The organism is Pseudomonas sp. PGPR N4 (assembly GCF_059693665.1).
On sequence record NZ_JCAUKV010000003.1, the window covers coordinates 558,140 to 611,453 of the forward strand.

A 53,314-nucleotide genomic window follows, 5' to 3' on the forward strand; every position below is an offset into this window, starting at 1 on the left:
CGCTGCATGCAGAAGCGCTCCGCCCGGCAGATACCGACTGGGCGCAGATCATTGGTTTGTACGATGTATTGCAGCGCCACTGGCCATCACCGGTGATCGAACTCAATCGCGCCGCAGCCCTGGCCAGACGCGATGGCCCGCAGGCGGGCTTGGTGCTGATCGAAGCGTTGTTGCAGCGCGGCGAACTGCTCGACTATCACCTGGCGCACGCCGCCTGCGCAGAACTGCACGGCCAACTGGGCCAGACCGAGCCGGCTCGCGCAGCGTGGCAGCGAGCCCTGATACTGACTCAACAAGGGCCGGAGCGGCGCTACATCGAGCAGCGCCTGCGCGACTTGCAGGGCCGCTAGACGTCAGGCTTCGGCAACGCTCGGCTCGAAGGTCGGCGGCGTCACCAACTGCACGGTCTGCTGCTTGCGCGGCGCGAGAATCTCGGCTTCGCCGGCAATCACCAGCTCATCGTTCTGGTTGTAGACGTTGGTGGCGATACGCACCTTGAACTTGGGCAGCTTTTCGAGGATCTCCAGGCGCACGGTCAGTGTGTCGCCGATTTTTACCGGCTTCTGGAAACTCATCTGCTGGCCCAGATACACCGTGCCTGGCCCGGGCAGGTTGCAGGCCACTGCCGCGCTGATCAGGGCGCCGGTGAACATGCCGTGGGCAATCCGCTCGCGGAAGATGGTCTTGGCAGCGTACTCGGCATCGAGGTGGACGGGGTTGTGGTCACCGGACATGGCGGCGAAGAGCTGGATGTCGCGCTCTTCAACGCGCTTTACGAACTCTTCATTTTTCTGACCCACTTCGAGGGCTTCGTAGGGGGTGTTGGTGACCTGGGTCATCAGGGCTTCCTTATTGGCGGACGGGGCCTGGCTATCATTCACTGCGAGCGGGGCGGCCAAGGGCCAGCGTCTGCTCGAGCCAGCCGAGAATGTCGGCGGTAACCTCGTCGCGATTGGTTTCATTGAGCAGTTCGTGGCGCGCCTGCGGGTACAGGCGCAACTGCACATGCCGGTTGCCGGTCGCGCTCAAAGCGACGGCCAGATCACTGAGACGCTTGCCGGCACTCACCGGATCACATTCACCGCCAATTATCAGTATCGGCAGGTTCGGATCGACCTGGGCAAGGTTGCTCGGCCGGCTGACTTGCGCCAGGCCTCGGAGCAGATCGAGCCACAACTGATTGCTGCAGCGAAACCCGCACAGCGGGTCGGCGATGTACTTGTCTACTTCGGCTTCGTCGCGGCTTAGCCAGTCGAATGGCGTCCGGGTAGGCTTGAAGGCATTGTTGAAGCTGCCGAACGAAAGCTTGTCGATCAGCGCACTGCTGGCCTCGGCGCCCTGGCGCCAGGCTTCGGCGCGGGCGATCAGGGCCGCGGCGCGATACAGCCTGGGCGGCTGCAGGTTGGAGCCGCTGAGAATAGCTCCGTGCACGCTGGCGCTGTGGTGCAGCAGGTAAGCCTGGACGATGTAACTGCCCATGCTGTGGCCGAACAAAAACAGTGGCGTGCCAGGAAATCGCTCGCCGATGTGCTGGCTGAGCAGGCCGAGATCGTTGACCACGGCATTCCAGCCATCCTTGCGGGCGAACAGGCCCAGACGACCGTTCTCGGCGGTCCGGCCATGGCCACGTTGATCAGGCGCGAGCAGGGCAAAGCCGGCGGCGCTCAGTGCCTGGCCCAAGCGCTGATAGCGCCCGCCATGCTCGGCCATGCCATGCGCCAGCAGCACCACGGCCTTGACCGGTGTGGCCGGCAGCCATTGGTGCAGGTACAGGTTGCTGTGCTCACTGGCAGCAACCCAGAGCGCATCGTAAGCCATGACCGCGTCCTTTTCTGTGCATGTTCCCCGACAGTGTACGCACTACCACTGAAATTGCAGGGCGGGCACAAATAAGATTCACAATGTTAATGGCGGCCCTTGGCGTGTTTGCCACCTCCCACTTACCTGCTAACGTCGGCTCAACGCCTGTCGCCCCGTGCAGCAGGTCAAGGACGCTCCAGGCCAAGAGGAACAATAATAAATGCATGCCGACTTCTGGAATGACAAACGCCCGGCGGGCGTGCCTTCCTCCATCGATATCAATGCCTACCGCAGCGTGGTCGATGTGTTCGAGCGCTCCTGCAAGCGCTTCGCCGACCGCCCGGCCTTCAGCAACCTCGGCGTGACCTTGAGTTATGGCGAGCTCGAACGCCACTCGGCGGCCTTCGCCGCCTGGCTGCAGGCCAATACCGATCTGGCCCCCGGCGATCGTATTGCCGTGCAGATGCCCAACGTGCTGCAGTACCCGATTGCGGTGTTCGGTGCGCTGCGGGCCGGGCTGATCGTGGTCAACACCAACCCGCTGTACACCGAGCGGGAAATGCGCCACCAGTTCAAGGATTCCGGCGCGCGTGCGCTGGTGTACCTGAACATGTTTGGCAGAAGGGTGCAGGAGGTGCTCCCCGATACCGGTCTTGAGTACCTGATCGAAGCGAAGATGGGGGATCTGCTGCCTACCGCCAAAGGCTGGCTGGTCAATACCTTGGTCGACAAGGTCAAGAAGATGGTCCCGGCCTTCGATCTGCCGCAGGCAAAGTCGTTCAAGCAGGTGCTGCGCGAGGGCAGGGCGTTGAGCCACACACCGGTGCCGCGCAGCCTCGACGATGTCGCCGTGCTGCAGTACACCGGCGGCACCACCGGCTTGGCCAAGGGCGCCATGCTGACCCATGCCAATCTGGTCGCCAACATGCTGCAGGTACTGGCGTGCTTCTCCCAGCACGGCGCCGACGGCCAGAAGATGATCAAGGACGGCCAGGAGGTGATGATCGCGCCGCTGCCGCTGTACCACATCTATGCTTTTACGGCGAACTGCATGTGCATGATGGTCACCGGCAACCACAACGTGCTGATTACCAACCCACGTGATATCCCAGGGTTTATCAAGGAACTGGGCAAGTGGCGTTTCTCGGGCTTGATTGGCCTGAATACGCTGTTTGTCGCGCTGATGGACCACCCCGGTTTCAAGTCGCTGGATTTCTCGGCGTTGAAGGTCACCAACTCCGGTGGTACCGCGTTGGTCAAGGCCACCGCGGAGCGTTGGGAGAGCCTGACCAAGTGCCGCATCGTCGAAGGCTACGGCCTGACCGAAACCTCGCCTGTGGCCAGTACCAACCCTTATGGGCAGCTGGCGCGGCTGGGCACAGTAGGCATCCCGGTAGTGGCCACGGCGTTCAAGGTCATCGATGACGATGGCAACGAGTTGCCCTTGGGCGAGCGCGGCGAGCTGTGTATCCAGGGCCCGCAAGTGATGAAAGGCTACTGGCAGCAGCCCGAGGCAACGGCGCAGGCGCTCGACAGTGCAGGCTGGTTCAAGACGGGTGACATCGCCGTCATCGATCCTGATGGCTACACGCGGATTGTCGACCGCAAGAAAGACATGATCATCGTCTCGGGCTTCAACGTGTACCCGAACGAGATCGAGGATGTGGTGATGGCCCACCCGCAGGTCGCCAACTGCGCCGCAATCGGGGTGCCGGACGAGCGTTCCGGCGAGGCAGTGAAGCTGTTTGTGGTGGCCCGTGAAGGGGGCGTCAGCGTTGAAGAGCTGAAGGCCTATTGCAAGGCCAACTTCACCGGTTACAAAGTGCCCAAGCACATCGTCCTGCGCGATTCGCTGCCAATGACGCCGGTCGGCAAGATCCTGCGGCGCGAGCTGCGCGACATCGCCTGACCGGTCTGGCCTAGGCACTGCAGAGGCAAGCAGCGGCGACGCGCTTGCCTCTCTTTATATGCATAGCCAGTAGATCAACCCACAGCAGCCGGTTTGCGACATTTTGGCTAATTACTCTAAATATGACTTATATAATTCATTGAGTCATATTTGTGACCGTTTGGCCTGTTTTGGCCTCTAGGCGACCCTTGGCAAAGCTGATACTCTCGGCCCGCTTTCAGAGGATACGGTTGGCAATGAACCGGCGCCTTCTATCAATAATAAACGCATAAACGCGTATAAAGAATTCGCTGTTGCTCAAGGAGTTGGCTTCCATGATCGAAAATTTTTGGAAGGATAAGTACCCAGCCGGGGTAGCGGCGCAAATCAATCCTGATGAATTCCCCAATATCCAGGCGGTGCTCAAGCAATCCTGCCAGCGTTTTGCCGACAAGCCGGCCTTCAGCAACCTGGGCAAGACCCTGACCTATGGCGAGCTGTACACGCTGTCCGGCGCGTTTGCCGCGTGGCTGCAGCAGCACACTGACCTCAAGCCGGGCGACCGCATCGCCGTGCAGCTGCCGAACGTGCTGCAGTACCCGGTGGCGGTATTCGGTGCCATGCGCGCTGGCCTGATCGTGGTCAACACCAACCCGCTGTACACCACGCGGGAGATGGAACACCAGTTCAACGACTCTGGCGCCAAGGCGCTGGTGTGCCTGGCCAACATGGCCCACCTGGCCGAAAAGGTGGTGCCCAAGACCCAGGTCAAACACGTCATCGTCACCGAAGTGGCCGACCTGCTGCCGCCGCTGAAACGGCTGCTGATCAACAGCGTCATCAAATACGTGAAGAAGATGGTCCCGGCCTATCACCTGCCCAAGGCCGTACGTTTCAACGATGCCTTGGCCAAGGGCGCCGGCCAGCCGGTCAACGAAGCCAACCCGCAGGCCGATGATGTTGCCGTGCTGCAGTACACCGGCGGCACCACCGGGGTGGCCAAGGGCGCCATGCTCACCCACCGCAACCTGGTCGCCAACATGCTCCAGTGCCGTGCGTTGATGGGCGCCAACCTGCAAGAAGGCTGCGAGATCCTGATCACGCCGCTGCCGCTTTACCACATCTATGCCTTTACCTTCCATTGCATGGCAATGATGCTGATCGGCAACCACAACGTGCTGATCAGCAACCCGCGCGACCTGCCGGCGATGGTCAAGGAGCTCGGCAAGTGGAAGTTCAGCGGCTTTGTCGGCCTCAACACGCTGTTCGTTGCCCTGTGCAACAACGAAGGCTTCCGCGCTCTGGACTTCTCGGCACTGAAGATCACCCTGTCCGGTGGCATGGCCTTGCAGTTGAGCGTTGCCGAGCGCTGGAAAGCCGTAACCGGCTGCGCCATCTGCGAAGGCTACGGCATGACCGAAACCAGCCCGGTTGCTGCGGTCAATCCGGCTGAGGCCAACCAGGTCGGCACCATCGGCATCCCGGTGCCGTCGACGCTGTGCAAGATCATCGATGACAGCGGTCAGGAGCTTGCCCTGGGCGAGGTCGGCGAGCTGTGCGTCAAAGGCCCGCAGGTGATGAAAGGCTACTGGCAGCGCGAAGATGCTACCGCCGAGATTCTCGATGCCGACGGCTGGTTGAAGACTGGCGACATCGCCTTGATCCAGACCGATGGCTACATGCGTATCGTCGACCGCAAGAAGGACATGATTCTGGTGTCCGGCTTCAACGTCTACCCCAATGAACTTGAAGACGTGCTCGCCGGTTTGCCGGGTGTGCTGCAGTGCGCTGCGATCGGTGTACCGGACGAGAAGTCGGGCGAGCTGATCAAGGTGTTCATCGTGGTCAAGCCGGGCATGACCCTGACCAAGGAGCAGGTCATGGAGCATATGCGCGCCAACGTCACCGGCTACAAGGTGCCGCGTTATATCGAGTTCCGTGATGCCTTGCCAACCACCAACGTCGGCAAGATCCTGCGCCGCGAGCTGCGTGACGAAGAGCTGAAGAAGCAAGGCCTGAAAAAGACCGCCTGATCAGGTGGCGACTGCGTGGCAGCTCATGCCCGCGCAGTCGCCGCTGCAGCTGTCAGCGCAGTTTTTCCAGCATCTGGTAGTACCACATCCCCGCCGCCAGCAGCGGATTGCCGAGCAGGTCGCCCATTGGCACCTTGACGTGCTTGCAGCCGGCAAAGGTATCGAACTTCTCCAACGTTCCGGTCACCGCCTCAGCCATGATCTCACCCATGATGTGGCTGGTGGCAACGCCGTGCCCGGAATAACCCTGGCAGTACCAGACGTTGTCCGAGAGTTTGCCCAACTGCGGAATGCGGTTGACCACGATGCCCATCGCGCAGCTCCACTGGAACTCGATCGGCACGCCTTTGAGAGCGGGGAAGGTGCGCTCGATGCACGGCCGCAGCTCGCCGGCGATATCCCGTGAATCCTTGCCGGAGTAGTTGGCGCCACCGCCGAACAGCAAGCGCTTGTCGGCGGTCAGGCGGTAGTAGTCGAGGACGAAGCGGCAGTCGTACACCGCCAGATCCTCCGGGTTGATCTGCTCGGCCAGTTCGCCCAGTGGCGCGGTGGTGACGATGCCGCCCATCGCCGGGAAGATCTTGCCCTTCAGCTGGCGCTTTTCCAGCTTGTGATAGACATCGCCGGCGAGCATCACCTGACGCGCCTCGATCCGGCCCTGGGCGGTGACCACCGCCGGGCGAGGGCCGTGAACGATGTCGAGTACCTCGGAATTCTCGAAAATCAGGGCGCCCATCGCGTGTGCCGCGCGCGCTTCGCCCAGGCACAGGTTGAGCGGGTGCAGGTGCAGGTTGCGCATGTTCTTCAGGCCGCCCAGGTACAGCGGGCTCTGCAGGTGGCGGGCAACCCCGTCGCGATCGAGCAACTCAAGCTGATCACCCATGCCACGGCGTTGGGCCTCGGCCTGAAAACTCTGCAGCTCGGCCATGTGCGATGGCTTCATCGCGGTGTGCAGGTGGCCGCGTTTGAGGTCGCACTCGATGCCGTAGCGTTGCACCCGTTGCTCGATGATCTCGTGGCCGCGCCAGCGCAGTTGCCAGATGAAGTCATCGACCTCGCTGCCGAGGCGCGCGCTCATCTGCTGGCGCATCGCCTCGTCGCCGGACAGGCTGCCCGTCACCTGGCCGCCGTTGCGCCCACTGGCGCCCCAACCGATGCGATTGGTTTCGACAATGGCCACCTTGAGCCCTCGTTCGGCCAGCTCGACCGCCGTGGCTACGCCGGTGAAACCGCCGCCGATGATCGCCACATCGACCTGGTGCGTACCCTGCAAAGTGGGGTACTGGCTGTGATCGTTGACAGTGGCGCTGTAGTAGGACGGCGCGCGCTGGGCCGAACCCTTGTTCAGTGCTGCGTTCATGCGAATTCCTTGAGATGAAAAGGGTAGGGCTCAGGCCTGGTGCAGGTACCAGCGCCAATCCTGCTCGCCGACTTCGGCCATGAACTGGCGGTACTCGGCGCGCTTGACCTTGAGGTATACCCCGAGAAAATCCTCGCCGAGAGCCTCTTTGGCCCAGGTCGACTGCTCCAGTGCAGCGAGCACGGTCAGCCAGTCGGTGGGCAGGTGTTCGGTGGCCTGGGCATAACCGTTGCCCGTCACCGGCGCGCCGGGGTCGAGCTGTTCGCGCAGGCCCTGATGGGTGGCGGCGAGAATCGCCGCAGCCGCCAGATACGGGTTGGCGTCGGCGCCGCAGATGCGGTGTTCGATGTGCCGGCTGTTGGCCGGGCCGCCGGGCACGCGCAGGCTCACGGTGCGGTTGTCGACGCCCCAGGTCGGCGCCAGTGGCGCGTAGCTGTTGGCCTGGAAGCGGCGGAACGAGTTGGCGTTGGGGCAAAACAGCAACAGTGATTCATGCAGATGGCGGAGCATACCGGCGACTGCCTGGCGCAGCAGCGGCGTGCCGGCCGGATCTTCACTGGCAAACAGATTGTGACCCTCGGCGTCGGCCAGGCTCAGGTGCATGTGCATGCCGGTGCCGGCCAGTTCGGCGAACGGCTTGGCCATAAAGCACGCCTGCATGCCGTGGGCATGGGCAATGCCCTTGACCAGGCGCTTGTAGCGCACGGCCTGGTCCATCGCCGCCAGGGCGTCGCCGTGTTCCAGAGTGATCTCGACCTGGCCTGCGGCGTACTCGGAAATCGCCGTGCGCGCAGGGATGCCTTGGGCTTTGCAGGCGGCGTACAGGTCAGCCAGAAACGGCTCGATCTGTTCCAGTTCGCGCAGGCCATACACTTGGGTGGCGCGCGGGCGGCCGCCGTCGTTGTCCAGCGCGGGCTGCGGCCGGCCGTGGGCGTCGCGCTGCTGGTCGAGCAGGTAGAACTCCAGTTCGCAGGCCATCACCGGGTGGTAGCCGTCGGCCTTGAGCGCTTCGATGGTGCGCAGCAGGACGTGACGTGGGTCGGCAACACTGGCTGGCAGGCCTTCACGCGGGTGCATGCTGACTTGCACCGCCGCGGTTGGCACCCGCCGCCACGGCAGGCGCACCAGACTGCCTTGCAGGGGATAAGCGCGGCAGTCGATATCGCCGACGTCCCACACCAGGCCGGAGTTTTCCACGTCGTCGCCATTGATGGTCAAGCCAAGAATGGTGCTCGGCAGCGGCCTGCCGCTTTGGTAAACCGCCAGCAGTTCGTCACGGTGCAGCAGCTTGCCGCGGGGCACACCGTTGGCATCGAGGATGAACAGCTCGATCAGGTCGATATCAGGGTTATTGGCCAGAAATTGTTCGGCCTGCTCAAGGGGAGCAAAGTGCATGGTGGATTCGCTCGCGGCTCATTGCTGAGGCGCACGGACCTGCGCGCAACGGGCGCCAGGCCGGACTGGGTAAACCGGCGCAGAGACGCCGGGTCTGGTCAGTGCAACGCGGCCGAAAGATCGGGCGGGCGAGCGTGGCGGCAGTGCCACAGGGCCCAGAAGGCGAGGATGATGTGCACCAGTGGATTTTCGCCGACACAGGCCCGGGCCTTCGGCAGCGAAGGGCGGGACGGCGGGCGTGCGGTGCGGGTGGGGACGCTCATGGGTTGATACTCCCATGGGCTGTAAGGTTGATTAAATCAGCGAATGGCTACCTTAAGTTAGCTGCTGGCTAAACATTCGCGCCAGCCATGCTCGCTGAAGTTCACGCAACCCGCGCCCGGCGCTGAAAGCAAAGATTCGGCAAATCTGCGACAATCGCCCCTCTTCGAATGCCAATCATGTACCAGCAGGCTCACCTGCATCATTAAAAAGCCCCATGACTGATAACGCCATCGACCAGCTGCTGAACAATCTCGACCACGCCATGATCGCCGACCGTCATCGTCTGCGCCGGCAACTGCACGAGCTGCGCAAGCGCCCGGACGAGGCCAAGCTGGCCTTGTGGGCAGACAAGGTGCAAGCCTCGTTCGACAAAGTCAGCGCGCGCCAGGCGAGTGTGCCGAGTATCCGCTACGACGACAGCCTGCCGATTGCGGCCAAGCGTGACGAGATCAAAAAAGCCCTGAGCGAACACCAGGTGCTGATCATCGCCGGCGAAACCGGCTCTGGCAAAACCACCCAGCTGCCGAAAATCTGCCTGGAACTGGGCCGCGGCAGCCACGGCCAGATCGCCCACACTCAGCCGCGGCGGATCGCTGCACGCAGCGTGGCCGCGCGGGTTGCCGAAGAGCTCGGCACGCCGCTGGGGGCATTGGTTGGCTATCAGGTGCGCTTTGAAGATCAGAGCGATGCCAACACCTTGGTCAAGCTGATGACCGACGGCATCTTGCTGGCTGAAACCCAGCATGACCGCTTTCTTGAGCGCTACGACACGATCATCGTCGACGAAGCCCACGAACGCAGCCTGAACATCGACTTCCTGCTCGGCTACCTGAAGACCTTGCTGCACCGTCGGCCTGAGCTGAAGCTGATCATCACCTCGGCGACCATCGACCTGGAGCGCTTCTCCAAGCATTTCGACGATGCGCCGATCATCGAGGTGTCTGGCCGGACCTATCCGGTCGACACTTGGTACCGGCCGCTGACCAGCGAGCATGACGAGGAAGGCAACCAGGTCGAAGAAGACCTCAGCGTTGATCAGGCGATTCTGGCCACCCTCGACGAGATCGCTGCGCACGAGCGCAGTGCCGGCAAGGGGCCGGGAGACGTGCTGGTGTTTCTGCCGGGCGAGCGGGAGATCCGCGATGCCGCCGAAATGCTGCGCAAGGCGCAATTGCGCCACACCGAAATCCTGCCGCTGTATGCGCGGCTGTCGCCGGCTGAGCAGCAGAAGATCTTCCAGTCGCACCCGGGCCGTCGCGTGGTACTGGCGACCAACGTCGCCGAGACCTCGCTGACCGTGCCGGGCATCCGCTACGTGATCGACAGCGGCACCGCGCGCATCAGCCGCTACAGCTATCGGGCCAAGGTCCAGCGCCTGCCGATCGAGGCGGTGTCGCAGGCCAGTGCCAACCAGCGCAAGGGCCGCTGCGGCCGGGTCGAGCCGGGCATCTGCATTCGCTTGTACAGCGAAGATGACTTCAATGGCCGGCCGGCGTTTACCGACCCGGAGATCCTGCGTACCAACCTCGCCGCAGTGATCCTGCAGATGTTGCACCTGCGCCTGGGCGATATCGATGCCTTCCCGTTCATCGAACCACCGGATGGCAAGGCCATCAGCGACGGCTTCAACCTCTTGCAAGAGCTGTCGGCGGTCAACCGCGAGAACCAGCTGACCCCGCTCGGGCGGCAGCTGGCACGCCTGCCGATCGACCCACGGCTGGGGCGCATGTTGCTTGAAGGCGCGCGCCTGGGCAGCCTGCAGGAAGTACTGATCGTCACCAGTGCGCTGTCGGTGCAGGACCCGCGTGAACGTCCACCCGAGCGTCAGCAGGCGGCCGATCAGGCCCATGCGCAATGGAAGGACGTCGACTCCGACTTCGCCGGGCTGGTGAATTTGTGGCGCGGTTTCGAAGAGCAGCGCCTGGCCCTGACCGCCAACCCGCTGCGCAACTGGTGCCGCAAGAACTTCCTCAACTACCTGCGCCTGCGCGAGTGGCGTGATGCTCATCGGCAACTGGCGTTGATCTGCCGTGACCTGCAACTGACCGTGAACAAAGAGCCGGTCGATTATCAGCGCATGCACAAGGCAATCCTCAGTGGCCTGCTCAGCCAGATCGGGCAGAAGACCGAAGAGGGCGATTACCTCGGTGCGCGGCAGCGGCGCTTCTGGATTCATCCATCGTCCGGCATCGGTCGCAAGCGCCCGCAGTGGGTGATGGCCGCCGAGCTGGTCGAAACCACCAAGCTGTATGCGCGCATGGTCGCCAAGATCGAACCGGACTGGATCGAGCCGTTGGCCGGCCACCTGATCAAGAAGAACCACTTCGAGCCGCACTGGGAGAAGAAGCGTGGCCAGGTGGTCGCCTTCGAGCAGATCACCCTCTATGGGCTGATTCTGGTCGGTCGCCGCCCGGTGCATTACGGCCCGATCGATCCGGTGGTTTCGCGTGAGCTGTTTATCCGCGAAGGACTGGTTGGCGGCGAAATCCAGTCGCGGGCCAAATGCCTGACGGCCAACAAGCGCCTGCTTGAGCAGCTCGACGAACTCGAGGCCAAGGCCCGCCGCCGGGATATTCTGGCCGACGAAGAAACCCTCTACGGTTTCTACGAAGCACGCCTGCCGGCAGAGATTCACCAGACCGCGACCTTCGATGCCTGGTACCGCATGACCAGCCAGAAGGACGCCAACCTGCTGATCATGCGCGAAGAGGATGTGCTCGCTCGCGAGGCTAGCGAAGTCACTGCCGCGCAGTATCCGGACACCTTGAAGATCGGTGATCTGAGCCTGTCGCTGAGCTATCACTTCGAGCCCAATCATCCGCGCGACGGCGTCACCGTGCGGGTGCCGGCGCCGCTGTTGCCGAGCCTGCCGGGCGAGCGTCTGGAGTGGCTGGTGCCGGGCCTGCTCGAAGCCAAGTGCATTGCCCTGGTGCGCAGCCTGCCCAAGGCGCTGCGCAAGAACTTCGTGCCGGTGCCGGACTTCGTCAAAGCGGCGCTTTCGCGCATGACCTTCGGCCAGGGCAGCCTGCCTCAGGCCCTTGGCCAGGAGTTGCTGCGCATGACCGGTGCGCGCGTCTCGGACGAAGCCTGGGCCGAAGCCGTCGAGCTGGTCGAGAGCCATCTGCGGATGAACATCGAAGTGGTCGACGGCGAGGGCAAGTTCCTCGGCGAGGGCCGTGATCTGGCCGAACTGACTGCACGCTTTGTTGCCGCCAGCCAGGCGGCGTTGGCCATGCCGCGTACCGAAAAATCCGACCAGCCGGTACAGGCCAAGGCCTTTACCCCGGTAGCCGAGACCGCCCAGCAGAAGATCGCCGGGTTGTCGATGACGGTGTATCCGGCGCTGGTCGAGGACAAGGGCGCGGTCCGTGAAGGGCGTTTTTCGACCCATGCCGAGGCCGAGTTCCAGCACCGCCGGGCGTTGCAGCGGTTGCTCCTGCAGCAGTTGGCAGAGCCGGCCAAGTTCCTGCGCAGCAAGCTGCCGGGGCTGACCGAGCTGGGCTTGCTGTACCGCGAAATGGGCCGGGTCGAGGCACTGGTCGAGGATATTCTCCTGGCCAGCCTCGACAGCTGCATCCTCGACGGCGAGGCGCAGTTGCCGCGCGATGGCGCCGGGCTGGCCTCGCTGGCCGAGCGCAAGCGTGGCAGCTGGGCGGAGCATGCCGAGCGGCTGGCGCGCCTGAGCCTGGAGATCCTCAAGCTGTGGCATGGCCTGCAAAAGCGCTTCAAGGGCAAGATCGACCTGAGCCAGGCGGTTTCGCTGAACGACATCAAGCAGCAGTTGGCCAACCTGGTCTATCCAGGGTTTATTCGAGAGACACCGGCGCAGTGGCTCAAAGAGCTGCCGCGTTACCTGAAGGCGATCGAGCTGCGCCTGGAAAAGCTGGGCAGCCAGGTGCAGAAGGACCGGGTCTGGAGTGGCGAACTGGCCAACCTCTGGGCGCAGTACAAAGCCCGCGCCGACAAGCATGCCCAGGAAGGCAAGCGCGATGAGCAGTTGGTGCTGTATCGCTGGTTGCTGGAAGAGTACCGGGTGTCGTTATTCGCCCAGCAGTTGGGGACCAAGGTTGCGGTTTCGGACAAGCGCCTGAGCAAGCAGTGGAGCCAGGTAGAAGGCTAAATTGCTGAAGTTGTGGCAAACTCGCTGCAGGTTTCAGCGAGACCTGGCCAGGCCGGCATGGGCAGCAATACGCCGATGCAGGTGTGGCCAGGCGCAACGTTCGAAGGCACAGCCTTCGGCCGTTTCAAGGCAGACAATTACAGGTTCAACTTGGTACCAAGGTGCCATTAGCCAAACCCTATTTCGGCCAACGCCCCAGCGTGATGGCCTTCGACCAGAGGAACGATCGTGCATAACGTCGTGATCAGCGGCACCGGCCTGTTTACTCCGGCCCAGAGCATTTCCAATGAAGAACTGGTGGAGTCGTTCAACACCTGGGTGCAGCAATTCAATGCCGACAACGCCGACGCCATCGAGCGTGGCGAGGTCGAGGCTCAGGCCGAATCCAATGCGGCCTTTATCGAAAAGGCTTCGGGCATCAAGAGCCGCTTCGTCATGGACAAGGCCGGCATCCTCGACCCGCAGCGGATGAAGCCGTTGCTGCCTGAGCGCAGCAACGAAGAACAGTCGATCCTCTGCGAGATGGCCGTGAGCGCGGCGCTGATGGCATTGCAACGCGCTGGCCGCACTGCGGCCGATGTCGATGGCGTGATCGTCGCCTGCTCCAACCTGCAGCGGCCATACCCGGCCATCGCCATCGAAGTGCAAGCTGCGTTGGGCATCCAGGGCTTTGCCTTCGACATGAACGTGGCCTGCTCCTCGGCGACTTTCGGCATCCAGACTGCCGCCAACAGCGTGCAGCTGGGGCAGGCGCGGGCGGTGCTGATGGTGAACCCTGAGGTGTGCACCGCGCACCTGAACTTCCGTGATCGCGACAGCCATTTCATCTTTGGTGACGGCGCTACGGCTGTGCTGATCGAGCGTGCCGACCTGGCGACCTCGGCGCATCAGTTCGAGATCGTCAGCAGCAAGTTGCTGACCCAGTTCTCCAACAACATCCGCAACAACTTTGGCTTCCTCAACCGCACTGCCGAAGACGGTGAGGGTGCTGCCGACAAGCTGTTCGTGCAGGAAGGCCGCAAGGTGTTCCGCGAAGTGTGCCCGATGGTGGCCGAGCTGATTGCTCAGCATTTGGCCGAGAACGATCTGCAGGCCAGTGACGTGCGCAGGTTCTGGCTGCATCAGGCCAACCTGAGCATGAACCATCTGATCGTGAAGAAGCTGGTCGGCCACGAGGTGGCTGAAGAGGATGCGCCGGTGATTCTTGATCGGTATGCCAATACCAGCTCGGCGGGCTCGGTGATTGCCCTGCATTTGTATCAGGATGATCTGCCCAAGGGCGCGTTGGGCGTACTGAGTTCGTTTGGGGCGGGGTATTCGATTGGCAGCGTGATCCTGCGCAAGCTGTGATCTAACAGCGAGGCTGCTTTGCAGCCCTTTCGCGCCACAAGAGACCGCGCTAGCCAGTCATGCGCGGTCCTCTGTAGGAGCGGCCTTGTGTCGCGAAATGAGGGCGCAGCCCTCACTGGCGTAACATCCGGACACCCTAATCACACATCCCTCAGCGCCACCGCGACTACCGTATCCGAACCCCACAAAAGGAGCAGGACATGGAAAGTCCCCACGCCCACAGCTTACGCCGTGGCCGAATATCCAAGCCCGGACGCTCATATTTGCTCACCAATACGCGCGGGGATCGTGCGCAGAGTTGGTGAGTATTCGCATTGGGATTGTGTTTGGCTGTAGCGGCCCCGGTGAGGGCTGCGCCCTCATTTCGCGACGCAAGGCCGCTCCTACAAGAGACCGCGGTGTAGGAGCGGCCTTGCCGGGGCGCCGGACCGGTCGGAAAGGGCCGCAAAGCGGCCCCAGATTACTCGGTTAGAACTTGGCTTCCAGATCCACCTGCAGGGTGTCGACATCGGCATTGCTGTTCGGCAGCTGCGACAGGTCGGTCTTGGCCATCAGGTAAGCAGCGCCCACCGAGAAGTTCTTGTCGATTTCGTAACCGACCTTGAACTTGTGCCCACGCGAACCGGTGTAGCCGTTGCCGAAGTCAGAGTCGGTGAACAGGCTGACCACAGCGTTGCGTTGCACGTCGCGGTAGTTGTAATCCAGGCTCCAGGCGCCCAGCTTGGTCTTCAGACCCGCCAACCAGGCCTGATCTTCGCCATCGGTGCTGTCGGTATTCTTCACGTACTGACCATAGGCCGAGAGTGGCAGCGCGAGGCCGGTCAGGTCGATCTGGCCAAAGCCTTCAACGAGGTTGAACTCGTTGGTGGTGTTGCCGAACGAGCGCAGGATGGTCGCTTCCTTGTCGTTATCGTAACCGTAGATGCTGGCGCCAACGGTGACCTTGAGCGTGTCTGCCGGAGCGAAGCGTGCACCCAGCTGGCCGTGGTAGACCTGCGCGTCATGCTTGTACTGCACACCGTCGCCGTCGACGTTGTCCTTGAGGGTGTACTGACCGGCGCTGGCAAACACTTCGGCGCCGCCCAGGTCGGTCTTGTAGGTAGCCGCCACGCCTTCGGGGTTGATGTCGCTGTCCCAGATGATGTCGCCCATGCTCACCCATGGCTGAGCCATTTTACCGCCGATCAAATGCAGGCCGGGCAGGGCAGTCGGGTGCCAGTCGAGGTAAGCCAGGTCGACCCACAGCGACTTCTTGTCGAAGTAGTTATCCAGGCTCTGGTTGGTCGAACGGCGGTCGGCGCTGCTGCCGGTGGCGATACGCACGCCTGCATCGACCTGTGGGTTGATCTCGCTGTAGAAGCCGACGCGAGCACGCACGCGCTGACGGTCCTGGTTGCCACTGGAGGCGTTCGGGTCGTCGACATTGACGTCTTCGTAACGCAGGCGCACATCACCTTTGACCTGGGTCTTGGCCGCCCAGGCGACTTTCTGTTCGAAGGAGCTCATGCGTTCGGCCTGGGCTTTCTGCGTGGCTTTTTCCTTGGTTTCCTGAGACAGGTCGGCCTGCAGCTCGTTGTACTGTGCCTGGTTGATCGAACCATTGGCGCGGAGCATCTCGAGCAGCTTGGCGTCGACTGCAGCACTGGCTGGAGTACTCAGAGCCAGCATCAGACCGGTCAGGCTCACTCCAGTTAGTGTAGAAACAAGACGCATAAAGTTCTCCCGTGTTGAGCAATATGGGGAGGCTTGGACGCCCACCCCCGAGTTGGCAATTCTGCGCAAAGCGCCTGAATAGACAGGTCGCCGCGGTTTCGAAAACAGGCGCAAGTATTGCGGGGGGCAATGACAGAATAATGTCTATTTAGTGGCACTGCGGTTAAACAGTCCGCCTGGATTTGTCAGTGGCGCCATCCTTGCCGGATACTGGCGGCCACCTCGACGAGCGCTTATATCGTGATCAGCTTGTACAGCCTTGCCCACATCCGCGACCTGCCAGCCGCTAGCTGGGATGCACTGGTGCCCGCTGGCCAGCCGTTTTTGCGGCATGCCTTTCTCAGTGCCATGGAAGACAGCGGCAGTGTGGTACGGGCCACCGGCTGGGCCGCCGAGCACTTGGTGCTGGAGCGCGACGGCGAGGTGCGCGCGCTGTTGCCGGCCTATCGCAAGTGGCATTCGTTTGGCGAGTATGTGTTCGATCACGGCTGGGCGGATGCCTGTGCCCGGGCCGGTATCGCCTACTACCCCAAGCTGCTCGGCGCGGTGCCGTTCAGCCCGGTCAGTGGCCCACGCGTGCTGATGCAGGATCCAGCCGAGGGCTTGCTGTTGTTGCAGGCCTTGCCTGAGTACCTGAACAAGGGCGGCTTGTCCGGCGCACACATCAACTTCACCGACACCGCGCTGGACCAGACCATCGCCGGCTTGCCGGGATGGCTGGAGCGCCTCGGTTGTCAGTTTCACTGGCGCAACCGCGGCTATCGAGATTTCCAGGACTTTCTCGACACGCTCAGCTCGCGCAAGCGCAAGCAGATGCGCAAGGAGCGTGAGCAGGTGGTTGGCCACGGTATCGACTTCCAGTGGTACCGCGGTGATCAGCTAAGCGAGCTGCAGTGGGACTTTGTCTACCTGTGCTACGCCAACACCTACACCATCCGCGGGCGTGCGCCGTATCTGACCCGTGAGTTCTTCAGCCTGCTGGCCGAGCGCATGCCCGAGGCCATCCGCGTGGTAATTGCGCGTCAGGCCGGCCGCGATGTGGCCATGGCCTTGAGCCTGGTCGGCGGCGACAGCCTGTTCGGGCGGTACTGGGGCTGCCTGGATGAGTTCGACCGGCTGCACTTCGAGACCTGTTTTTATCAGGGCATGGACTTCGCTATCGCTGAAGGGCTGCAACGTTTTGATGCTGGCGCGCAGGGCGAGCACAAGCTGATTCGCGGCTTCGAGCCAGTCATCACTCGCTCGTGGCATTACCTGCTGCATCCAGGCTTGCGGGAGGCGGTTGCGGAGTTTTTGCAGCAGGAGGGGGAGGGCGTCAGAGCCTACGCCGAAGAGGCGCGGAGCCTGCTGCCTTATCGTCAGGAGTAAGGGTCAGCAAGGTGTACGCCGAGCCTGTACAGGCTCGGCGCGACAAGGCTGTCAGTCGACCCCGACGAAGCCGCCCGTCTGGTGATGCCACAAGCGTGCATACAAGCCCTGATGGGCGAGCAGTTCGGCGTGGGTGCCGGTCTCGACCACATGGCCCTGGTCAAGTACGACCAGTCGATCCATGCGCGCGATGGTCGACAGTCGGTGGGCAATGGCGATCACCGTCTTGCCCTGCATCAGCGTCTCCAGGCTCTCCTGAATAGCCGCTTCCACCTCTGAGTCGAGTGCCGAGGTGGCTTCGTCCATGATCAGGATCGGCGCGTTCTTCAGCAGTACCCGGGCAATCGCGATGCGCTGGCGCTGGCCACCCGAGAGCTTGACCCCGCGCTCGCCCACATGCGCATCGAAGCCAGTGCGGCCCTGCGAGTCGGACAACTGGCCGATGAAGTCATCGGCCCTGGCCCCGCGCACGGCGGCCCAGACTTCCTCGTCGGTCGCGTCGGGCCTGCCGTACAGCAGGTTGTCGCGGATCGAGCGGTGCAGCAAGGAGGTGTCCTGGGTGATCATGCCGATCTGTGCGCGCAGGCTGGCCTGGTTGACCTCGGCGATGTTCTGCCCGTCGATCAGGATGCGCCCGCTTTCAACGTCGTACAGACGCAGCAGCAGGTTGACCAGAGTCGACTTGCCGGCGCCGGACGGGCCGATCAGACCGATCTTCTCACCCGGACGAATATCCAGGTTCAGGCCATCGATGACCCTGCGACCCTTGCCATAGTTGAAGCCGACGTTGTCGAAGCGCACCGCGCCGCGCGTCACTTCAAGCGCTGGTGCCTGCGCCTGATCGGTGACCGTGACCGGCTGGGCAATGGTCTGCAGGCCGTCCTGGACCATGCCGATGTTCTCGAAGATGCCGTTGACCACCCACATGATCCAGCCCGACATGTTGACGATGCGGATCGCCAGGCCGGTCGCGAGGGCAATGGCACCCACGGTAATCAGCGAGTTGCTCCACAGCCACAGCGCCAGGCCGGTGGTGGTGACTACCAGCAAACCGTTGAGCGTGGTGATGACCACATCCATGCTGGTGATCACGCGCGAGGCCAGCTGGGTTTTCTCGGTCTGCTCGCTGATCGCTTCACGGGCGTACTGCTGCTCGTAGTCGGTATGGGCAAACAGCTTGAGGGTAGTGATGTTGGTGTAGCCGTCGACGATCCGACCCATCAGCTTGGAGCGGGCATCCGAAGACACCACCGCTCGCGCCTTGACCCGTGGCACGAAGTAGCAAAGTGCGCCGATGTAGCAGGCGATCCACACCAGCAGCGGTACCATCAGGCGCCAGTCGGCCTCGGCGAACAGCACCAGCGCACTGATCGCGTAGATCAGCACGTGCCACAGCGCATCCACCGCCTGCACCGCCGAGTCGCGCAGCGAGTTGCCGGTCTGCATGATGCGCTGGGCGATGCGCCCGGCGAAGTCGTTCTGGAAGAAGTTCATGCTCTGCTTGAGCACGTAGTTGTGGTTTTGCCAGCGGATCATGCTGGTCATGCCCGGGCTGATGGTCTGGTGCACCAGCAGGTCATGCAGGCCGAAGAACAGCGGTCTGATCAGCAGCACCACCACCAGCATCCACAGCAGCTCGGCGCCGTGCAGGCTGAAGAAGTTCGGGTCCGGGGTGCCCTGGGCGAGGTCGATGATCCGGCTCAGGTAGCCGAACATCGCCACCTCGATCAGCGCTGCGACCAGGCCGACGATCAGCAGGGCAACGAAGCTCGGCCAGACCTGACGCAGGTAGTACAGGTAGAAGGCCCACACCGTACTTGGTGGAGCCTCGCTCGGAGCATCACGGAAGATATCGATGAGCTTTTCGAAACGGCGGTACAGCATGGGCATTGCAACTCCTGTTCTACCCGACCGCAGGCAGTATCACGTCCCTGTGAAACCAGCGGTCAGTCGATGCGTTTGGCGGACTTGATGAACACCGGGTCAGCCGGGACATCACGCATGCCTTTTTTCACGGTGGTCTGCGAGTTGACGATCTGATCGACCACTTCCATACCCTTGGTGACCTTGCCGAACACTGCATAGCCAGCGTCACGGCCCGGGTCGAGGAAGGCGTTGTCATTCACGTTGATGAAGAACTGGCTGGTGGCCGAGTTAGGGTTGGACGTGCGCGCCATCGACAAAGTGCCGCGGGTGTTGCGCAGGCCATTGCTGGCTTCGTTCTTGATCGGGTCTTTGGTGTCTTTCTGCACCATCTGCTCGGTGAAGCCACCGCCCTGCACCATGAAGCCCGGAATGACCCGATGGAAGATGGTGTTGTTGTAGAAGCCGCTGTCCACGTACTGCAGGAAGTTCTTGGTGCTGATCGGTGCTTTTTCGGCGTTCAGCTCGATTTCGACCGGACCGAAGCTGGTGTCGAGCAGCACGTGCGGGGTCTTGTCCGAGGCCAGGACGCTAGTGGCAAAAGCAACCGAACAGGCAGCGAGCAGAATTTTTTTCAGCATGGGCTCAAAGATCCTTGAGAGGTGGAAACGCTAGTGAGGAACTGCAGCAGGGTCTGGTTGAAGACCTCGGCTTGATCAAGCGGCGTAGCGTGCCGCGAATCTTCGATTACCGCCAGCCTGGCGTGCGGGATCCGTTCGACGTAACGCTGTTTTAGTTGTACCGGGGTGTAATCGTGGTCGGCGGCGATCACCAGTGTCGGACACTGGATCTGGCCGATGCGTTCCGCCACGCCCCAGTCGACGATGGCGTCGAAGCTCTTCAGGTAGGCGCGCTTGTCGTTGCGCGCCCAGCGCTGGATCATCTTCTCCCGCAGGTCAGCCTGCTCTGGTTTGGGGAACAGGCGCGCGGCCAGGCCCTTGCCCACCGTCTCGACACTCAGGGCGCGGGCCAGGGCCCAGCGCTTGGCCCACCAGACCCAATCGCTGCGGGTGCGCCGTTTGACCTCGGGGGCGCTGTTGACGATGCACAGGCTGCGCAACCAGCGCGGGTGATCGACGGCGAACTGAAAGCCGATCATGCCCCCCATCGACAAGCCAACCAGGTGTACCGGGCCGGTCTGCAGGTGTTCGAGCAGGGCCAGCAGGTCTTCGCTGAAGGTTGCGATCTGGTAGCCGTCGGTGGGTTTGTCCGAGCGGCCATGGCCGCGGCTGTCGAGCAGGATCACCCGGTAGTGCTGACTCAGCAGCGGCACCTGCAGCTCCCAGTCGAGGCTGCTCGAACCGAGGCCGTGCAGCAGCACCAGCGGTTCGCCCTGACCGTATTGCTGGTAGTGCAGGGTGCAGCCTTCATGTTCGAAATAGGCCATGGGCGCGGGCTTCTCAGGCTTGTGGAGGGGCGGCGAAAGGCACATCCAGCGGCGCGGTGTCGAAGCTGCGCAGCAGATCGATGAGGATCTGCGTGGCCGGGCCGAGGGCTTTCTCTTTGCTCGAGTAAAGGTAGAACAGTGGGTGGCGACTGCCACCTTGATCCAGTTGCAATGGCTTGAGCAGCCCCTCGCGCAGCTCGCGCTCGATCATGTGCCGCGGCAGCCAGGCAAAGCCCAGACCGCTGCCGACAAAGGTCGCGGCGGTGCCCAGGCTACCGACTGTCCAGCGCTGCTCGGCGCCGAGCCAGCCGACATCTTTCGGTTGAGCGCGGCCGGAGTCGCGGATCACCACCTGCAACTGGCTTTCCAGATCCTGGAAGGTGATCTCGCGGCCCAGTCGGTGCAGGCTGTGTTCCGGGTGGGCGACGGCGATGAACTCGACCGAACTCAGCTCGGTGCCCAGGTAACCGCCGATGCTGAAGCTGCTGATGGCAAGGTCGGCGATGCCTTCGTGGAGCACTTCTTCGACCCCGGACAACACCTCTTCGCGCAGGCGCACGCGGCAGCCGCGGCTTTGCGGCATGAACGCGCTCAGTGCGCGCACCAGGCGGGCGCTGGGGTACGCTGCATCGACTACCAGGCGCACCTCGGCTTCCCAGCCTTGTTCCATATGGTGGGCCAGGTCTTCCAGCTGACTGGCCTGCTTGACCAGGTGCCGCGAGCGCCGCAGCAGCACGTTGCCGGCTTCGGTCAGCACGGCCTTGCGCCCGTCGATGCGCAGCAGCGGCACGCCGAGTTGCTCCTGCATGCGCGCCACGGTGTAGCTGACCGACGATTGCGAACGGTGCAGGGCGTCGGCTGCCTGGGCAAACCCGCCGTGGTCGACCACTGCCTGCAGGGTTCGCCACTGATCAAGGGTTACGCGCGGCGCTTTCATCTTCGGCTCCTGTTGTCCTAAGCTGCGCTCTTTCAAGGAGAGCGCCCTGTGAAGAAATATTGTCTGGCTGTCTTGCTGTGCCTGCCATTGAGCGCAATGGCTTATCCGATCGATGTGGCCAAGGACATCAGCGGGGTGAAGATCGACTACACCGCCTATGACACTGATCAGGACATCGGCAGCATTACCGTGAACAACTACGGCGAAGTGGCCGCGGCGTGCAAGGTCAGCTTTCGCAACGGCCCGGAAGCGCCTCGCGTGCGGCGCGTAGTGGTGCCGGCAAACAAAAGCGTGGACGTGACCGCGAAGTTCAACCGGCAGATCATCAAGCTGCGCATCGCGCTGAGCTGTCAGCCGCAATAAAACGGATAAATCGATAGATTGGCTCTACTTTTTACGCTTTTTTATCGATAGGTCAACCTCTAATCTCGCCTCCATTGAATCGCATCCCGTTTATGCCAATGGAGGCAGCATGTCCCACGTATTGATCATCGAAAGCAGCGCCCGCCAGCAAGATTCCGTGTCGCGCCAGCTGACCCGCGACTTCATCCAGCTGTGGCAAGCGGCGCATCCTGGCGACCAGATCAATCTGCGCGACGTTGCCGCCAACCCGCTGCCGCACCTTGACGCCGACCTGCTCGGCGGCTGGATGAAGCCTGCGGAGCAACGGTCCATGCCTGAGCAGGAGGCTTTCGAGCGCTCTAACCAGCTGACTGACGAACTGCTCGCCGCCGACGTGCTGGTGATGGCGGCGCCAATGTACAACTTCACCATTCCCAGCACCCTCAAGGCTTGGCTGGACCATGTGCTGCGCGCAGGTATCACTTTCAAGTACACCCCGACCGGACCGCAGGGCTTGCTGCAAGGCAAGCGCGCCATCGTTCTGACTGCCCGTGGCGGCATTCATGCCGGTGCCGGCAGCGATCATCAGGAACCGTACCTGCGTCAGGCCATGGCCTTCATTGGCATTCACGACGTGGAGTTCATCCACGCTGAAGGGCTGAACATGAGTGGTGATTTTCACGAGAAGGGCGTCAACCAGGCCAAGGCCAGGCTGGCCGCGCTGGCGTGAGCCACTGAGGCTTGATGTTGCCCGCTGCAGATCTGTTGCCCAGGGTGGCGCAACCGGCTAAGGTCGCCGCCTTGATTTGCGAGAGAGCACCATGGGCTACCTGATTATCGTCGCGCTGATCCAGGCGTTTTCCTTCAGCCTGATCGGCGAGTATCTGGCCGGCAACGTCGACAGCTACTTCGCCGTACTGGCGCGGGTGCTGTTGGCCGGGCTGGTGTTTCTGCCGCTGACCCGCTGGCGCCAGGTCGAACCGCGCTTTTTGCGCTCGATGCTGCTGATCGGTGCCCTGCAATACGGCGTCACCTACGTCTGCCTGTACCTGAGCTTCCGCGTGCTGACTGTGCCCGAGGTGCTGCTGTTCACCATCCTCACGCCGTTGCACGTGACCTTGATCGAAGACGCCCTGAACCGGCGCTTCAACCCTTGGGCGCTGGTGGCTGCACTGGTCGCAGTGGCGGGTGCGGCGGTGATCCGCATGGACAGCATCAGTGGCGAGTTCTTCATCGGCTTCCTGCTGCTGCAACTGGCCAACTTCACCTATGCCGCAGGTCAGGTGCTGTATCGCCACCTGATCGCCCGCAACCCCAGCGACTTACCTCACTACAGACGCTTCGGCTACTTCTACCTCGGCGCGCTGCTGGTGGTGCTGCCGGCGTTTCTGCTGTTCGGCAATGCCCAGCGCCTGCCGAGCACCGATGTGCAGTGGCTGGTGCTGTTGTTCCTGGGGCTGGTGCCGACGGCGCTGGGGCTGTACTGGTGGAACAAGGGCGCCTGCCTGGTTTCTGGCGCAACGCTTGCGGTGATGAACAACCTGCATGTGCCAGTGGGCTTGCTGCTCAACCTGCTGATCTGGAACCAGCACGAGCCGCTTGGGCGCTTGCTGATAGGTGGCTTGATGATTCTGGCCTCGGTCTGGCTCAGCCGGCTGGGCAGCAATCACGCTGCGCCAGCCGTTGGCGGGGTCAGGCGATAGCCTGACCTTGATAGCGCTCGGCGACGACGGACTGGCGAATCTCTGCCAGCAAGCCTTGCCGGGCAAGCTGCAGCGCATCCCAGCGTGCAGCGTCCTGCAGGGGCGGGATGGTCACCGGCTCGCGGCGATCGAAGCCGACCAGGGCAGCGTCGACCAGGTCGCCCACGGCCATCACCTCAGTCAGGGTATTGATGTCGATACCGGCACGATCCCAGATTTCCGTGCGTGTCGCTGCAGGCAGAACCGCCTGGACATAGACGCCCTTGGGCGCCAGTTCAAGGCTCAGCCCCTGTGACAGGAACAACACGAACGCCTTGGTCGCGCCGTACACGCTCATGCCGAATTCCGGCGCCAAGCCCACCACAGAACCGATATTGATGATCGCGCCGCTGCCGGTCTGCGCCAGCCGTGGCGCGATGGCGCTGGCCAGTCGAACCAGGGCGGTGGTGTTCAACGCGACCAGGTTGGCCACGCTGTCCGTTGATTGCTCGATAAAGCTGCCGGATTGCGCGGCGCCGGCGTTGTTGACGAGCAGGGTGATGCTGCTGTCATCGCGCAAGCGGGCTTCGACGGTCGCCAGGTCGCTGCTTTGCGTCAGGTCAGCCTGAATCACGTCGATGGCCACGGCATATTGCTGGCTCAGCGTTGCGGCGAGGGCATCCAGGCGGGTCTTGTCACGGGCTACCAACATCAGATCATGGCCGCGCTGGGCGAAGCGCTCGGCGTAGGTTGCGCCGATGCCAGAAGAAGCGCCGGTGATCAGTACGGTTTCAGCATTGTTCATGGACGAGTACTCAAGGTGAGTGGCTGTTGGGACGGTCAGATGGGGAAGCGGTTTTATGATGTCGATCGTAATCAAAACTGTCAACGGTTTTGATTATGGTCGACATCAGAGTATGCTGGGCCATCGTTACGAAGTTCCCGAGGCGCCCCATGAAGATCACCAAGACGCAATCACTCGCTAATCGCGCGCATATCGTCGAGACGGCTTCGCAGCTGTTTCGTGAACGCGGCTACGACGGTGTGGGTGTGGCCGAGCTGATGGCCACTGCCGGGTTCACGCAAGGGGGGTTCTACAAGCACTTTGGCTCAAAGGCCGACCTGATGGCCGAAGCGGCAGCGCTCAGCCTGGAGAGGTCTGCCGCCGGTGCGTGCACTATTGGCCTGGAGGAGTTCGTCAATCGCTACGTCTCCCGCGCCCACCGAGATGGCAGAGACACAGGTTGCACCGTTGCAGCCTTGGGTGGCGATGCTGCTCGTCAGTCCGATGAGGTCAAGGCGACCTTCGCCAGTGGCATCGAAAAGACCCTTGCAGCCCTTGAAGAGAAGTACCGGGCGGGGACAGGGGCGACGCCCGAGCAGGCGCGCGCCAAAGTCGTGAGCCTGTTTACTCATGCCGTTGGTGCCGTCATGTTGTCGCGGGCGTGCCCGGATGACTCAGCGCTGGCAGATGAAATACTGCAAGCGTGCCGGGCCGAGCTGCTGGATGCGCTGGCTGCCGACTGAGCAAGGCTTGCGCGGCTGCGCAAACCTTGTGGTCATTTTCTCGGTGATCAGCTGGCGTGGTGCGGCAGCGGTGACAAGCCACTGCTCTTGATCGCCGCATCTGCCTGAGGCGAAGCGAGGTATTCAAGCAGTGCCTTGGCCGCTGCCTGATGCTGGCTTTTGCTTACCATGGCGCCGGAATACATGGTCATCTTCTGTGCCTCGGCCGGGATCAAGCCGACGATGTCGATGCCCGGTACCGGCTTGAGTTCGCTGAGCTGCTGAAAGCCGATCTGCGCCTGCCCGCGAGCGATCACTGCACCGACCGGTTCGGCCGGGATCATGTGGGCTTTGGCATCGAACTCCGACCCCAGCTGCATACGTGGGAACAACGTCCTGGACAGATATACACCGCTGGCGCTGTCCGAATAGGCGACCGATTTGCTCTCCACCAGCACCTTGCGCAGGTTCTGCATCGTGCTGATGTCCGGCTTCGGCTCGCCCTGGCGCACGGCCATGGCAATGAACGATTTGCCCAGGTCGATGCGGCTGGCCTTGTCTGCCTGGCCGTCAGCGACCAGCGTGTCCAGCGCCGAGCCGACCATCAGGACCACGTCAGCATCCTCACCCTTGGCCAGCCTGTTGGGGATCGCCTGCGGGGTGTCGCCCATCGACGGCGCCGCCAGAACATTCAGTTTGACCCCGAACTTTTTCTGGTAAGCCGGCGCCACTTCGCGAATCGCACCCATGATGCCGCCCGAGCTGAGCACGGTCAGGGTGTTCGCGTCGCCAGGTACGGCTTCAGCTGCCGAGCACGCGAAGGTGGCCAGCAACAGTGCCGCGCAGGACATCGTTCGAAGCATGGGAGTGTTCTCCGGAACAAAAGAATCCAGATTACTGAGGCGCAGCCCCCGGTTCAGTTAACGGGCCGTGAAGGATGTTTCATGTTCTGAGCAAGCGGCGTGAACGACTATTGCCTACATCGGTACAGCAGTGCAGACGCTGCGGCATCGGGCACTCCCTTGCAGGGTGATAAATCGCGGGCAAAAGAAAGCCCGCTGCTAGGCGGGCAAGTTCAATCACACGTAGGGATGGCTATAGATTGCGCCCCTTGCCGTGAAAATTAGGTGAAAGTGAAGTCAACACGCCGTCAGATTTCACACACCAGTCCGATGCCGGCTGTAGCGTTCAAATGGCTGCAGATTCAGCCTCTGAAGTGGGGTTTGGATATAGCGATTGATAACAAAGACGCATCAATCCATGAAAATTAAACACTAACTGTTTCAAAATGTGTCCCGCATACTCTAGTTTAGAGCGTAACAAGCATTTTAAGAATATCGCTGGAGATCCGTCATGCATGCTTCATCCCCCGCTGCGGGCACTGCCCGTTCCCGCGCCGCAGCCGTGTTCCGCGTCACCTCGGGTAATTTTCTCGAGCAGTTCGACTTCTTCCTGTTCGGCTTCTACGCCACTCAGATTGCGACCGCATTCTTTCCTGCGGCGAGTGAATTCGCTTCCCTGATGATGACCTTTGCGGTGTTCGGCGCGGGCTTCCTCATGCGCCCGCTGGGCGCCATTGTGCTCGGTGCCTATATCGATGACGTGGGCCGGCGCAAAGGTTTGATCGTGACCCTGTCGATCATGGCCAGCGGTACGCTGTTGATCGTGCTGGTGCCCGGATACGCCAGCATTGGCCTGTGGGCACCGGCCCTGGTCTTGCTCGGACGGCTGCTGCAGGGCTTCTCGGCTGGCGCCGAATTGGGCGGGGTGTCGGTCTACCTGTCGGAAATGGCCACGCCTGGGCGCAAGGGCTTCTACACCAGCTGGCAGTCCGGCAGCCAGCAAGTGGCGATCATCGTTGCCGCAGCACTGGGCTACGGCTTGAACCAGTGGTTGGCGCCTGAGCAGATCAGCGAATGGGGCTGGCGCGTACCGTTTGCCGTGGGTTGCATGATCATCCCGTTCATCTTCCTGCTGCGGCGCAGCCTGCAGGAAACCGAAGAGTTCGCCAATCGCACCCATCGTCCGACCATGAAGCAGGTGGTGGCAACACTGGCCAGCAACTGGGGTGTTGTCATCGGCGGCATGTTGATGGTGGCAATGACCACCAGCGCCTTCTACCTGATCACCGTGTATGCACCGACCTTCGGCAAGACCGTACTCAACCTGACCACCACCGACGCCTTGCTGGTGACGCTGCTGGTCGGCGTATCGAACTTCTTCTGGTTGCCCATCGGCGGCATGCTCAGCGACCGCTTCGGGCGCAAGCCGATGATGATAGCGATGACCGTCCTGACGCTGTTCACCGCTTACCCGGCGCTGTCGTACCTGGCTCAGGCAGCGAGCTTCTCGCACATGCTTGAAGTGCTGCTGTGGTTCTCGTTCCTCTATGCGCTCTACAACGGCGCAATGATCCCGGCGCTGACCGAGATCATGCCGGTTGAGGTGAAAGTGGCCGGGTTCTCGCTGGCTTACAGCCTGGCCACGGCGTTGTTTGGCGGCTTCACCCCAGCCATGTCGACCTGGCTGATCCACCTCACCGGTGACAAGGCTGCGCCGGCGTACTGGGTAACCTTCGCTGCTGGCTGCGCGTTGTGTGCCACGCTGGTGTTGTACCGCCGGGTCAAGACCGCTCAGCCACACGCGGCGGTTTGATCGGGTTGTGACGACGCCTGGCGGCTCAGCTGCCAGGCATCAGCCCGATGCGTCTTCCTGGAAGCCCTACTCTGGGCGAGCAAAGCCAATAGCCACTGGCTCACCAAGGTGAGTTTTTCTCGTGGCTGTCAAATCAGTGTAAGTGTCTGGCGCAGCACACTTATGCCAGCGGCACCCTGAGAACTGAGGTGGGTATGCTGGAGACGCATGGTTTGACGAAAAATTGCAGGCAAAAGAAAGCCCGCTGCTAGGCGGGCTAAGGTCTATCACGTAGGGATGGGTATAGACTGCCAAGTCGCTCGTGAAAACTAAGTGAAAGGCAGGTCAATGGAGTGTCAGACCTGCGCCCCTTTTGCCTCGGATGCCTCTGGAGAATCGCCATGGCTGATGCAAGCAACGATGATCGTCCCGTGTACCAGGCCGCCTGCCATTGCGGGACTGTGCAGTTTTCAGTGCGCTTGACCGATGGTGTGCGTACTGCGCGCCGGTGCAACTGCTCGCTCTGCCGCATGCGCGGTGCCGTTGCGGTATCAGCCAACCTGGACGATATCACCGTCACCCAAGGGCAAGAGGCGCTCACGCTTTATCAGTTCCACACGCGTGAAGCCAAGCACTACTTCTGCTCCAAGTGTGGCATCTACACCTTCCATCAGCGCCGTTCTGCGCCTGATCAGTACGGGGTCAATGTGGCCTGTATTGAAGGCATGAGCCCGTTTGATTTCCCTGAGGTGACTGTCAGTGATGGCCGCACTCACCCTAAAGACCGCGTAGATGGGGGCTCGCGAGTGGCAGGCTGGCTGCGCTACGAGAACAATCCTGAGTGATTATCCAGCTTGTCTACTCGGCTTCCGAAACTGGCGGATGATAGATGCGATCAGCGTGGACAGCTCGCTGCCCTGCTCGGGCTGCGTCTGCAGCAGCTTCAAGCCTGCGCAGCGATACTGGCTTTGCTTTGGAACATGGCGGTGTCAGCCTTGAAAATCAAATCGTCGAGGTCTTCACCATCTTCCGGATACCACGCCACCCCTAGGCTGGCGCTAACCTTGATTTGGCTGTTTCCCCATGGAATGGGCAAGGCGACGGCTTCGCAGATTTCCCCGGTGACGCGCTGGATATCGTTTCGGTGATGCGCGCCGTCGAGCAGCACGACAAATTCATCACCGCCCATGCGCGCCGCTATTTCAAACTCGCAAATATTGGATTTGATTGCCGAGGCTGCGTGGATCAGCATGGCATCGCCCGCCTGGTGGCCATAACGATCATTGATCTGCTTGAAGTGATTCAAGTCGATATAGCACAAGGCCAGATGCTCTCCACGCTTCTTTGCGTCGAGCAGCCTCTGACTAGCGAAGGGAATAAAACTATTTCGATTTGGTAAGCCAGTCAGGCTGTCATAGAAAGCCAGCTTGTGTACTTCCTCTTGTGCGAGTTTGCGCAACTTTATCTCGTTGCGTAGATGGCGCTGGGCATTCAACAGAATCAGAGCGAACATCAGGACAAGCGCAGAGCCGATGCTGACCAGAACAATGGTCTTGCGCAGTCGCTCGACGAGTTGCGGCGGGTTGGGGTCGTAGATGAAGTTTTCCAATCCGGCAATACTGTCGACCATGCCCAGTTCGAGGAAAGTTTCAGCCATACGTTGCCAGCGCCCTGGGTTCATATGCCCGATCTCGATCAGGTCAGATACCACCAGCGGACGCATGGCCTCAGCTTCGAATTGCAAGTGCGCGCGACTTTTCTCCAGCGAATACTGATTGAGCAGCAGGTCTATGATTTGCTCGGGGTTATCCATCGCGTAGCGCCAGCCGCGCAGCGTGGCGCGGCGGAAGGCCTCGACGCGCTGTGGATGCTCGTCAATCTCGGCCTGGCTGGTGAACAGGATGTCGCTGTAGAAGTCGATCCCGTAAGTAACGGGCGAGATGATGTTGTATGCCACGCCCCGTTCTTGCAGGTAGAAGGGCTCGTTGGTCAGGTATGAGTTGAACGCCGTCACTTTACCGCTGGCCAGATCCCCAATTTGAAAACTGCTGGGTATCAGCTGTAGTTTTTCGAGGGCTATACCTTCGCTACGGAACATCGCCAGAAAATCGGCATCGGTCTGCGCATTCATCAGCATCAACGGCTTGCCGATCAGGTCGTGCACAGTGCGAACACCTTGATCTGTACGAGCCACGAGCACAGAAGGTGAGTGCTGAAAAATCACCGCCAGAGCTACCAAGGGCTTTCCATGCAGGCGTGCGTAGAGCAATTCACTATTGGCTTCGCCGTATTGGGCACGCCCAGAGAGCACTTCTTCGACCGGTGTGACATTGGGGCCGCCTTCGTGCAAGTGCACGTCCAGCCCTTCTTCGCGGTAATAGCCCTGAGCGATGGCGGCGTAGTAGCCCGCGAACTGGAACTGATGTTTCCAACGTAGCTGTACATCAATCACTTGCGCAGCACTATTCTCTTGAGTGACAGGGCTCGCCCACGCAGCCTGAGCCGAGAGCAGCACAAAACACAGCAGTCGACGCAGCCGAACCAGCAGAACTCTCTCCGGCCGGTCGAGCGCGTTAGAACAGCAACGGAGGCTGGGCATCGTGAAGGTCCGTTAATCGCGCTCATGGTTGAGCGTGCAAGGCGTTGCAGGGCATGGGTCGGCATTGTGACATCGCGCATGCAGGGCCAGCAATCGCCAGCCACGATGACCAAAGCGGCCGTTATCCTCGCTTCGGCGTGGCTGGCGCCTGATTCCCTATAACAGGCAACTACTGGCCAAAAAGGGTCGGTCGGGCCCGACAGCTTTCGACCCCAAGCTGCCACCTACACACCACTGCTACCCTTTCGCTGAATTTGGATCGACGCGTAAGGAGGGAAAATGTTGAAGGATGCCTACCGCTATAAAGTGTGGGCCGATGAGCGCACCTTGGCCGCTTTGGCAGACTTTGAAGGAATGGGCCAGGCCACGCCAGCGTTCGAATTCATGCGCCAACAGCTCAACCATATGGTCATAGTCGAGGAATTGTTCAAAGCTCGCCTGCTGGGCGAGCAAGCGCCGCATCCTGCAACTAATACCGCTGTCATTCCTGATCTGCACGCCCTCACACAGCGCCTGACCGCATGCGATGCGTGGGCCACCGATTACCTGGCGCGCATTACCCCGACGGAGCTTTGCAGCACTGTAAGTTTTGTGTTTTCGGATGGGCAGCATGGGGCGTTGACGCGCCAGGAAATCCTCTTCCACCTCATCAACCACGGCACCTATCACCGGGGCGCGATTGGCCATGCGCTTGATCTGGTCGGAGGCAAACGTCCGGCTGATACCTACACCGTGTTCATTCATGGCGCCGAACCGCAGCGTCGCCAGTCGGCATCTGGATAGACGCGACATCTAGTGTTTCGAGATCTTCTGCTGGTGTCAGCGAAAGCCAGAGGGGAGCATGACTCGCGGCAACCGACGCCGAGTTTGAGCTGATCAACTACTACTTTCAGTCGTCCAGCGAAGGAGAAGGTCTCGAGATCGAAACACACTGAACCTGACCGCTTCGGCATTAAATCCAATGTCCGCAATCTACCCATAGCGGCCATTCGCGGAAGACAGTTACCGACCAGAGGCGGACGCTCAAGACTGGTTACTTTCGGCCAATTGCTGCCATTCGGCCCCGTTTTGGGGGGCAGACGAGAATGTTAAAAATGAATCGCCCCGAGTTTCATAGATGCCTTCGAGCCTCAGGGATACCAGCCCAGTCCCAGTGGGACTGTCCGCTTTTGGCCGATTTCTGCCCTCCTTGAAGGGCAGCTATGGGTCGAAAGCGGTCATCCTCGACCCTCTGGTTTAGACCCTTCACAGCCAGTCGTGTAAGGCTGCAATTACTTCTGCTCCAAATGCGGAATCAATGTCTTCCACCAGCGCCGTCCTGCGCCAGATTAGGACGGGGTCAATGCGGCTTGTATTGAACGCCCTGACCAAGAATCGCAGGCAAAAGAAAGCCCGCTGCTAGGCGGGCCAAGGTCTATCACGTAGGGATGGCTATAGATTGCCAAGTCGTTCGTGAAAACTAAGTGAAAGGCAGGTCAACGGACCGTCAGACCTGCGATTTGCCGCAAATTTCACGCCTCACTCATCTCTTCCAGCCGCCGCGGCGCCGGCTCAGGCGCCGCACGCCCGGCCAGGCCAATCCGCATGTCATTACCACTCGGCTGCTGATAAACACTCAGGCCGAACTCCGGCAGCACCGCCAGCAGATAATCGAACACATCGCCCTGAATCCGCTCGTACTCGGCCCACGCGGTAGTACGGGTAAAGCAGTAGATTTCCAGCGGCACGCCTTCGGCGGTGGGCTGCATCTGGCGGACCATGCAGGTCATGTTCGGGTGCACGTCGGGGTGGGCTTTCAGGTAGGCCAGGGCAAACGCGCGGAAGGTGCCGATGTTGGTCAGCTTGCGCCGGTTGGCCGAGAGGTCGGCGACCAGGCCCTGGGCTTCGTTCCAGTCCTGCAGCTCTTTGCGCTTGCTTGCCAGGTAGTCGCCCAGCAGGCGTACGCCGGCCAGGCGCTGCTCTTCTTCGAGGCTGAGGAAGCGTACGCCGGCGGCGTCGATGAACACGCTGCGTTTGATCCGGCGGCCGCCGGATTGCTGCATGCCGCGGTAGTTGCGGAACGACTCGCTCATCAGGCGCCAGGTGGGGATGGAGACGATGGTCTTGTCGAAGTTCTGCACCTTGACCGTGTGCAGGGTGATGTCGACCACGTCACCGTCGGCGCCGACCTGAGGCATTTCGATCCAGTCGCCGACATGCAGCATGTCGTTGCTGGTCAACTGTACGCTGGCGACGAACGACAGCAGGGTGTCTTTATAGACCAACAGCAGTACCGCCGACATGGCGCCCAGACCCGACAGCAGCAGCAATGGCGAGCGGTCAATCAGGGTGGCGATGATGACGATGATGCTGAATACCCACAGCACCATCTTGGCCAGCTGCACGTAGCCTTTGATCGAGCGGGTGCGGGCGTGTTCGGTGCGCGCATAGATGTCGAGCAGGGCATCGAGCAGGCATGCCAGCGCCAAGGTCATGAACAGCAGGGTGAAGGCCAGCGCGACGTTGCCCAGGAAGTGCTGGGCGGTGGCGCCGAGCTCCGGCACCAGCTTCAGGCCGAACTGGATGATCAGCGACGGCGTGGTTTGCGCGAGGCGATGAAATACCTTGTTGTGGCGCAGGTCGTCGAACCACCTGAGGGCTTGTTGGCGGGCCAGCAGGCGGCTGGCATGCAGCACCAGAAACCGCGCCAGGCGGCCGAGAATCAGCGATACCAGCAGCAGTACACCCAGGCCAATGGCGGCGTGCAAGGTCGGGTGTTGGTCGAGAGTGCCCCAGAGATCAAGGGCGTTGAACCAGAGTCGTTGAATGTCCATAGGCTAAAAAAGCGGTCTGTATTGCGGAACGAGGGTCAATTAGAGCGCGGATCGGGGCAAAGTTGCCAAAAGAAATTCGGTTCTGGCGGCGGAAAACGGTACCCTATGCAACTTGAATTTACGCACTTGCCCGAGGTTACCCCCGTGTTTTCCCAATTCGCCCTGCATGAACGCATCCTTAAAGCCGTGGCCGAGCTGAAATTTGTCGAGCCGACTCCGGTACAGGCGGCGGCCATCCCCTTGGCGTTGCAAGGGCGAGACCTGCGGGTAACGGCACAAACCGGTAGCGGCAAGACCGCTGCGTTCGTCCTGCCGATGCTCAACCGCCTGGCTGACCTGGGCGGCCCGCGCGTCGAGATCCGTGCGCTGATCCTGCTGCCGACCCGTGAGCTGGCTCAGCAGACCCTCAAGCAGGTCGAGCTGTTCTCTCAGTTCACCTACATCAAGTCGGGTTTGGTCACCGGCGGTGAAGACTTCAAGGAACAAGCGGCCATGCTGCGCAAGGTGCCGGACGTGCTGATCGGCACCCCAGGGCGCCTGCTCGAGCAGCTCAACGCCGGCAACCTCGACCTGTCGCATGTGCAGGTGCTGGTACTGGACGAAGCCGACCGCATGCTCGACATGGGTTTTGCCGAAGACATGGAGCGTCTGTGCAAAGAGTGCGAGAACCGCGAGCAGACCCTGCTGTTCTCTGCCACCACCGGCGGCGCCGCGCTGCGCGATATCATCGGCAAGATCCTCAAGGATCCAGAGCACCTGATGCTCAACAGCGTCTCGCAGCTGGCTGAGGGCACCCGTCAGCAGATCATCATGGCTGACCATGACCAGCACAAAGAGAAGATCATCCACTGGCTGCTGGACAACGAAACCTTCCAGAAGGCGATCATCTTCACCAACACCCGCGTAGCTGCCGACCGTGTCTATGGTCACCTGGTGGCCAAGGACATCAAAGCGTTCGTGTTGCACGGTGACAAGGACCAGAAAGACCGCAAACTGGCCATCGAGCGCTTCAAGCAAGGCGGCTCCAAGGTGCTGGTAGCAACCGACGTAGCGGCCCGTGGCCTGGACATCGATGGCCTCGATCTGGTGATCAACTTCGACATGCCGCGCAGCGGTGACGAGTACGTACACCGTATCGGCCGTACCGGCCGTGCGGGTGGGGAAGGTCTGGCGATCTCGCTGATAACCCACAACGACTGGAACTTGATGTCGAGCATCGAGCGCTACCTCAAGCAGCAGTTCCAGCGCCGCCTGATCAAGGAAGTCAAAGGCACCTACAACGGGCCGAAGAAGGTCAAGGCGTCCGGCAAGGCCGTCGGCGTCAAGAAGAAAAAAGTCGACAAGAAGACTGGCGAGAAGAAGGCTGCTGCCAAGCGCAAGCCAACTGCCAAGCCGCGTCCTAACGCGCCATTGGCCAGCGTCGATGGCATGGCTCCGCTGAAAAAGCGCGCGCCCAAGCCAGAGTAAGTCTCTCCGGGGTCGCGTTCGCGGCCCCTGATCTGCGCCCGCCCTTCAGCGGCGGGCTGCAGTTGATCTAGCCGCAGGCGTTGCGCCTGATCACTCCGCTTTCTTCTCCGCAGTTTTCAGCTCCTGCAGACGGTGCTCGATCAGCTGGCACTTGTCCGGCACATCCTTGCTTTCAGTCGCCAGGTCCATGCCCTGCAACTCGTCGTTGATTTCCTTGGCCTTTTGCGGGTTTTGCTCAGTCAGTTGGCTGACCACCTTGGCCAGCTCTTCGCGTTTGGCGGTGGCTTCTTCCGGCGTGCAGGCCCAGCTTGGCAGGGCGATGCACAGACCGACGGCAATGGCACAGCTGCTTAGGATTTTCACGGGTTGACCTCCTTGTTGGCGTTATCCGGTTGAGGGGCCAGCGGCTGGAAAGTTCATGTGGTCAGGCCTTCTGAACGCTTGCCAACACCCGCATGTCCCACCCTGTGTACCTCTTTCCGTCCACAGCAAGGAGCCATCGCCATGAGCCACTACGACTGGGATTTGATCGAACGCCTGTTGCACGAAGTGCAAAACGGCGCTGAACAAAGCTTCACGCCTCGCCCTTACGCCGAACAACACGCCGCCGCGCTGGCTGCCAAAGGCCAGCCCGTGGGTGACCTGGACCAGCTGAAAACCCGCGCCTGCGAATACGAAAAGCTGCTGCTCGATCGCGGCTACATTGCCAGCCGCCCGGAAGAAGAGGGCGGGAACGGTGAAAATTTCGTGCTCACCGAGCGTGGTTCGCGCCTGCTCAGCATGATCGACAGCAGCATCCCCGGCTTCGAGCATCCGCGTCAGGTGTTGGATGAGCAAGCCGATGCGCTGGATCAGGCGACCTTCGATCACGTGTCGTCGAAGGCGCAAATCGCTGGCGGTGCAATTTAGGCTGGCCGGGCCGGGCTTCGGCGTCCGATAATCGCAGTCTGATCCACTTATCTGCCGAGCCTTGCCCATGCCTGCGAATCACACCGAGGCCCGCCTATGAGCGCGGCCCGCAAGAACCCTGATGCCTTTGCCCTGCAATTGATGCTCGGCTTGTGTCTGATCTGGGGCAGTCAGCAGGTCATGATCAAATGGGCCGCTGCGGATATCGCGCCAGTGATGCAGGCGGCGTTTCGCTCTGGCATCGCTGCGCTGCTGGTCGGCCTGCTGATCTGCTGGAGGGGCGGCTGGGGGCAGGTGGGTAGCACTTGGCGCGCGGGGTTGCTGGCGGGCGCTTTGTTTGGCCTGGAATTCATGTTCATTGCCGAGGGGCTCAAGCTGACCTCGGCGGCGCATATGTCGGTGTTCCTCTATACCGCGCCGATTTTTACCGCCTTGGGTTTGCACTTCATGCTGCCCAGCGAGCGCCTCAGGTTGCTGCAGTGGCTGGGCATCCTGCTGTCGTTCGCGGGTATCGCGTTAGCGTTTGCGGGAGGCGTGCAGCTGGATCAGATTGATGGGCGAACGCTGCTGGGTGATGCCTTCGGTGTGCTGGCTGGCTTGGCCTGGGGAGCTACTACAGTGGTCGTGCGTGGCTCGCGGTTGTCTGAAGCGCCGGCGACCCTGACCTTGTTCTATCAGTTGATGGTGGGTTTTGTCGGATTGCTGATGATTGCTCTGCTCACTGGGCAGATCGGCATGGTCACGCTTACACCGCTGGCGATGGGCAGTGTGCTTTTCCAGGGCGTGGTAGTGTCGTTTGTCAGTTACCTGACCTGGTTCTGGTTGTTGCGTAAGTACCTGGCTTCGAACCTGGCGGTGTTCTCTTTCATTACTCCGCTGTTTGGCGTGACCTTTGGCGTGCTATTGCTGGGTGAGCCGTTGAGCGTGAATTTTGTGCTCGGTGCGTTGATGGTTTTGGCCGGAGTAGTGTTGGTCAGCGCTGAGCCTTGGGTGCGTCGGCAGTTGCGCAAGGTGGTTGGTTGAGGCGGTTAAATGTCGCAGCAACCCCCCTCCAAACGCCGCTTGCAACAGGGAGAAACAGTTGACCGGCGGTCGGAACAGCCCGCCGCTGCTTGATCCCTGTCAAAATCGGCCTTATGTATAGGATTAGACGCATGCGTAATGCAGGACATAGGACTATGATCTGTATGAAACATCGAATGATCGATTTGCCGTGAGGCTGACCCGTGAAGGGGGCACTATGAAAACACCACTGTTCAACTGGCTCCATGACCTGGCTGTCGCCTTGGGTCTGATACCGCCACCGCTGCAACCGGTGCCGATCCCCACCGACGAAGAGCAGCGCAAACGCCAGCCTCGTCGCCGTTGAAACGAAAAGGCCGCCGCATTTGACTATGCAGCGGCCTTTGTCTTTTCAGCGCAGTGCAGTCAAATCAGGCCAGATTTGCGCTAGCCACCGGCCGCCGCGACAGCAGGCTGACCAGCACAAAGCTCACCAGGCCAACCGCCAGGCTATAGTAGATCGGCGTATTGGCATCCAGGCCATCCTTGACCATGAACAACAGCGCGGTGGCAAAGCCCAGCGACATGCTGGCGATGGCTCCTGCGGTAGTTGCGCGCTTCCAGAAAATCGCGCCCATCAGCGGGATCAGCATGCCGCCCACCAACAGGTTGTAGGCCAGGGTCAGAGCGCTGATTACATCATTCACTGCCAGGGCGATGGCCAACACCACCAGGCCGGTGAGTAGGGTGAACAGGCGGCTGGTGGCCAGGCTCGATTGCTTGCCACCGCGCAGCTTGGGCAGCAGGTCTTCGGTGACCGTGGTCGAGGCCGCCAGCAGGCCGGCACTCGCGGTCGACATCATCGCCGCCAACGCGGCAGCCATCAGCAGGCCGCGAATGCCGTCAGGCAGGGTGGTCTTGATCATGGCGGCGAAGGCGTTGTTGGGGTTGGCCAGGTCCGGCAGCAGCACATGTGCCGCCATGCCGATCAGGGCACAGGCCAGGCCGTACAACACGCAGTAGACACCCGCAGTGGTACCGGCGCGCTGGCAGACTTTTTCATCCCGCGCGGTGAACACCCGCTGCCAGATATCCTGGCCGATCAGGATGCCGAAGAAGTAAATCAGGAAGTAGGTGAGGATGGTGTCCCAGCCGATGGTGGTCCAGTTGAAGCTGGACGCCGGCAGTTGCGCCACCAGTTGATCCCAACCGCCGACCTTGTACAGGCACACCGGCAGCAGGATGAACATCAGGCCCACGGTCTTGATCACGAACTGGACGATGTCGGTCAGGGTCAGCGACCACATGCCGCCAATGGTCGAGTAGATCACCACCACGCCACCGCCGAGCAGCACCGACAGCCAGAACGGCAGGTCGAGCAGCACTTGCAGCACGGTGCCCATAGCCAGGGTCGAGGTCACCCCGATCATCAAGGCATAGGCCAGCATGATCAGCGCGCTGGCCTGGCGCGCCATCGGGTTGTAACGCCGCTCCAGCACCTGGGTCACGGTGAAGATGCGCAGGCGCAGCAGCGGTTTGGCCAGGAACAGGTTCAGCGCAATGATGCCCAGACCCAGTGCGGCGCAGAGCCAGAAGCCGGAGATGCCGTGTACATAGCCCAGGCGGACGGTGCCGACGGTCGATGCGCCGCCGAGGACGGTGGTGGCCATGGTGCCCATGTACAAGGTCGGGCCGAGGTTGCGCCCGGCCACCAGGTAGTCTTCATGGGTTTTCGCGCGGCGCATGCCGTACCAGCCCAGAGCGAGCATGCCGGCGGCATAGATCAATACAACGATGATGTCCAAGGCCATTGGGGGTCTCCCGATTATCATTATTATGGCGAGATCAAGTGCCCGGGCAGCCTCACGGTGCCCGGCGGTATCAGCAAGTACGGGTGGGCCTGTCACTGGCCCATGCAAGCAGCGCGACTGCAATCGAGCGCGCTGTCGACATCCTTAGCGGCGCGCTACTCCTGGCAGTACGCAAAGCATTTCAAACAGCAGGTTGGCGCCCAGCAGCGAGGTGTTGCCGGTGGTGTCGTAAGGTGGGGAGACCTCGACCAGGTCACAGCCGATCAGGTCCAGGCCCTGACAGCCGCGGATGATTTCGATGGCCTGAATGGTGGTCAGGCCGCCAATTTCCGGGGTGCCGGTGCCGGGCGCCCAAGCCGGGTCGATGCCATCGATGTCGAAGGACAGATATACCGGGCCACCCGCGACCTTCTCACGCACTTCAGCCATCAACGGCTCCAGCGACTTGTGCCAGCACTCTTCGGCCTGCACTACGCGAAAGCCCTGGCGGCGGCTCCAGTTGAAGTCATCGGCCGTGTAGCCTTGGGCGCGCAGGCCAATCTGCACGACCCGGTCGCAATCGAGCAGGCCTTCTTCGACGGCGCGGCGGAAGGTGGTGCCGTGGGCGATCTTCTCGCCGAACATGTGGTCGTTGACGTCGGCGTGGGCATCGATGTGCACCAGGCCGATCTTGCCGTGTTTTTTGTGCAGCGCGCGCAGAATCGGCAGGGTGATGGTGTGGTCACCACCCAAGGTCAGCGGGATCACGTTGTGTTCGACGATGGTGTCGTAGGCTTCTTCGATGATGCGCACGGCGTCCAGCAGATTGAAGGTGTTGATCGCCACATCGCCGATATCGGCAACCGACAGCGAGTCGAAGGGCGCGGCGCCGGTGGCCATGTTGTAGGGGCGGATCATGACTGATTCGGCGCGGATCTGGCGCGGGCCGAAGCGGGTGCCGGAGCGCAGCGAGGTGCCGATGTCCAGCGGCACGCCGACAAACGCGGCGTCCAGGCCTTCAGGGCTTTGCAGGTGGGGCAAGCGGAGCATGGTGGCGATGCCGCCGAAACGCGGCATTTCGTTGCCGCCCAGTGGTTGGTGCAGAGTCTTGTCCACAGTGGGCCTCATCAGTCGGTCGATTGTTATGGTTGTTCGAACCTGGGCCAACATGCTGCAACTGAGCGCAGCGGGCGGCGAGCAGGGTCATTGCGGGCAGTCTGCGCAAGCTGGTGGCCGAGAAGAATCGCTACCGACAAATACTTAGTTCAGGAATCTCTGAACTAAAGGCCGCCGCCAAGGTAGACTCCGCCCATTGCCACTTGCCCACTGCCACTGCGGACCGATCACCACCATGGCCTCGTCACTGCCCGACCCGAAACTGCTGCGGATCTTTGTCAGCGTGGTGCGCCACCAGGGCTTTGCAAATGCCCAGCGTGAGCTGAACCTGTCGACGTCGGCCATCAGCACCTACATGAGCCAGCTGGAGGCGGGGTTAGGCATCGTGCTCTGCCACCGTGGCCGCGGTGGCTTCAGCCTGACCAGCAAGGGCGAGCTGTTCCACCAGGAGACGCTGCGCCTGCTGGCCGAGCTGGATGGCTTCGAACAGTACGCCGCGGCGCTCAAAGGTGAATTGCGCGGCACGCTCAACCTTGGCGTGCTCGACTCGACCGTAGGCGATCGCGCCTTGCCGCTGGCAGAGGCGATTGGCGCCTACAGCCAGGAGCATCCGGCCGTGCACCTGCACTTGTCGGTGTCCAGTCCATACGAGCTGCAGCTGGGGGTGCAGGACAACCGCCTGGACCTGGCCATCGGTGCGTTTTCTTCGCGCATGAGCGGTCTGGTCTATCAACCGCTGTATCGCGAGCAGCATTGGCTTTACTGCAGCAACCGCCATTCGTTGTTCGCCGAGAGGCGGATTCCGGAGCCCGTCATTACCCAGCAGCGCATGGTTGGGCGAGGCTACTGGAGCCAGGCCGAGCTGGCCCGGCACGGCTTCAAGCACAGCGCGGCAACGGTGGAAAGCATGGAGGCGCAGCTGATCCTGATCCTGTCCGGCGCCTATATCGGCTATCTGCCCGAGCACTATGCACAGGCGTGGGTCGACAAGGGCGATTTGCGCGTATTATCGCCCGCCACATTTGGTTACCAAGCCCCGTTCTCCCTGATCATCCGTCGCGGCCGTAGCCGCGAACCATTGATTCAGACCTTCCGTGATTTGCTCAAAAGTCAGCTGAACGTCAGCTGATAAACGCTTGGATGAATGCACTCCGTCAGGAACGGTAAATTTCCTACAAAAGTGCCTGCTGACAGGCTTTCGCTCTGCTAAATATTGATTGGCCCCTGATGAATTTCCATCGTTTGCACACGCAAGGATTGCCTTGATGCGCCTGAACTTGCCCGTTACCGAGCATGAAAGAACCTTCCCCAACGAACAGCGGCTTATTTCCACTACCGACCTCAATAGCCGCATTACCTATTGCAACGACGCATTCGTGGCCATCAGCGGTTTTACCTACGATGAACTGGTCGGACAAACCCACAATCTGGTGCGCCATCCAGATATGCCGGCGCCGGTATTTGCGCTGATGTGGGACACCATCAAACAGGGCAAACCGTGGATGGGCGTGGTCAAGAACCGCGCCAAGAACGGTGACTTCTATTGGGTCAGCGCGTATGTCACGGCGGTGTACGAAAACGGCCGCATCAGTGGTTATGAGTCGGTCCGCTCGGTGCCCAGCCGTGAACAGATCAGCCGTGCGGAACGGCTATACGCACGCCTGCGCAGTGGCCAGCACGCAGTGTCGTGGTCGACGCGTGTGCTGCACGGGGTTGGCCAGAGCTGGCCAATACTGGCCGCTGCTGCGCTGTCTACTGCAGGCTATCTCTGGCTCGCGCCGCAGGCTGCGATCGCCGTGCTGCTGGCCAGCCTGCTGGGTGCCGGCTATGCGCTGAACCGCCTGCACGCTCGCGCTCTGCAGCGCACCCTGGACGAACACCCGAAAGCCTTCACCGACCCGTTGGTGGCCCTGACCTACAGCGATAACCGCGGCCTGCATGGCCAGCTGGACCTGGCCATCATCAGCGAAGAGGCGCGCTTGCAGACGGCGCTGACCCGCCTGGTCGATGCAGGTGTCGGGGTCAAGGCACGCGCAGCGCAGTCTGCTGGATTGTCCGATGCCCAGGCGCAGATGCTTGACCGCCAGCGCAGCGAAACCGAGCAATCGGCCACCGCCATTGCGCAGATGGCTGCGACTATCCAGGAGGTTTCGCAAAACGTGCAGAGCACTGCCCATGCTGCCGGTGACGCTGACCAACTGGCCCAGCACGGCAGCCAGCTGGCTCAGCAAAGCCTGCAGGCGATGGGCAGCATGAGCGAGGCGGTCAATGACATCGGCCAGGCCGTGCACGCCTTGGCTCAGCAGACCCAGTCGATTGGCAGCGTGGTCGATGTGATCACGTCGATTGCCGAACAGACCAACCTGCTGGCGCTTAACGCGGCTATCGAAGCTGCCCGCGCGGGCGAGCAGGGCCGTGGCTTTGCCGTGGTCGCCGACGAGGTGCGCTCACTGGCCCAGCGCACGCGCACCTCGACCGACGAGATTCACCAGATCATCAGCAGCCTGCGTGCGGGCGCCGAGCGTGCGGTGTCGTCGGCTAGCCGTGGTGAACAGATCTCCCGCGACAGCGTGCACAGTGTCGAAGCGGTGCGTGAGGCGCTGAGCGGCATTGCCCAGGCGGTCAGTCGCATTACCGGCATGAGCCAGCAGATGGCGACTGCTTCGGAACAGCAAAGCCACGTCGCTGAAGACATCAACCAGCAGATCACGCGCATATCCCACCTGTGCGACGAGAGTGCCGGGCAGGCCAGGCAGGGCGCCGAGATCAGCCAGGACCTGGAGCAGATGGCCGAGTACCTGCACAGCCTGGCCGAACGTTTCAACCGCTGACCACCTCCCGAACCCACATGGACGTGGGCGCTGTATGTTCTTCTCGAGTGGCTATGGCACACTGGCGCCCTCCAGGAGAACCCGATGTCCAGACCCCGCTGCGAACGCTGCAAGCGCGCGCAAGACCATTGCTTATGCCCGCTGATCCCTCGTCTCGACAGCCTTACCCGGGTCGTCCTGTTGCAGCACCCCAGTGAAACCGCGCATGCGCTGAATACTGCTCGCCTGGCCGCGCTCGGCCTGGTCAATGCACAGCTGTGGGTGGGGGAAGTGTTTGCCCAGCTGCCGGAGTTGCTGGCAACGCCGGGGTATCGGCCGGTGCTGTTGTTTCCCGGTGACGAGGCGCAGGCACTGACCGCGTATGCGTCACCTGATGAGCAGCCGTTGCTATTGATCGTGCCGGATGGCACCTGGCGCAAGGCGCGCAAGCTGTTGTACCTGAATCCGCTGCTGGCAGCGCTGCCACGGGTGACCCTGGCGCAGGTGACAGCTTCGCGCTATCGCCTGCGCAAGGCGCCGGAGGAGGGCGCCCTGGCCACCATCGAAGCCGTGGTGCAGGCGCTCAACGCGCTGGAGCAGCCACGGTGTTTCGACGAGCTGCTGCGCCCGTTCGACGCTTTGATCGAAGGCCAGATCCGCGCCATGGGTCGCGACACCTTCGAGCGCAACCACGGTTGCTGAATCAACGTTCGCGCATGGCCTCGGTGCGGGCCTTGAGCACCGGTTTGAGCAAGTAGTCGAGCACGCTTTTCTGCCCGGTGATGATATCCACCGTGGCGACCATCCCTGGAATGATCAGCAATGGCTTGTTGTCGCCGCCCAGGTGATTCTTGTCGGTGCGCACCTGGATCAGGTAGAACGCGTTGCCCTTGTCATCGGTCACGGTATCGGCGCCAATCAGCTCCAGCTTGGCCTTCAGCCCACCATAGATGGTGTAGTCATAGGCGCTGAACTTGACCATCGCGGTCTGCCCCGGGTGCAGGAAGGCGACGTCCTGCGGGCGCACCTTGGCTTCGATCAGCAGGTTGTCCTCGATTGGCACGATCTCGACCAGGTCGCTGCCCGGCTGGACCACGCCGCCGATGGTGTTGACCTTGAGCTGCTTGATGATGCCACGCACCGGTGACACCACCGTGGTGCGCTTGACCCGGTCGTCGATGGCGATGCTGGTGGCGCTGATCTTGGACAGGTCAGTGCGCTTGTCGTTGAGTTCCTTGGCCGCCTCCGAGCGGAAGGTGGCATCGGCTTCCTGGATCTTGCTCTTGATTTCTGCCACTGCCGCATCTGCCCGCGGAATGGCCAGGCTGGTGGCGTTGAGCTGACCGCGGGCTTCGACCGTGCGCTGCTTCAAACGCAAAATTTCCACCGGCGAAATCGCTCCGGTGCCCACCAATGGCGAAGACATGTTCAGTTCTTGCTGGAGCAAGCCCAACGCCGAACGGTACTGATCGACCTTGGAGCGGAACTCGGCCAGTTCCTGGGTCTTCTGCCGCAGTTGTTCGTTGAGCGTCTGCTTCTCGCTGGTCAGCCGCCGTTGCCGGGACTGATACAGCGCCAGCTCGTCCTCGGCCACCTGTGGCGCCTTGCTGCGAATCTCTTCCGGTACGGTGAACGGACGCCCTTCAGCCTCCGCCGAGAGCCGTTCGACCTGCGCCGTCAGTGCGTAGCGGTCGACCTCGCTTTCGCCCTTGTTGGACAGAAAGCGGGTGTCGTCAAGGCGCAGCAGGGTTGCGCCCTTGGCGACCATCTGACCTTCACGCACGAAAATCTCGGTGACGATGCCGCCCTCAAGGTTCTGTACCACCTGGACCTTGCCCGAGGGGATCGCCTTGCCCTCACCGACAGTCACCTCATCGAGCACCGCCAGGCTCGCCCAGGCCAGCGCAACCAGCAGCAGCGCCGCCGCCAGCCACACCGTCAGGCGCGATAGGCGCGGCGAGTCCTGCAGCGTGGCGCCGGCCAGTTCGGGCATGTAGTCGCGCTCGGCAGTTTTGCCGGCACCTTGGAAATAACTGCGCAAGAAGGCCATCGGACTACTCCTCAAAAGCGTCTACAGCGCGGCGCCAATGCGCCCTTTGCGCAGCGCATCGATGACTGCATCCTTCGGCCCGTCGGCAACGATCTTGCCGTTGTCCAGCACCAGCAGGCGGTCGACCAGGCTCAGCATCGAGGTCCGATGCGTGACCAGCAGTACGGTCTTGCCCGGCACCCAGTCGAGCAGGCGCTGGCGCAGTTGCTCTTCGCTGCTGTTGTCCATGTGGCTGGTGGGCTCGTCGAGGATCAGGATCGGCGGCTCCAGCAGCAGCGCCCTGGCCAGCAGCACGGCCTGGCGCTGGCCGCCCGAGAGCAGCTGGCCGCGTTCGCCTACAGGGCGGTCGAAACCCTGCGGATGCTGGCGCGCCAGTTCGGTCACGCCGGTCAGTTCGGCCACCTCGAGCATGCGTGCGTCGCTGACGTGGCGGGCCCCCAGGGTGAGGTTGTCGCGCAGGCTGCCAGCCAGCAGCGGCAGGTCGTGGGCGACGTAGCCGATCTGGCTGCGCAGGTCGGCGATGTCCAGCTGGCGCAGGTCGAGGTTGTCCAGCAACACCTGGCCTTCATCAGGATGATAGAAGCCCATCAGCAACCGACCCAAGGTGCTTTTGCCCGAACCGCTGCGGCCGACGATACCGATGCGCTCGCCGGGCTGCAGGGTCAGATTGACGTCATTCAGCGCCGCAGCCGTCTGGCCAGGGTAGCGGAAGCTGACATGGCTGACGGCCACGCCGCCCTTGAGGCTGGTGTGCTCCAGCGCCTGTTGCTCGGCCTGGCGCTCTTGCGGCAAGGCCATCAGCGCATCGGTGCTGCGCATGGTCAGCTGCGCTTGCTGATAGCGGGTGATCAGCCCCGCTATCTGGCCCAGTGGTGCCAGGACCCGGCTGCCGAGCATGTAGGTAGCCACCAGTGCGCCGACACTGAGGTTGCCGGCGATGATGCTGTAGACCCCGGCAACGATCGTTGCCATGCCGCAGAACTGTTGGATGAACAGCGTACCGTTGCTGGCCAGCGAAGACAGGTTGCGTGCGTGCGCATCGAGCCGGGCAATCGCGCCGTTGGTCTGCTCCCAATGGTACTGGCGCTCACTTTCAGCGCCGTTGGCCTTGAGCGTTTCCAGCCCACCCAGAGTTTCGATCAACAGGGCCTGGCGCACTGCTCCCAGGCTCAGGCTTTTTTCCACGGTGTCGCGCAGGCGGATCTGGATGATCAAGGCAAAACCAACTGCCAGCGGGAAGGCAATCAGCGGGATCACCACCAGCCAGCCGCCCAGCAGGCCAACCACCACCAGCATCAACGCCACGAATGGCAGGTCGATGATGCTGGTCAAGGTCACCGCCGTGAGAAACTCGCGCAGCCCCTGGAAGTCGTGAATGCTCTGGGCGAAGCCGCCGATGGTGGCCGGGCGCGCCTTCATCGACATGCCGGTGATGCGTTCGAACAGGGTTGCCGAAAGGATCAGGTCGGTCTTCTTGCCGGCCTGGTCCAGCAGGTGCGCGCGGACCATGCGCAGAACCATTTCAAAGGCGGTGCCGATGAACAACCCTGCCACCAGCACCCACAAAGTCGAGACTGCCTGGTTGGGCACCACCCGGTCGTAGGTCTGCATGACGAACAGCGGCACCATCAGGCCCAGCAGGTTGATCAGCAGGCTGGCCAGCAAGGCATCGCTGTACAGCCAGCGGGAATGGCGCAAGGTGTCGCGAAACCAGGCATCGACCCTCGGCATCAGCGGGGTGCGCAGGTTTTCCAGAGTGTGCCGCGGGCGGGCAAACAGGGCATCGCCGGCGTAGGCCTGTTCCAGCGCCTCGCGCTCGACCCATTGCTCGCCGCCTTCGGCCTCGGACGGCAGGATCAACGCGCGGCCGTCTTCGCCAAAGCGCTGTAGAACAGCACAGCGGCCGTCTTTGAGCAGCAGCAATACAGGAAGGTTGAGTGTGGAAATTGCGCCCAGCTCACGCTTGAGAATCCGCGCTTGCAGGCCTGCGCGGGCTGCGGCTCTGGGCAATAACTCGGGCCCCAGCCGCTGGCTGGCCAACGGTAGGCCGCTGCACAAGCTGGCACGGCTCGCGGGGCAGCCGTGCAGTTTGCACAGAATCAACAGGCCATCGAGCAACGGATCGTCAACGTCCAGCCGGGGCTGGGCATTTTGCATACTGGTCACGATGGCCTACTCCTGCCGCAATGGAGGGTGTACGGCTACATCCGAAACGTTGCTCGATAACGGTCAACGCATTTCGGGCAACTTCGCTTCGCTGCGTACTTCAGTCTTGGCAATGGCTTCTGCCGGCAGCGCAATACGCTGTTTGCTGAGCAATTCACCCATGGTCGAAAGTACGCGGTACATCGAGTATTCCTCGGTGTAACGCACTTCGGTGTAACGGCGGTTGGCGTTGTACAGCTCGTTCTCACTGTCGAGTACGTCGAGCAGGGTACGCTGACCAAGACCGAACTGATCCTGATAGGCGGCACGCACGCGCTGGGTGGTTTCAGCGTATTCGCGCGCGGTCGGCGTCTGCTTGCGCGCGTTGTTCATGGCGTTCCACGACAGGCTCAGGTTCTCGTTGAGTTCGCGCAGGGCGTTGTTGCGGATGTCCAGCGCCTGGTTGATCTTGTGCGAGTCCGACTGCAGGCGAGCCTTGTCGCTGCCGCCGCGGAACAGGTTGTAGTTCAGCTCGACGCCTGCTTGCCAATCGTTGTTGCTGTGGCCGCGCTCGCCGCCCAGGTTGTTGTTGGCGCCGGTGGCGAGGATGGCGTCCACACGCGGGTAGAAGGTCGACTTGGCGACTTCGTACTGCTTCTCGGCGGCATTCACATCGGCCTGAGCCGAACGCAGGTACGGGTTGTTTTCCTGCATGCCGCGGCGTGCGTCTTCCAGCGTGCTCGGCATTTCCACCTTGATGGTCGAAGGGGTTTCCAGCTCGTCCGGCATCAGCCCGACCACGCTGTAGAAGTTGGCTTCGGCGTCAGCCAGATCGACTTCGGCGGTGTCCAGGTTGTTTTCAGCCAGGGCACGACGTGCGCGCGACTGATCGAGGTCAGCACTGCTGCCGACACCGCGCTCGGTGCGCAGGCCGATCTGGTCGTTGACGCGCAGGTGCGCTTGCATGTTGTTCTTGGCCAGGGTCACCAGTTCGCGACGCTTGAGCACTTCGAGGTAGACCTCGATGGTACGCAGGGCGACGTCCTGGGCGATTGCCTGAGTGTAGTAGGCACGCGAGTTGGAAACCGCTTCGGTACGGCCGACTTCGTTGGAAGTGTTGAAACCGTCGAACAGCATCTGGCGCAGACGCAGCTCGGACTGGGTGTAGTTCATGGTTTCTTTGTTGTGGTTGCGCGTGCCGTCAGCGTTCAGACCACGGGTGTTGAGGTTGTCGGAGCGCTGGCGACCGTAACCTGCAACCAGATCGACGCTTGGGTAGAACCCGCCACGGGCGAATTTCACATCTTCGTCGGCAGACAACCGGCTGTTGCGATAGGAACTGATTTGCGGGTGATGATCCACGGCGTTCTGAACGGCTTCGGTGATCGACATCGCCTGAATGTTGGCACTCGCCATGGCCAACAGGATTGCACTGGTGATGGGGGTAAGAACGCGCATGGGGTACATCTCCATTGTCTCTAAAAGTGTCCAGCATTCGCCAAAAAAATGACGATTATTATGAGGTAGACCGTTTCAAGTTTGTAACAACAGAGCTAAGAACATTTAACGCGCGAGCTAAGAAGATTTGTTCATAAGGTCTATGCGAAAAAAAACTTATGCGGTCTAAAGAATCCGCGACATTGTTCTACTCAACGGGCCTATAAATCAAGCTGTAGTCAGCGGTTTTAGGTCATTGCAACAAGTTCCAGAACTTTTGCAGCTAAGAACTCAGTGAAAACGGGCCGTGTCGGAATTTGGCGACAATTAATTGTCACTCTGTAGTAGCAAAATTCCATCATCTCTATCGGCTTGGCCTGCGCAGTGTAGAGCTGTTTGCTGACTTTTGGCGTTTGATTGACGCCTTTATTCGGCCCGGCGCCACAGTGTTTTTGCTGCATTCAAGCTGCAGGATCCGTTCGGCAGGGGAGACGTAGGGCATGGCTAAATTTATCGGAGTGGTCAGCAAGGTGGTCGGCCAGGTTTTCGCGGTCGACAGCGACGGCAGCCGCCGCCTGTTGGTCGAAGGCGACCGACTCTATGCTGGCGAACAGCTCGAAACCGGTAACGCCGGAGCCATTGCGGTGCGCCTGGACAACGGCGCAGAGCTGACCCTGGGCCGCGACAGCAGCCTGCAGATGTCGCCAGAGCTGCTGGCTAATCAGGCCACCCATGTGCAGACCGACGACGTCGCCCCCAGCCAGGCGCAGCTGACCGATGTCGAGCGCTTGCAACAAGCCATCGCTGCGGGTGCCGACCCTAGTGAAGAGGCCGAGGCTACCGCGGCTGGGCCCAATGGAGGTGCCCCAGGCGCTTTGGGCGGCGGCCACAGCTTTGTCATGCTGACTGAAGTTGCCGATCGCGTAGACCCTACGGTTGGCTTCCCGACTGCGGGCTTCAACGGTGTGCCGCTGTTGGTCAATGGCTACATTGGTGACCTCGATCCGACCAGTTCCGACGATGTGCTGCCGCCCGCGTCCCCACCTCCGGTGAATCCGCCAGACAACCCGGTCACCCTGCAAGGCCTTGATGTCAGCCCCGGCGAACTGTTCCTCGACGAGGCCAACCTGCCCGACGGCTCCAACAGCAACCCGGCGGCGCTGACCCAGCAAGGCTCGTTCACCGTTATCGCCGCCGACGGCGTGTTCAATCTCAGCGTAGGTGGCATCAACGTAGTCACCGGCGGGGTGGTTACCGGTATTGGCCAATCCATCACCACCGCCCTTGGCAACACCCTGACCATCACCGGCTACAACCCGGCGACCGGCGTGGTCAATTACAGCTACACCCTTAACGGCACTGAGCAGCACGCCAACGGTGGCGGCAGCAACGTGATCGGCGAGCAGTTCCCGGTGCAGGTCAGCGACAGCGATGGCGATGTAGCCAGCGGCAGCCTCGACGTGATCATTCGTGACGATGTGCCCAAAGCGGTGAATGACAGCAACGCAGTGACAGCCACCGAGCAGCAGCTTGAGTTGACCGGCAACGTACTCAACAACGATGTGCAGGGCGCCGACCGGGTCGTCGGCGGGCCGGTGATTGCCGGTACCTTCAGCGGCACCTACGGCACATTGGTGCTGGCTGCGGACGGTACCTACACCTATACCCTCAACGCCGATGACCCTGATTTCAAAGGGCTCAAAGGTGGCGACAGTGGCACCGAGAGCTTTACCTACACCATCAGAGACGCCGACGGCGATACCAGCAGCGCGACCCTGACGCTGAGCATCAGCAATCTCAACGACCCAGTGACGATCGGCGGGCTGGATGTCGCCGGTGGTGAGCTGATTGTCTATGAAAAGAATCTGGTCAATGGCAGCGCGCCAGACGGCGCTGCGCTGACGCAGAACGGGACCTTTACCGTTGCCGCGCCAGATGGCTTGCAGAGCCTGAGCGTGGGCGGCATCACGGTAGTCAGCGGCGGCGCAGCAGGCGGTTTTCCACAGTCGATCACGACCGCGCTGGGCAACACACTGACCATCACCGGCTACAACCCGGCCACAGGCGTGGTGAGCTACAGCTACACGCTGCTCGACAATGAAGCCCACGCCACCGGCAACGGCAACAACAGCCTGGGCGAAACATTTGTCGTGACAGCCCAGGACAGCGATGGCAGCACTGCCTCGGCCAACCTTGACGTGAGCATTGTCGACGATGTGCCCAAGGCGGTGGATGACACCAACGCGGTAACGGCCACAGAACAGCAGGTGGAACTCAGCGGCAATGTCCTCAGCAATGACGTACAAGGCGCTGACCGGGTCGTGGGTGGCCCGGTGGTTGCCGGCACCTTCACCGGTACCTACGGCACGCTGGTGCTGGCTGCGGATGGCACCTACACCTACACCCTCAACGTTGACGATGCCGATTTCAAAGGCCTTACCGGCGGTGGCAATGGTATCGAGACCTTCACCTACACCATCAAAGACGCTGACGGTGACACCAGCAGTGCGACCCTGACCCTGAACATCAGCAACCTCAATGACCCGGTAACACTTGGCGGCCTCGACGTGAGCGGAGGCGAGGTTACCGTTTACGAGAAAAACCTGATCGATGGCAGCGCAACTGACGGCCCGGCCCTGCAACAAGGCGGCACCTTCACGGTGATTGCGGCGGATGGCCTGCAATCTTTGAGCGTCGGCGGCATCAACGTAATCAGTGGCGGCGTAGCCGCAGGCTTCCCGCAGACGATCACTACCGCGCTGGGCAACACCCTCACCATCACCGGCTACAACCCTACGACAGGGGTGGTCAGCTACACCTACACCTTGCTCGACAACGAGACTCACCCCGATGGCAACGGCACCAATGGGTTGCAGGAAAGCTTCACGGTCGTTGCCAAGGACACCGACGGCAGTACCGCCACTGGCAGCCTCGATGTAACCATCGTCGATGATGTGCCGCAGGCTCACTGCGACTTCGCCAGAGTCGAGGCAGGCGGTCAGGTCAGCGGCAACGTGCTGGCCAATGATGTGATTGGCGCCGATGACTTGGCCGATGGCCGCTATGTAGTTGGCGTGCGTGCCGGCTCCGATACCTCCACGCCAGCCTCTGGACAGTTGGGCGTCAATGTCCAGGGCACCTATGGCTACATCACGCTGGATGCCGAAGGTAACGGCGTTTATCACGCCTACCCGAACAGCAATGCACCGGCTGGTGCTACCGATGTGTTTGTCTACACCATCCGCGATGCTGACGGCGATCAGAGCACCACGACCATTACCATCAACGTCAACAACTGCCAGATGATTGCCGGGCAGGATACTGACGTTACAGTGTATGAAAACGCCTTGGACATGACCAAGGACGGCAACGACCTCGCGCCCGGCACCGTCACCGGCAGCCAACCTGGCTCGATTGGCGAAACAGCCAGTGGGACCTTGGTCGGTTCGGTCACAGGCGGCGTTGGGGCTTTGACCTACAGCCTGGTGGGCAACACTGCAGGGCAATTCGGGCAGATTCAGGTCAACGCCGATGGCTCCTACACCTACACCCTGACCTCGCCGGCGAATTCGCCGACCCATCAAAATGACGGGCCGAACGTCATTACCGAGAGCTTTACCTATCAGGTCAAGGATTCGCTCGGTAATACCACCACCAGCAACATCGTCATCAGCATCGTCGACGACGTGCCCCAAGCGCACTGCGACGTTGCCCGAGTGGAAATGGGTGGGCAGGTCAGTGGCAACGTGCTGCTCAACGACGTGATCGGCGCCGACGTCTCCGCCGATGGTAAATACGTAGTCGGTGTACGCGCCGGTTCAGATACATCGACGCCTGCCTCTGGCCAACTCGGCGTCAGTGTCCAGGGTACTTACGGCTACATCACCCTTGATGCTGAGGGTAACGGCGTTTATCACTCCAACCCGAACAGCAATGCTCCAGCAGGCGCGACGGACACCTTCGTCTACACCATCCGCGATGCAGACGGCGATGAGAGCACCGCAACCGTCACCATCAACGTACTCAATTGCCAGATGGTTGCTGCACCAGATCACGATGTCACGGTCCATGAAAACGCTCTGGACCTGACCAAAGACGGTAACGACCTCGCGCCCGGCACCGTCACCGGCAGCCAACCTGGCTCGACCGGCGAAACAGCCAGTGGGACCTTGGTCGGTTCGGTCACAGGCGGCGTTGGGGCTTTGACCTACAGCCTGGTTGGCAACACCGAAGGGCAATTCGGGCAGATCCAGGTCAACGCCGATGGCTCCTACACCTACACCCTGACCTCGCCGGCGAATTCGCCGACCCATCAGAACGACGGGCCGAACATCATCACCGAGAGCTTTACCTATCAGGTCAAGGATTCGCTCGGTAATACCACCACCAGCAACATCGTCATCAGCATCGTCGACGACGTGCCCCAAGCGCACTGCGACGTTGCCCGAGTGGAAATGGGTGGGCAGGTCAGCGGTAACGTACTGCTCAATGATGTGATCGGCGCGGATGTTTCTGCCGACGGCAAGTACGTGGTCGGCGTGCGGGCCGGTTCAGATACTTCGACGCCTGCTTCTGGCCAACTGGGCGTTAACGTCCAGGGCACTTACGGCTACATCACCCTCGATGCCGAAGGTAACGGGGTTTACCACTCGTACCCGAACAGCAATGCTCCAGCAGGCGCGACGGATACCTTCGTCTATACCATTCGCGACGCTGACGGCGATGAGAGCACCGCGACCGTCACCATTAACGTGCTCAACTGCCAGATGGTTGCTGCACAAGACCACGATGTCACCGTCCATGAAAACGCTCTGGACCTGACCAAGGACGGCAACGACCTGGCGCCTGGCACCGTCACCGGCAGCCAACCTGGCTCGATTGGCGAAACAGCCAGTGGGACCTTGGTCGGTTCGGTCACAGGCGGCGTTGGGGCTTTGACCTACAGCCTGGTGGGCAACACTGCAGGGCAATTCGGGCAGATTCAGGTCAACGCCGATGGCTCCTACACCTACACCCTGACCTCGCCGGCGAATTCGCCGACCCATCAGAACGACGGGCCGAACATCATCACCGAGAGCTTTACCTATCAGGTCAAGGATTCGCTCGGTAATACCACCACCAGCAACATCGTCATCAGCATCGTCGATGACGTACCACAGGCGCACTGCGATGTTGCTCGTGTGGAAATGGGCGGGCAGGTCAGTGGCAACGTACTGCTCAACGACGTGATCGGCGCGGATGTGTCTGCCGACGGCAAGTACGTGGTCGGCGTGCGGGCCGGTTCAGATACTTCGACGCCTGCTTCTGGCCAACTGGGCGTTAACGTCCAGGGCACTTACGGCTACATCACCCTCGATGCCGAAGGTAACGGGGTTTACCACTCGTACCCCAACAGCAATGCCCCAGAGGGCGCCACGGATACCTTCGTCTACACCATCCGTGATGCCGACGGTGACCAGAGCACCGCGACGGTC

Annotated in this window: 40 protein-coding genes (1 of these 40 only partly in view); 21 read left to right on the plus strand and 19 right to left on the minus strand. The window is 61.5% G+C overall.

Annotation, left to right across the window (positions count from 1 at the left end):
• On the plus strand, positions 1 to 350 hold the 3' portion of the coding sequence (locus AC58X1_RS16550) for an RNA polymerase sigma factor (protein WP_497429165.1). 889 nt of this gene lie to the left of the window's left edge; only the last 350 of its 1,239 coding nucleotides appear in the window; the start codon falls outside the window, past its left edge; its stop codon occupies positions 348 to 350.
• Positions 351 to 353: 3 nt separating this feature from the next.
• Here the strand turns inward: AC58X1_RS16550 and AC58X1_RS16555 are convergent, their stop codons facing one another.
• Both AC58X1_RS16555 and AC58X1_RS16560 read right to left on the minus strand, forming a co-directional pair.
• Complete coding sequence (locus AC58X1_RS16555) at positions 354 to 839, minus strand: MaoC family dehydratase (protein WP_150571503.1); 486 nt, start codon at positions 837 to 839, stop codon at positions 354 to 356.
• A gap of 34 nt (positions 840 to 873) precedes the next feature.
• Complete coding sequence (locus tag AC58X1_RS16560) at positions 874 to 1,818, minus strand: alpha/beta hydrolase (protein ID WP_150571976.1); 945 nt, start codon at positions 1,816 to 1,818, stop codon at positions 874 to 876.
• Between the two features lie 202 nt (positions 1,819 to 2,020).
• Between AC58X1_RS16560 and fadD2 the strand changes: the two genes are divergently transcribed.
• Together fadD2 and fadD1 are read left to right on the plus strand one after the other, a co-directional pair.
• On the plus strand, positions 2,021 to 3,709 hold the full coding sequence (gene fadD2 / locus AC58X1_RS16565; RefSeq protein WP_447735204.1) for a long-chain-fatty-acid--CoA ligase FadD2: 1,689 nt from the start codon (positions 2,021 to 2,023) through the stop codon (positions 3,707 to 3,709).
• Positions 3,710 to 4,023: 314 nt separating this feature from the next.
• The gene (gene fadD1 / locus AC58X1_RS16570) at positions 4,024 to 5,721 is read left to right on the plus strand and encodes a long-chain-fatty-acid--CoA ligase FadD1 (RefSeq protein ID WP_150571506.1); all 1,698 of its coding nucleotides are present in this window, start codon (positions 4,024 to 4,026) and stop codon (positions 5,719 to 5,721) included.
• 52 nt (positions 5,722 to 5,773) lie between these two features.
• On the opposite strand, the gene AC58X1_RS16575 is transcribed toward fadD1, so the two are convergent.
• Positions 5,774 to 7,081: an NAD(P)/FAD-dependent oxidoreductase gene (locus AC58X1_RS16575; RefSeq protein ID WP_101317565.1), complete on the minus strand. Its 1,308-nt coding sequence runs from the start codon at positions 7,079 to 7,081 to the stop codon at positions 5,774 to 5,776.
• A 30-nt stretch (positions 7,082 to 7,111) separates the two neighbouring features.
• Positions 7,112 to 8,476 (minus strand): glutamine synthetase family protein, encoded by a 1,365-nt coding sequence (locus AC58X1_RS16580; protein WP_150571508.1) that lies wholly within the window; start codon positions 8,474 to 8,476, stop codon positions 7,112 to 7,114.
• Between the two features lie 478 nt (positions 8,477 to 8,954).
• Between AC58X1_RS16580 and hrpA the strand changes: the two genes are divergently transcribed.
• Both hrpA and AC58X1_RS16590 read left to right on the plus strand, forming a co-directional pair.
• On the plus strand, positions 8,955 to 12,860 hold the full coding sequence (gene hrpA / locus AC58X1_RS16585; RefSeq protein ID WP_497429166.1) for an ATP-dependent RNA helicase HrpA: 3,906 nt from the start codon (positions 8,955 to 8,957) through the stop codon (positions 12,858 to 12,860).
• A 228-nt stretch (positions 12,861 to 13,088) separates the two neighbouring features.
• Positions 13,089 to 14,210 (plus strand): beta-ketoacyl-ACP synthase III, encoded by a 1,122-nt coding sequence (locus AC58X1_RS16590; protein ID WP_101317571.1) that lies wholly within the window; start codon positions 13,089 to 13,091, stop codon positions 14,208 to 14,210.
• Between the two features lie 468 nt (positions 14,211 to 14,678).
• On the opposite strand, the gene AC58X1_RS16595 is transcribed toward AC58X1_RS16590, so the two are convergent.
• Positions 14,679 to 15,923 carry a putative porin gene (locus AC58X1_RS16595; RefSeq protein WP_150571510.1) on the minus strand — a complete coding sequence of 415 codons (1,245 nt, stop codon included), beginning with the start codon at positions 15,921 to 15,923 and terminating at the stop codon, positions 14,679 to 14,681.
• Positions 15,924 to 16,163: 240 nt separating this feature from the next.
• Between AC58X1_RS16595 and AC58X1_RS16600 the strand changes: the two genes are divergently transcribed.
• The gene (locus AC58X1_RS16600) at positions 16,164 to 17,291 is read left to right on the plus strand and encodes a GNAT family N-acetyltransferase (RefSeq protein WP_497429167.1); all 1,128 of its coding nucleotides are present in this window, start codon (positions 16,164 to 16,166) and stop codon (positions 17,289 to 17,291) included.
• A 51-nt stretch (positions 17,292 to 17,342) separates the two neighbouring features.
• On the opposite strand, the gene AC58X1_RS16605 is transcribed toward AC58X1_RS16600, so the two are convergent.
• From AC58X1_RS16605 to AC58X1_RS16620, 4 genes are all read right to left on the minus strand, one after another.
• Positions 17,343 to 19,175, minus strand: a complete 1,833-nt coding sequence (locus tag AC58X1_RS16605) for an ABC transporter ATP-binding protein (RefSeq protein ID WP_181088303.1) — start codon at positions 19,173 to 19,175, stop codon at positions 17,343 to 17,345.
• A 62-nt stretch (positions 19,176 to 19,237) separates the two neighbouring features.
• Complete coding sequence (locus AC58X1_RS16610) at positions 19,238 to 19,795, minus strand: peptidylprolyl isomerase (RefSeq protein WP_101317577.1); 558 nt, start codon at positions 19,793 to 19,795, stop codon at positions 19,238 to 19,240.
• Positions 19,789 to 20,601 (minus strand): alpha/beta fold hydrolase, encoded by an 813-nt coding sequence (locus AC58X1_RS16615; RefSeq protein WP_101317579.1) that lies wholly within the window; start codon positions 20,599 to 20,601, stop codon positions 19,789 to 19,791. The genes AC58X1_RS16610 and AC58X1_RS16615 overlap by 7 nt, the downstream gene beginning before the upstream one ends.
• Positions 20,602 to 20,614: 13 nt before the next feature.
• Complete coding sequence (locus tag AC58X1_RS16620; RefSeq protein WP_103436513.1) at positions 20,615 to 21,538, minus strand: LysR family transcriptional regulator; 924 nt, start codon at positions 21,536 to 21,538, stop codon at positions 20,615 to 20,617.
• Positions 21,539 to 21,586: 48 nt separating this feature from the next.
• Between AC58X1_RS16620 and AC58X1_RS16625 the strand changes: the two genes are divergently transcribed.
• The 3 genes from AC58X1_RS16625 to AC58X1_RS16635 all read left to right on the plus strand — a co-directional run bounded on the left by AC58X1_RS16625 (position 21,587) and on the right by AC58X1_RS16635 (position 23,583).
• On the plus strand, positions 21,587 to 21,901 hold the full coding sequence (locus tag AC58X1_RS16625) for a 3-phosphoglycerate kinase (RefSeq protein WP_150572160.1): 315 nt from the start codon (positions 21,587 to 21,589) through the stop codon (positions 21,899 to 21,901).
• A gap of 109 nt (positions 21,902 to 22,010) precedes the next feature.
• Positions 22,011 to 22,610 (plus strand): FMN-dependent NADH-azoreductase, encoded by a 600-nt coding sequence (locus tag AC58X1_RS16630; protein WP_497429168.1) that lies wholly within the window; start codon positions 22,011 to 22,013, stop codon positions 22,608 to 22,610.
• A gap of 91 nt (positions 22,611 to 22,701) precedes the next feature.
• Positions 22,702 to 23,583: a carboxylate/amino acid/amine transporter gene (locus tag AC58X1_RS16635; RefSeq protein ID WP_188035583.1), complete on the plus strand. Its 882-nt coding sequence runs from the start codon at positions 22,702 to 22,704 to the stop codon at positions 23,581 to 23,583.
• Here AC58X1_RS16635 and AC58X1_RS16640 read toward each other — a convergent pair.
• Positions 23,573 to 24,367 carry an SDR family NAD(P)-dependent oxidoreductase gene (locus AC58X1_RS16640; protein ID WP_497429169.1) on the minus strand — a complete coding sequence of 265 codons (795 nt, stop codon included), beginning with the start codon at positions 24,365 to 24,367 and terminating at the stop codon, positions 23,573 to 23,575. The genes AC58X1_RS16635 and AC58X1_RS16640 overlap by 11 nt on opposite strands.
• A 149-nt stretch (positions 24,368 to 24,516) precedes the next feature.
• On the opposite strand from AC58X1_RS16640, the gene AC58X1_RS16645 reads away from it, so the two are divergent.
• Positions 24,517 to 25,089 (plus strand): TetR/AcrR family transcriptional regulator, encoded by a 573-nt coding sequence (locus tag AC58X1_RS16645; RefSeq protein WP_188035585.1) that lies wholly within the window; start codon positions 24,517 to 24,519, stop codon positions 25,087 to 25,089.
• Positions 25,090 to 25,136: 47 nt separating this feature from the next.
• On the opposite strand, the gene AC58X1_RS16650 is transcribed toward AC58X1_RS16645, so the two are convergent.
• A complete protein-coding gene (locus AC58X1_RS16650; protein ID WP_497429170.1) occupies positions 25,137 to 25,931 on the minus strand; it encodes a substrate-binding domain-containing protein in 795 nt (264 codons plus the stop codon).
• 490 nt (positions 25,932 to 26,421) lie between these two features.
• On the opposite strand from AC58X1_RS16650, the gene AC58X1_RS16655 reads away from it, so the two are divergent.
• Positions 26,422 to 27,723 carry an MFS transporter gene (locus AC58X1_RS16655; protein WP_101317597.1) on the plus strand — a complete coding sequence of 434 codons (1,302 nt, stop codon included), beginning with the start codon at positions 26,422 to 26,424 and terminating at the stop codon, positions 27,721 to 27,723.
• Between the two features lie 380 nt (positions 27,724 to 28,103).
• Entirely contained in the window at positions 28,104 to 28,547 is a 444-nt protein-coding gene (locus AC58X1_RS16660; RefSeq protein WP_150571573.1) for a GFA family protein, read from the plus strand.
• A gap of 98 nt (positions 28,548 to 28,645) precedes the next feature.
• On the opposite strand, the gene AC58X1_RS16665 is transcribed toward AC58X1_RS16660, so the two are convergent.
• A complete protein-coding gene (locus AC58X1_RS16665; protein WP_497429171.1) occupies positions 28,646 to 30,301 on the minus strand; it encodes an ABC transporter substrate-binding protein in 1,656 nt (551 codons plus the stop codon).
• A gap of 279 nt (positions 30,302 to 30,580) precedes the next feature.
• Between AC58X1_RS16665 and AC58X1_RS16670 the strand changes: the two genes are divergently transcribed.
• Entirely contained in the window at positions 30,581 to 31,084 is a 504-nt protein-coding gene (locus AC58X1_RS16670; RefSeq protein ID WP_497429172.1) for a DinB family protein, read from the plus strand.
• Positions 31,085 to 31,812: 728 nt separating this feature from the next.
• Here the strand turns inward: AC58X1_RS16670 and AC58X1_RS16675 are convergent.
• A complete protein-coding gene (locus AC58X1_RS16675; protein ID WP_465884483.1) occupies positions 31,813 to 33,114 on the minus strand; it encodes a mechanosensitive ion channel family protein in 1,302 nt (433 codons plus the stop codon).
• Between the two features lie 105 nt (positions 33,115 to 33,219).
• On the opposite strand from AC58X1_RS16675, the gene AC58X1_RS16680 reads away from it, so the two are divergent.
• Complete coding sequence (locus AC58X1_RS16680) at positions 33,220 to 34,581, plus strand: DEAD/DEAH box helicase (RefSeq protein ID WP_101317619.1); 1,362 nt, start codon at positions 33,220 to 33,222, stop codon at positions 34,579 to 34,581.
• Positions 34,582 to 34,671: 90 nt separating this feature from the next.
• Here AC58X1_RS16680 and AC58X1_RS16685 read toward each other — a convergent pair whose 3' ends face one another.
• Positions 34,672 to 34,944 carry a hypothetical protein gene (locus AC58X1_RS16685; RefSeq protein WP_101317621.1) on the minus strand — a complete coding sequence of 91 codons (273 nt, stop codon included), beginning with the start codon at positions 34,942 to 34,944 and terminating at the stop codon, positions 34,672 to 34,674.
• A gap of 141 nt (positions 34,945 to 35,085) precedes the next feature.
• Between AC58X1_RS16685 and AC58X1_RS16690 the strand changes: the two genes are divergently transcribed.
• The 3 genes from AC58X1_RS16690 (at position 35,086) to AC58X1_RS16700 (ending at position 36,859) form a co-directional block, all read left to right on the plus strand.
• Complete coding sequence (locus tag AC58X1_RS16690) at positions 35,086 to 35,490, plus strand: transcriptional regulator (protein WP_259075260.1); 405 nt, start codon at positions 35,086 to 35,088, stop codon at positions 35,488 to 35,490.
• A 96-nt stretch (positions 35,491 to 35,586) separates the two neighbouring features.
• Entirely contained in the window at positions 35,587 to 36,513 is a 927-nt protein-coding gene (locus AC58X1_RS16695) for a DMT family transporter (RefSeq protein WP_101317625.1), read from the plus strand.
• Positions 36,514 to 36,730: 217 nt separating this feature from the next.
• Positions 36,731 to 36,859: a PA1414 family protein gene (locus AC58X1_RS16700; protein WP_256585700.1), complete on the plus strand. Its 129-nt coding sequence runs from the start codon at positions 36,731 to 36,733 to the stop codon at positions 36,857 to 36,859.
• A gap of 64 nt (positions 36,860 to 36,923) precedes the next feature.
• Here the strand turns inward: AC58X1_RS16700 and AC58X1_RS16705 are convergent, their stop codons facing one another.
• Both AC58X1_RS16705 and speB read right to left on the minus strand, forming a co-directional pair.
• Entirely contained in the window at positions 36,924 to 38,303 is a 1,380-nt protein-coding gene (locus tag AC58X1_RS16705; protein ID WP_101317627.1) for a sodium:solute symporter family protein, read from the minus strand.
• Between the two features lie 144 nt (positions 38,304 to 38,447).
• The gene (gene speB, locus AC58X1_RS16710) at positions 38,448 to 39,398 is read right to left on the minus strand and encodes an agmatinase (protein WP_101317629.1); all 951 of its coding nucleotides are present in this window, start codon (positions 39,396 to 39,398) and stop codon (positions 38,448 to 38,450) included.
• A 235-nt stretch (positions 39,399 to 39,633) separates the two neighbouring features.
• On the opposite strand from speB, the gene AC58X1_RS16715 reads away from it, so the two are divergent.
• The 3 genes from AC58X1_RS16715 to AC58X1_RS16725 all read left to right on the plus strand — a co-directional run bounded on the left by AC58X1_RS16715 (position 39,634) and on the right by AC58X1_RS16725 (position 42,910).
• A complete protein-coding gene (locus tag AC58X1_RS16715; RefSeq protein WP_101317631.1) occupies positions 39,634 to 40,527 on the plus strand; it encodes a LysR family transcriptional regulator in 894 nt (297 codons plus the stop codon).
• A gap of 136 nt (positions 40,528 to 40,663) precedes the next feature.
• Positions 40,664 to 42,229, plus strand: a complete 1,566-nt coding sequence (locus AC58X1_RS16720) for a methyl-accepting chemotaxis protein (protein WP_447735162.1) — start codon at positions 40,664 to 40,666, stop codon at positions 42,227 to 42,229.
• 84 nt (positions 42,230 to 42,313) lie between these two features.
• Entirely contained in the window at positions 42,314 to 42,910 is a 597-nt protein-coding gene (locus AC58X1_RS16725; protein WP_497429173.1) for a tRNA-uridine aminocarboxypropyltransferase, read from the plus strand.
• Between the two features lies 1 nt (position 42,911).
• On the opposite strand, the gene AC58X1_RS16730 is transcribed toward AC58X1_RS16725, so the two are convergent.
• The 3 genes from AC58X1_RS16730 to AC58X1_RS16740 all read right to left on the minus strand — a co-directional run bounded on the left by AC58X1_RS16730 (position 42,912) and on the right by AC58X1_RS16740 (position 47,861).
• Positions 42,912 to 44,258 (minus strand): HlyD family type I secretion periplasmic adaptor subunit, encoded by a 1,347-nt coding sequence (locus AC58X1_RS16730; RefSeq protein ID WP_497429174.1) that lies wholly within the window; start codon positions 44,256 to 44,258, stop codon positions 42,912 to 42,914.
• Positions 44,259 to 44,279: 21 nt separating this feature from the next.
• A complete protein-coding gene (locus tag AC58X1_RS16735) occupies positions 44,280 to 46,415 on the minus strand; it encodes a type I secretion system permease/ATPase (protein WP_188035596.1) in 2,136 nt (711 codons plus the stop codon).
• Between the two features lie 72 nt (positions 46,416 to 46,487).
• Positions 46,488 to 47,861: a TolC family outer membrane protein gene (locus tag AC58X1_RS16740; protein ID WP_188035593.1), complete on the minus strand. Its 1,374-nt coding sequence runs from the start codon at positions 47,859 to 47,861 to the stop codon at positions 46,488 to 46,490.
• Between the two features lie 479 nt (positions 47,862 to 48,340).
• Between AC58X1_RS16740 and AC58X1_RS16745 the strand changes: the two genes are divergently transcribed.
• On the plus strand, positions 48,341 to 53,314 hold a 4,974-nt coding region (locus AC58X1_RS16745), incomplete at its 3' end, for a retention module-containing protein (RefSeq protein ID WP_497429175.1).

What these genes read in the sequence shown, in the direction of transcription:
- AC58X1_RS16555 (WP_150571503.1), bottom strand. Translation starts at nt 839, where the DNA reads ATGACCCAGGTCACCAACACCCCCTACGAAGCCCTCGAAGTGGGTCAG.
- AC58X1_RS16560 (WP_150571976.1), bottom strand. Translation starts at nt 1,818, where the DNA reads ATGGCTTACGATGCGCTCTGGGTTGCTGCCAGTGAGCACAGCAACCTG.
- fadD2 (WP_447735204.1), top strand. Translation starts at nt 2,021, where the DNA reads ATGCATGCCGACTTCTGGAATGACAAACGCCCGGCGGGCGTGCCTTCC.
- fadD1 (WP_150571506.1), top strand. Translation starts at nt 4,024, where the DNA reads ATGATCGAAAATTTTTGGAAGGATAAGTACCCAGCCGGGGTAGCGGCG.
- AC58X1_RS16575 (WP_101317565.1), bottom strand. Translation starts at nt 7,081, where the DNA reads ATGAACGCAGCACTGAACAAGGGTTCGGCCCAGCGCGCGCCGTCCTAC.
- AC58X1_RS16580 (WP_150571508.1), bottom strand. Translation starts at nt 8,476, where the DNA reads ATGCACTTTGCTCCCCTTGAGCAGGCCGAACAATTTCTGGCCAATAAC.
- hrpA (WP_497429166.1), top strand. Translation starts at nt 8,955, where the DNA reads ATGACTGATAACGCCATCGACCAGCTGCTGAACAATCTCGACCACGCC.
- AC58X1_RS16595 (WP_150571510.1), bottom strand. Translation starts at nt 15,923, where the DNA reads ATGCGTCTTGTTTCTACACTAACTGGAGTGAGCCTGACCGGTCTGATG.
- AC58X1_RS16605 (WP_181088303.1), bottom strand. Translation starts at nt 19,175, where the DNA reads ATGCTGTACCGCCGTTTCGAAAAGCTCATCGATATCTTCCGTGATGCT.
- AC58X1_RS16610 (WP_101317577.1), bottom strand. Translation starts at nt 19,795, where the DNA reads ATGCTGAAAAAAATTCTGCTCGCTGCCTGTTCGGTTGCTTTTGCCACT.
- AC58X1_RS16615 (WP_101317579.1), bottom strand. Translation starts at nt 20,601, where the DNA reads ATGGCCTATTTCGAACATGAAGGCTGCACCCTGCACTACCAGCAATAC.
- AC58X1_RS16620 (WP_103436513.1), bottom strand. Translation starts at nt 21,538, where the DNA reads ATGAAAGCGCCGCGCGTAACCCTTGATCAGTGGCGAACCCTGCAGGCA.
- AC58X1_RS16630 (WP_497429168.1), top strand. Translation starts at nt 22,011, where the DNA reads ATGTCCCACGTATTGATCATCGAAAGCAGCGCCCGCCAGCAAGATTCC.
- AC58X1_RS16635 (WP_188035583.1), top strand. Translation starts at nt 22,702, where the DNA reads ATGGGCTACCTGATTATCGTCGCGCTGATCCAGGCGTTTTCCTTCAGC.
- AC58X1_RS16640 (WP_497429169.1), bottom strand. Translation starts at nt 24,367, where the DNA reads ATGAACAATGCTGAAACCGTACTGATCACCGGCGCTTCTTCTGGCATC.
- AC58X1_RS16645 (WP_188035585.1), top strand. Translation starts at nt 24,517, where the DNA reads ATGAAGATCACCAAGACGCAATCACTCGCTAATCGCGCGCATATCGTC.
- AC58X1_RS16650 (WP_497429170.1), bottom strand. Translation starts at nt 25,931, where the DNA reads ATGCTTCGAACGATGTCCTGCGCGGCACTGTTGCTGGCCACCTTCGCG.
- AC58X1_RS16655 (WP_101317597.1), top strand. Translation starts at nt 26,422, where the DNA reads ATGCATGCTTCATCCCCCGCTGCGGGCACTGCCCGTTCCCGCGCCGCA.
- AC58X1_RS16660 (WP_150571573.1), top strand. Translation starts at nt 28,104, where the DNA reads ATGGCTGATGCAAGCAACGATGATCGTCCCGTGTACCAGGCCGCCTGC.
- AC58X1_RS16665 (WP_497429171.1), bottom strand. Translation starts at nt 30,301, where the DNA reads ATGCCCAGCCTCCGTTGCTGTTCTAACGCGCTCGACCGGCCGGAGAGA.
- AC58X1_RS16670 (WP_497429172.1), top strand. Translation starts at nt 30,581, where the DNA reads ATGTTGAAGGATGCCTACCGCTATAAAGTGTGGGCCGATGAGCGCACC.
- AC58X1_RS16675 (WP_465884483.1), bottom strand. Translation starts at nt 33,114, where the DNA reads ATGGACATTCAACGACTCTGGTTCAACGCCCTTGATCTCTGGGGCACT.
- AC58X1_RS16680 (WP_101317619.1), top strand. Translation starts at nt 33,220, where the DNA reads ATGCAACTTGAATTTACGCACTTGCCCGAGGTTACCCCCGTGTTTTCC.
- AC58X1_RS16690 (WP_259075260.1), top strand. Translation starts at nt 35,086, where the DNA reads ATGAGCCACTACGACTGGGATTTGATCGAACGCCTGTTGCACGAAGTG.
- AC58X1_RS16695 (WP_101317625.1), top strand. Translation starts at nt 35,587, where the DNA reads ATGAGCGCGGCCCGCAAGAACCCTGATGCCTTTGCCCTGCAATTGATG.
- AC58X1_RS16700 (WP_256585700.1), top strand. Translation starts at nt 36,731, where the DNA reads ATGAAAACACCACTGTTCAACTGGCTCCATGACCTGGCTGTCGCCTTG.
- AC58X1_RS16705 (WP_101317627.1), bottom strand. Translation starts at nt 38,303, where the DNA reads ATGGCCTTGGACATCATCGTTGTATTGATCTATGCCGCCGGCATGCTC.
- AC58X1_RS16715 (WP_101317631.1), top strand. Translation starts at nt 39,634, where the DNA reads ATGGCCTCGTCACTGCCCGACCCGAAACTGCTGCGGATCTTTGTCAGC.
- AC58X1_RS16720 (WP_447735162.1), top strand. Translation starts at nt 40,664, where the DNA reads ATGCGCCTGAACTTGCCCGTTACCGAGCATGAAAGAACCTTCCCCAAC.
- AC58X1_RS16725 (WP_497429173.1), top strand. Translation starts at nt 42,314, where the DNA reads ATGTCCAGACCCCGCTGCGAACGCTGCAAGCGCGCGCAAGACCATTGC.
- AC58X1_RS16730 (WP_497429174.1), bottom strand. Translation starts at nt 44,258, where the DNA reads ATGGCCTTCTTGCGCAGTTATTTCCAAGGTGCCGGCAAAACTGCCGAG.
- AC58X1_RS16735 (WP_188035596.1), bottom strand. Translation starts at nt 46,415, where the DNA reads ATGCAAAATGCCCAGCCCCGGCTGGACGTTGACGATCCGTTGCTCGAT.
- AC58X1_RS16740 (WP_188035593.1), bottom strand. Translation starts at nt 47,861, where the DNA reads ATGCGCGTTCTTACCCCCATCACCAGTGCAATCCTGTTGGCCATGGCG.